Origin of the sequence: Acidaminococcus timonensis (assembly GCF_900106585.1) — a bacterium.
Classification (GTDB): domain Bacteria; phylum Bacillota; class Negativicutes; order Acidaminococcales; family Acidaminococcaceae; genus Acidaminococcus; species Acidaminococcus timonensis.
This window is the reverse complement of the sequence record NZ_FNWH01000006.1, coordinates 1,324,518-1,381,782: the sequence shown is the minus strand read 5'-3', so window position 1 is coordinate 1,381,782 and position 57,265 is coordinate 1,324,518. Positions and strand designations below refer to the sequence as shown.

Here is a 57,265-nt window from a genome sequence, read left to right as displayed (position 1 = left end):
TGTACAGCGCAACCATCAGGGCACAGATGGGACCGTTGGGGTCACCCAGCTCTTTGCCGAAGATCATCCACAGGAAGGGCAGGGCCGTCATGATGGAGCCGCCGGGAGCACCCGGAGAAGCCACCATGGCAACGCCCAGGGTCATAATGAAGGGTACGACCGTGCCCAGGTGGATGGGGATCTGGTACATCAGACAGACCGCCGTTGCACAGGCTGTAATGGTGATCATGGAACCGCACATATGGATGTTGGCGCACAGGGGAATGACGAAGTTGCGGATCTGTTCACAGACTCCATCCGCTTTGGAGCATTCCAGGTTGACAGGGATGGTGGCGGCGGAAGACTGGGTCCCCAGGGCTGTGGTATAGCCGGGGATCTGGTTCTTCATCAGCGTGAAGGGGTTTTTGCCGCTGAAGGAGCCGGCCACCATGAATTGTACGAACAACAGGAACAGATGCATGGCGATGACCACCAGGAAAACTTTCCATAATACACTCAGGATGACGAAGGTCTTGCCGGAACGGGTCATGTCCACAAAGGTACCGCAGATGTACAGCGGCAGCAGGGGGACGATGGCGTGGGTCAGGACCTGGTCGATGATGGCAGAGAAATCTTTGAAGCTGTTATACAGGGTATCCCCGATGGTCTTGCCCCGCAGGGAAGACAGGCACAGGCCGATGATGAAGGCCAGCACCACAGCGGAAATGGTGTCCAGGATGGGCGGGATGGCAATGGTGAAGAACGGCGGCAGGCTCTTGCCGGCGGTTTTGGCCAGTTCATCCAGTACCCCGGCGCTGATGAAGGACGGGAACAGGTTGTCAGCCACAAAGAAGGAGAAGGTACCGCCCACCAGGGTGGAACCGTACGCGATGCAGGCAGTGATCAGCAGCAGTTTGCCGGCGCCCTGGCTCAGGTCCGCGATGCCCATGGTCACATAGGCCAGGATCATCAAGGGAATGACGAATTTCAAAAAGTTACTGAAGATGCCGGATAAGGTCACGACGGTGCGGCATACATCTTCGGGCAGATACTGTCCGATCAGGATACCAATGATGATGGCAATGATAATTTTTGGTACAAGACCGAGTTTCATGAAAATAAACCTCCCCTGAAATTGCAAACCTCATTCCCGCCGGCAGGGAACGATGCGTTTGACTTTTCTGTGTATTCAGTGTACTATGAGCACAGGCATAAATCAAATTAATAAACTCGATTGATTCGATGAAAAAAATTGATAATTGAAAGGAATCCTTGACAAAATGGAACTAAGACAGTTAAAGAGCTTTCTGAAAATTGCGGAAGTGCAAAGTTTTTCAGAAGCAGCAAAAGAAATGGGATACTCACAGTCCGCTCTGAGTGTACAAATACATTCTCTGGAACAGGAACTGGGGGTGAAGCTGTTTGATCGGATGGGCAGACAGGTGACGTTGACACCTCCCGGGGAAGAACTGTCCCGAAGGGCCCAGCCCATCCTCCAGGAAGTGGACGAACTGGAGGGGGTCATGCACGATCGGCCTCCGGCAGCGGCCCTGCGGCTGGGCATGATCGAAAGCCTGTGCAAGGCCCGGATGCCACAGATGGTGGACTATGTGTCCCGGCACTATCCCCAGCTCCACATCACCATCACCATCGATTCCCCCAGTGTGCTGCTGGATGCCATGAACCACAACAAGGTGGACCTGGTCTATGTGCTGGACAAACCTCTCTATGATACAAAATGGGTGAAAGTGTTCCAGCGCCGGGAAAATATCGTATTCGTCGCTTCCATTGATTCCCCTTTGGCCGCCCGGAAGGACATCCCCCTGGAAGAGGTGATCCGCCAGCCCTTTTTCCTGACGGAAAAGGCCGACAACTATCGGCTGAGCCTGGACCAGCACCTGGCCGCCCGGCAGCTGGCCCTGGATCCTCTCCTGGAAGTGAGCGATACCGGGTTCATCCTGGACATGGTCCAGCGGAACCTGGGGCTTTCCTTCCTGCCCCAGTATGTGGTGGAGAACAGCATCTATCGGGACCAGCTCCAGGTGCTGGACGTGAAGGATTTCCGCATGCACATGTACCGGCAGCTGTTCTACCATAAGGACAAATGGCTGACCCAGGCCATGAAGCTGTTCCTTTCCATGGCCGGGGGGCCGGAAGGCGGGGGAACCGGGGGAAGATCCTCCGGGAATTTGCTGGAAAAACCGCTCTGACCCTTGCACCGGATGGGGGAGTATGATATAATTGTCAAGCGTTAATGTCGGGATATATTAATGCAAGTTTGAGAAAGAGGTGTTTGAAGAATGAAAAAAGGAATTCATCCTAACTACGGTGAATGCACCGTAATTTGTGGCTGCGGGAATACATTCAAAACTGGTAGTGTGAAAAAGGAACTGCGCGTGGACGTTTGCTCCAAGTGCCATCCTTTCTTCACTGGCAAACAGCGTGATATGAGCGCTCAGGGCCGGATCCAGAAATTCAACAAACGGTACGGCAAAGACGCAAAATAAAAAAAGCGCACGGAAAAGGAGTGACTTGCAGACGCTGCAGCACTCCTTTTGTTGTATCTGAAAGCGGATAAAGGAGCGTGTATGGGACATAAATTGAGCGTCGGTGGCCAGGCGGTCATCGAGGGCGTGATGATGCGGGGACCGGGGAAGATCGCCGTGGCAGTGCGCAAACCCAATGGGGAGATTACCGTGGACCTGAAACCTGCCGGCAGCATCAGCGACCGGTATCCCATCCTGAAGAAACCTTTCCTGCGGGGGGTGGTTTCCCTGGTGGAATCCCTGGTCTACGGCATGAAGGCCCTGTCTTTTTCGGCCCAGGCCTCCGGGGAGGAAGAGGAGGAAAAGATGAGCAGCCTGGAACTGGCCGGGACCATTGCCTTCTCTGTGGGGCTGGCCATCCTGCTGTTTGTGGTGCTGCCCACGGGAGCCATGAAGCTGCTCCAGAATGCGGGGATGCATCCGGTGGTGCTGAACCTGTGCGAAGGGTTGCTGCGGCTCTGCATTTTCCTGCTCTACATCTGGGGAATCTCCCGCCAGAAAGACATCCAGCGGGTGTTCCAGTACCACGGAGCGGAGCACAAGACCATCTATACCTATGAACACGGACTGCCCCTGCGGGTGGAGAATGTGCGGCCCTTTTCCACGCTGCACCCCCGCTGCGGCACCAATTTCCTGATGATCGTCATGCTCATCAGCATCTTCATCTTTACGTTCCTGGGCTGGCCCAGCCTGTGGGAGCGGATCCTTTCCCGGATCCTGCTCATGCCGGTGGTGGCAGGTCTCAGCTACGAAATCATCCGGTTTGCCGGTAAGCACATGGACAAGCCCTGGGTGCGGACGGCCATCCTGCCCGGGCTGGCCCTGCAGAAGCTGACTACCCGGCAGCCGGACGACGATCAGATCGAGGTGGCCATCGCTTCTCTGAAAGCGGTGCTGCCGCCGGAAGAAATCATTGAATAATGGGGAATATATATGTTTGAGAATATGGATAAACTGCAGGAGCTGGAAGACAAGTATCTGGATCTGGAAGCCAAGATCAGCGATCCGGAGATCATTGCCCGGCAGGACCAGTGGCAGAAATATACCCGGGCCCATTCCAAACTGACAGAGATTGTCACGGTGTATCGGGAATACAAGAAACTGGCCCAGTCCTGGAAGGAAGACCAGGAAATCGTCAAGGCAAAGGAAGATCCGGAACTGGCGGCCATGGCCGAAGAGGAGCTGAAGGAACTCCAGCCACAGATCGAAGCGTACGAAGACAGGCTCACCATCCTGCTGCTGCCCAAAGATCCCAACGATGAGAAGAACATCATCATGGAGATCCGGGCCGGGGCCGGTGGCGATGAAGCAGCTCTGTTCGCCGGGGACCTGTTCCGCATGTACACCCGCTATGCCGAGCAGAAGGGATGGAAGGTGGAACTGATGGACTCCAGTCCCACCGGACTGGGCGGCTTCAAGGAAGTGGTGTTCATGGTCAGTGGTACCGATGTGTACAGCCACATGAAGTTCGAAAGCGGTGTCCATCGGGTGCAGCGGGTACCGGAAACGGAAGCCCAGGGCCGGGTGCACACGTCCACGGTGACGGTGGCCGTCATGCCCGAGGCCCAGGAAGTGGATGTGGACCTGAACATGAATGACGTGCGGGTGGACTATTACCGGGCCAGCGGTGCCGGCGGCCAGCACGTGAACAAAACGTCTTCCGCTGTGCGGATGACCCATCTGCCCACGGGCATCGTGGTCCAGTGCCAGAACGAACGGAGCCAGCTCCAGAACCGGGAAAAATGCATGCAGATGCTGCGGGCACGGCTCTATGAGATGGAAACGGAAAAACAGCAGGAGGCCCTGGATGCGGACCGGAAGAGCCAGGTGGGGACCGGGGACCGGAGTGAACGGATCCGGACCTACAACTATCCCCAGGGCAGGGTCACCGATCACCGGATCGGTCTGACCCTGCACAAACTGACGGACATCATCAACGGGGATCTGGACGAGCTGCTGGGCGCTCTTATGAATGCCGAGCAGGTCAAAAAACTGCAGCAGGTGAAATAAATGCAGGAACAGAAGACGGTTTGGACCATTTTGAAGATCCTGGACTGGACCCGGCAGTACTTTGCCTCCAAAGGGGTGGAGAACCCGCGCCTGGATGCGGAAGTGCTGCTTTGTGCGGTGCTCCGCAAAAGCCGGATCCAGCTGTACACCAATTTCGACGAGCCCCTGCAGGAAAACGAACTGAAGCAGTATCGGACCTACGTGGCCCGGCGGGCCGCCCGGGAACCGGTGGCCTACATCCTGGGGAAAAAGGGCTTCATGGACTATGAGTTCAAGGTGACCAGGGATACCCTGATCCCCCGGCCGGAAACCGAGCTGCTGGTGGAGAACCTGATCCGGCTCAACAGAGAGAAGGGACCCCGGCGGATCCTGGATCTGGGCTGCGGCAGCGGGGCCATCATCGACTCCCTGCTGGGCGGTTTGCCGGAAGCCACCGGGATGGCCGTGGACATCAATCCCGGCGCCGTGGCGGTGACCCGGGAGAACGCAGAAACCATCGGGGTGGCGGACCGGCTGGAAGTGCTGGTTTCCGACCTGTATGCCAGGGTGCCCCGAGAGCCCAAATTCCAGGTGGTGGTCTCCAATCCGCCCTATATCCCGGAAGGAGATCTGCCAGGGCTGCAGCAGGAAGTGCAGAAGGAACCCCGGGCTGCCCTGGACGGGGGAAAAGATGGGCTGGATTTCTATCGGCGGATCCTGGAGGACATCTGGCAGGTACTGGACCCCAGAGGCATGGTGGCCTTTGAAATCGGCATCCATGAAGGGGAGCCGGTGGCGGAATTGTGCCGGAAAGCCGGTTTCGATTGTGTGAAAGTCTGCAGAGACTATGGTGATGTGGAACGGATGGTCTTTGCCGGGAAAGGGGATTCGGACTATGGTCACGAAATACTGGAAATTAAAGAACGATGAACCGCTGGAACCTCAGCTGGAGCAGGCTGCCCAGCTGCTGCGGGAAGGCGAAGTGGTGGCGTTCCCTACAGAGACCGTTTACGGTCTGGGAGCTGACGGCCTGAACGGGGATGCCTGCCGGAAAATCTATGCAGCCAAGGGGCGGCCGGCGGACAATCCGCTGATCCTGCACATCAGCGAAATGGAGGAAATCGAGCCCCTGACCTCCGGGCTGTCTCCCATGGCGAAGAAGCTGATGGCGGCTTTCTGGCCAGGGCCCATGACCCTGATCGTACCCAAGTCCTCCATCATCCCGGAAGTGGTGACGGCAGGCCAGGAAACGGTGGCAGTCCGGTTCCCCAGCAACCAGGTGGCCCGGAAACTGATCCATCTGGCCGGCCGGCCCATTGCAGCGCCTTCTGCCAACAAAAGCGGCAAGCCCAGTCCCACCAATGCCCGGGATGTTCTCCAGGATATGGACGGGGTCATCGGCGGCGTGCTGGACGGCGGCAGCTGTGACATCGGGGTGGAGAGCACCATCATCGATACCACCGGTCCTGTTCCGGTGATCCTCCGCCCGGGCGGCATCACCGAAGAAATGATCCAGGAGGTCATGGGGGACGTGAAGCTGGATCCGGGGCTGGTGCGTCCTGATCAGAAGCCCAAAGCCCCGGGGATGAAGTACCGTCATTATGCGCCCAAGGCGCCCATGTACCTGATCGAAGGACCGGAAGCCGGACTGGGAGTGATCCGGGCAGCCATACTGGCGGAAGCCGGCGGCCTGAAGGTGGGGGTGCTGGCCCTGGATGAGACCATCAAACACCTGCCCCGGGTCCATCCCAATCTGGTGATCTGTGACGGGGGCCATGACCTGGCTTCCCTGGCGGAGAACCTGTACACGGAGCTGCGGGAATTCGACCGGCAGCAGGTGGATGTGATCCTGGGTGAAGGGGTGGCTACCCATGACCTGGGACTGGCCATCATGAACCGGATGCGCAAGAGCGCCGGGCACAATATCCTGGTGTACGAAAACGGCCTGTACCGTCTCCAGAGCGGCCAGGCACCGGAATTCCTCCAGGCCATGCTGGAATGAATCAGGGGAACTGACGTACAAGGTGCGCCAGTTCCCTTTTTGTGATACAATATTCCTGATATGCAGGAATGCATTTGGATGAAAATAAGGGGGCCAATGGATATGAAAATTATGATCGGCTGTGATCACGGCGGTTTTGAATTGAAGCAGGTACTGATCAAATACCTGCAGGACAAAGGCTATGAAGTGGAAGATGCCGGGTCCTACACCCCGGAGCGGGTGGACTATCCGGACTATGCTGAAAAAGTGGGCAAAGCAGTGGCGGCCGGCAAGGCAGAACAGGGCATCCTGATCTGCGGCACCGGCCTGGGCATGAGCATCGCTGCCAATAAGATCCACGGCATCCGGGCCGCTGTCTGCGGGGACTGCTACAGCGCCGAAAAGGCCCGGGAACACAACAATGCCAACATCCTGTGCCTGGGCGCACGGGTCCTGGGCACCGGCCTGGCCGAACAGATCGTGGACGCCTATCTGGGCGCTTCCTTCCTGGGCAGTTACCATACCCAGCGGGTAGAAAAGATCATGGCCCTGGAGAAATAAAAAGCGGGTGATCGTATGAGCGAAACCATGAATCTGGAAAAAATCGCACAGGAAATCGAGGAAGATGCGGAAGAACTGATCAGCGTAGCCAAGGCCAGATCCGGTCAGGTCTTCGTGGTGGGCTGCAGCAGCAGTGAAGTGCTGGGCAACAGAATCGGCACCGGCGGCTCCATGAAGCTGGCCAGGGTGCTGTATACCACCTTGCACAAGGTCTGCCGCAAACACAAGTTGATCCTGGCAGCCCAGTGCTGTGAGCATCTGAACCGGGCCCTGGTGGTGGACCGGAAGGCCATGGAAAAATTCGGCTGGCAGCAGGTCACCGTACGGCCCATCGAACACGCCGGCGGCGCTTTTGCAGCCAATGCCTACAATGAACTGAAGAACCCGGTGGTGGTGGAAGAAATCCAGGCCGATCTGGGACTGGATATCGGCCAGACCCTGATCGGCATGCACCTGAAACGGGTGGCCGTCCCGGTACGGCTGTCCCGGAAGAAACTGGGCAGTGCCATCCTTACGGCAGCACGCACCCGTCCGCCTCTGATCGGCGGGGAACGGGCCGTCTACAAATAAAGTTTCCGGCTGGTCCAGCGGGACATTCCATTGGAGGAGGAACGACATGAATCAACAACCTTTGAATCAGGCTGATCCTCAGGTAGCGGCAGCTATCGGAGAAGAACTGGGAAGACAACGGCATAAGATCGAACTGATCGCATCGGAGAACTTCGTCTCTCCGGCTGTGATGCAGGCCATGGGGACTGTCCTCACCAACAAATATGCGGAAGGATATCCCGGCCACCGGTACTATGGCGGCTGCGAATTCGTGGATAAAGTGGAAGAACTGGCCCGGCAGAGAGCCTGCCAGCTGTTCGGTGCGGAACATGCCAACGTACAGCCCCACTGCGGCGCCAACGCCAACCTGGCTGCCTTCTTCGCCTTTGTGAAGCCCGGTGATACGGTCATGGGCATGAATCTGTCCGAAGGCGGGCACCTGTCCCACGGATCCCCTGTCAACATTTCCGGCAAATACTTCCATATCGTTCTCTACGGCGTGGATCCGGAAACGGAACGGATCGACTATGACAAACTGGAAAAGATTGCGAAAGAATGCCGGCCGAAGATGATCATCGGTGGTGCCAGCGCCTATCCCCGGATCATCGACTTTGAACGGATGGCGGCCATCGCCCATGAAGTGGACGCCGTCCTGATGATCGATATGGCCCACATTGCCGGCCTGGTGGCTGCCGGACTGCATCCCAGCCCGGTTCCCTATGCGGACGTGGTGACCACCACCACCCACAAGACCCTGCGCGGGCCCCGGGGCGGCATGATCCTGTGCCCGGAAAAATATGCCAAGCAGGTTGACAAGGCAGTATTCCCCGGCACCCAGGGCGGCCCGCTGATGCACATCATTGCAGCCAAGGCCGTTGCGCTGGGAGAAGCCCTGAAACCGGAATTCAAGGAATACCAGAAACAGATCATCAAAAACGCCGCTGCCATGGCGGATGAACTGACGAAACAGGGACTGCGGCTGGTTTCCGGCGGCACCGACAACCATCTGGTGCTGGTGGATACCCGGTCCAAGAACCTGACCGGCAAGGATGCGGAACATATGCTGGATGCCATTGGCATCACCTGCAACAAGAACACCATCCCCAACGATCCGGAAAGCCCCTTCGTCACCAGCGGTATCCGTCTGGGTGCCCCTGCTGCCACCACCCGCGGCTTCAAGGAAGACGATTTCCGGGAAGTGGCCAGGATCATCGGCCTGGTGCTGAGCAATCCCGGCAGGGAAGAAGCCCAGAAAGAAGCAGCCGGCCGGGTGGCTGCCCTGTGTGAAAAATATCCCCTGTATCCGAATCTGTAATTGGGAAAGGAGCCCGAAATCCATGCAAGTCCATGTTGTGAACCATCCCCTGATCAAAGAAAAGATGACCCATTTGCGGGATAAAAAGACCCAGCCCCGGAACTTCCGGCGCCTGCTGGACGAAATTGCCCAGCTGCTGCTGTTCGAAGTGACCCGGGATCTGCCCCTGCGGGAAACGAAAGTGACCACGCCTCTGGCGGAAACCACCGGATATGAACTGGCGGTCAGCGGCATCACGGTAGTACCCATCCTGCGGGCCGGTCTGGGATTCCTGGATGCGGTGCTGGATCTGATCCCCGAAGCACGGGTAGGACACATCGGCCTGACCCGGGACGAGGAGACACTGGAACCCATCAAATACTATTGCAAGATCCCCAAGGACAAGGATGCGGAGATCATCCTGATCGACCCCATGCTGGCAACCGGCGGCAGTGCCGCTGCGGCCCTGACCATGCTGAAAGCGGACGGGTATAAACACTTCCGCTTCATGTGTCTGGTGGCTGCACCGGAAGGGGTGGAACTGGTGAACAGGGAACATCCGGACGTGCCCATCTATACGGCTGCCCTGGATGACCATCTGAATGAACATGGTTACATTGTACCGGGCCTGGGCGATGCCGGGGACCGGGTATTCGGAACGGTGGAATAAAAATGGACAGACCCGATTGGGATAGTTACTTTATGGAAATCGCCGAGGTGGTTTCCAAACGATCCACCTGTCTGAGACGGAAGGTGGGCGCTGTGCTGGTGAAGGATCGGCAGATCCTGGCCACCGGGTATAACGGGACCCCCAAGGGCCTGCCCCACTGCGAAGAAGTGGGGTGCCTGCGGGAGAAACTCCATGTGCCCAGTGGACAGAACCATGAACTGTGCCGGGGCATCCATGCGGAACAGAACGCGGTGATCCAGGCGGCGGTCAACGGGGTATCCACCCAGGGGGCCACACTCTACTGTACCCATCAGCCCTGTGTGGTGTGCTCCAAAATCCTGATCAACGCCGGGATCAAACGGATCGTGTACGCCCATCCCTATCCGGACAAGCTGGCCCAGGAAATGCTCCACAGCGACACGGCATTGCAGCTGGAAGAATTCCATAAGAAATGAAAAAAATGAGACTGTCTGAGGACAGTCTCATTTTTTGTCGTCCATCTGCGGCTGGGACGGTTCGATCCCTTCCAGCAATTTCTCCACATTCTCCGTATCGTACTCGATCTGTTCCGACCAGCGGCGGGCGGCTTCCAGCGGGTCGCCGGTGAGGGCCGCCTTCAGGAAGATGTACTGGGTGCTCTGGCGGGCATACTGGATCAGGGTTTCCGGCCCGTACGCGTCCAGCTTGTCCAGCTGGCGGTAGAGGATGAAATGGTAGAACCGGTCAAACAGGTCGGGATCACAGGTTGCCGTGTAAGCCTGCTGCCGGGTCATCAGGAGGGGAAGCTGTTCCGGCAGCTGCTCCATTTCCCTGGTCCAGGCAGGGTCGATGGGCTCTGTTTCCGCCAGCTGCTGTAAGATTTTTTTTGTTTCTGCTTCCGTAAGGATGGGCCTGAAATGATCCAGTTCCGCCGGGATGGGACCCCAGCCCATGTCCTCCAGCAGTTCCGGAAGGGTGCAGCGCTCTCCCGTATCTTCATTCCGGAACTGGATGGGCCCCTTCAGTCTGCCCAGGATTTCACAGGTCTCCTCGCAGCACAACCCGGTTCCGCACAGGGTGTATTCCTCGATTTCGTCGTCCACGTGGGTGAAGAACCGGGGATGGACGGCGCAGATGTCACACAGGGCATCGTCCCCCAGTTCCTTCACCACCTGGCACAGTCCGTCCGGTTCCAGCAGGGGGCAGAAGCCCCTGTCATTCAGCCTGAAATGCCATCCTTCCCGGCTTTTCTCCATGGAAGCCCGCAACTTTTCGCCCAGAGGTCCCTCCAGGTGCTGGTAATAGGCAGCCGTATCCTCGTCGATGTCGATGATCCAAACCTGGCAGCAGGTGTGCCGGCAGGCACCTCCCTTGCAGTGGAAATCGTTGAATCCGTCCGGAATCAGAGAAATCATAAGCCCAGCCTCTTTTCCTATGTGATGGAATCCATTATATCATGAAAAATCCCGGCACTTGGGGAAAACATTGGAATTTTCTTGACGATGTATGGTAAAATATAAGCTAGTGAATTGTGAGTCATGACTTGTTTCATAAGAAACAGCCAGAGAAGTACGAGGGGATTTGTATGATCAAGAGAGAAAAAACTGCCTTGGAAGCGGAGTTCCATCCGTATAAGACGCGGACAGGGGGAGCCACCGTTACGGTATTCGTGCCGTACGACTGTCAGAACCACTGCCCCTTCTGTGTCAATAAAGAAGAATATGCCGATGCCACCGGCTTTTCCCTGGAGGCCATCTGCCACAGCATTGAGACCATGGACAAGATGACCCCCTACTGTGATTTCGTCTTTACCGGGGGTGAGCCTCTGGCCAATCTGAAAAGCCTGCAGGTGATGCTGGACAAGGTGTCGCCCACCCATCACATCTACATCAACACCACCCTGCCGGTAAATGTCCATCAGACCGAGGCGGAACTGCTGGCGTTCCTGGACCGTAACGCCGACAAGATCAGCTGCCTGAACATTTCCCGCCATATGCAGCATTACGTGGAAGAATCCAACGATGCCCTGCTGGCCAAACTGCCGGTACGGTTCCGGATCAACTGCGTGCTGTACAAGAAGTATCCCCGGGAACAGCTGATCCCCTTCATGGAACGGTTCCGCCGAGTCCATGCACCTTCCATCCAGTTCCGGTTCGATTACACGGAGACCACCCCGGAGAATCTGTATGACGAGCCCCATGACCAGATCCTGAAAGATCTGAAACAGGTGGCCTGCTATACGGGCCTGGACGGCTGCCGGATGCGGTGCGGGTTCCATTTCAGGTACAAGGACCTGGAACTGGTGTACCACAAGACATTGCCGTACAGCACCATTGTGGAAAAAGATCCGGAAGACGGCAAAGTATATGCCATCCTGTACGATATCCTGATCAAGCAGAACGGTCGGATCGATTCCGACTGGGATGGTACGGTCATGGATCTGGATGCCTATGCCCGCTGCAAATTCGAACCCTACGATTTGAAGTGGCTGGAGCGGGTATCTCCCAAACAGATCGAAGAGGAAAAGGAAGAGCTGCTGCAGGCTGAACCCTGTACCGCCATGTAACTGGAAACGCTGTGGAAATATTTTTTTCACAGCTTTTTTTTGCTATAATAAGGAAGATTTGTAGAAAAGCAGAAGGGAAGGATTCTTATGAAACTGGAAGACGTACGCAAAAAAATCGATGCCATCGATCCCCAGCTGCGGCAGCTGCTGATGGAACGGATGGACTGCTCCAAACTGGTGGCTGAGGCCAAACAGGCCGCCGGCGAAACCAATATCTACCGGGCCGACCGGGAACAGGCCATCCTGCAGCGCCTGAGCCAGGGTGTGCCGGAGGACCGCAAGCCCGAATACCTGGCCGTGGTGCGCAAGATCATGGAAACCAGCCGCATGTACCAGTACGGCATGCTGTTCGACTGGAATCCCCAGCTGTTCGCTGACCTGGCCAGGGATATCCAGATCAAAGCCGACGGGACCAAAGTGGTGGTGCGCATGACCCGTCCGGATCAGCCCAATGCCATGAGCAGCATCCTGAATATGGTGGGGGATTACGGCTACAACATGCAGTATATGCAGCTCCTGAGTTTCAACCGGCCCGAGAAGACGGTCACCTTCGACCTGACCATTCTGGGCAATCTCAGCGAAACCAACATGCAGAAGCTCATGTTCCAGCTGTCCAAAGAAAGCCAGGACTTTAAGATCCTGGCCTGTGAGTAAGGGGCGGCCATGAGCAAATCCACGAAAGATTGGCTCTGGCTGGTGATCTCTCTGGCGGCCGGATTCGCTGTGCGCCTCTTTCCGGCACCATCTCCCCTGACTCCGGAAGGGCTGGCGGTGCTGGGCATCTTCCTCAGCTCCCTGCTCATGTGGATCACCATTTCCATCGACTGGCCCAGCCTGATCACCATTTTCCTGCTGGGCTTTTTGCCCCATTTCGGTTTTGCGGGTACGCTGAAAGGGACCTTCGGGAATACCACTGTGGCTTTCCTGCTGTTTACTTTCATGCTGGTATACCCCCTGTCCAAGACCCACTTTGTCCGGCGCTGCACCGTGACCTTCATTACCAATGCCATTGCCCGGCGGGGTCCCTGGTCCTTTGTCAGCTTCCTGTTCTTCGCAGTCACCTTCATGGGCCTGTTCATCTCGCCCTCTGTACTGTTCGTGGCCTTCATGCCTTTTCTGGAGGATATCTTCCAGGTGCTGGAGCTGAAGAAAGGGAGTCCCTCTGCCAACATGATCATGCTGGGAACGGCCTTCTGCATCAGCCTGTCCTCCGGTATGACCGCCATCGGCCACGTGTGGCCCACCATGGCCATCGGGTACTATACGGCGGCTACCGGCCGGGATGTGAACCAGTTCCAGTACATGGCCATGGGCATCCCCACCGGGATCCTGCTGGTGGTGCTTCTGCTGCTGGTGTTCAAATTCCTGTATCGTCCCGATGACATCCATACCATCAATCCCCAGAAGGCCATGAGCCTCCGGGGCATGGTACCCAAGGCGGATGCCCGGGAATGGATCATCCTGGGGACCATGGCACTGGTGGTCCTGCTGTGGGTGGGGCCAAGCCTGGTGAAGGGCATCCACCCCGGCCTGTACAAGGCCATCAGCAAGTGTACGACGGCCATGCCGCCGCTGCTGGGCTGCATCATCCTGTTCATCACCCGTCATGAAGGCAAGCCCATCATGGACTTCAAAGAAGTCATGACCAAAGGGGTCCTGTGGGCGTCCATCGTCATGACCGGTGCCGCCACCATGCTGGGTTCCGCTCTGACCCATAACGAAATGGGGATCAAGGCCTGGCTCAGCGGCCTTTTGGCACCGGTGGCCAGCGGCCTGCCCATCCTGGGACTGATCCTGTTCTTCTTCGCATGGTGCGTGCTGGAGACCAATTTCTCTTCCAACATCGTTACCACCACCGTGGTCAGCGCTGTGGCCCTGTCCGTGTGCCAGGCCCTTCCGGCCGGGACCATCTCCGTGGGTGCCGTGGTGTGCCTGATCGGGTTCGGCGCAGGGATCTGCAACATGACTCCGGCTGGTCAGTCCACCATCAACACCGTAGCCATCGGGTCCGGCTGGACCAGCGCCCGGGATATGTTCGTGTGGGGTGGCGTATTCGCGGTGCTGGCTATTTTGGCCATGACCTTTGTAGGTTATCCCATTGGGGCGCTGATTTTGGGATAAAAGTCAAAAGCATGGAGTCGGGGGTTGTTGCACGTTGTATGCAACACCCCCGACTTTTTGCTATAATAAACAGGAATCGATGATGGGAGGTTGGAAAAGATGGTCAAATTTTGTCCTCATTGCGGGAAGGCCTTGGAGCCGGGGAATCGGTTCTGCCCTTCCTGTGGGAAAGAGGTTGAGAAAATAAAGAGCAAAACGGCAGCGGGGGGGCGGACCTCTGCACCGGCCGGAGGGAAATCTCCTTCTGGTGCAAGGAACAGGATCCTGGCAGGCGGACTCATCGTACTGATTCTCCTGGGAGGAGGCGCTTTTTATCTTCAGCAGCAGAAATCTCGGGAGGCTTCCCAAGCTGCAGCCATAGCGGCCCAGGAAGCGAATCAGGAAAAGAAGGAAAAGCCGGCGGATATCCAGGACACCAAAGATCCCATTGCTGCCGTCCAGAAGATCATGGATCAGGAAGGTCTTTCAGGGAAAGTGATGGCCACCTCCTATGGCCATGATTCCCAGGGCAGCCTGAGCCTGATCGGGGGTAAGGGACGCCGTCTTCTGGTCATCGATGAAAAAAATCACCAGAAGGCGTTTGTGGAAGCCACCTCCCAGCTGTACCGCTTCATCGATAACCGTACCGGTAGCCGGCCGCCTGTGACCTTCCAGATGCGGGTCCTCAACGAGAAGCCCGGAGAGGATGAAAAAGAAGGGTACTGGGATGGGACCAGCCATGTGATCCCCATCTATGCCCAGTATTCTTTCGACGGAGAGGGCCGGGTGGTCCCGGGGATGCTGAATACGGGACGGGGCGCACGACCTTCCCATTACCAGGATGTTCTCAAGGAACAGCGCCATGTGGACCTGGCCAATCTGGTCCTGACGGAAATGCAGGCCCTCCACGAAAATGCCAACGCCCACAATATCACGCTGTAAGTTTCCTGTCCAGAAAAGGAAAGGGTGATTCCATGTTTTGTATGAACTGCGGCACCAAACTGCCGGATAACGCCAAATTCTGTTATAACTGCGGAGCGAAGATCCCGGAAGGCTTGGGACCGGAGGGCGCGGCCGCCCCGGAAAGCCCGGAGCCATCGGCTCCTGCTGCTTCGCAAAGCGCTGTTCCCGTGGAACCTGCAGTTCCGGAGGAAGCGCCTGCAGCTGCAGAAAATGCCCTGCCGGCGGCAGACCAGGAAGTGCCCGGCAGCCATTTCACGGTGCTGGGGACGTACCAGGTGGAACTCCCCCGGGCCACGGCGCTGTACAACCAGCTGTGGGCGCCTTTTAACCGGGAAGGGCTGCGGGCGGCCGATCGGGCCCAGGAGGAACTGAGCAACCACCTGAAGGAACATGAAGTGGACAATCCGGTGGAGTTTTCTTCCCGGGTGCTGCAGTACTGTATGGCGGCCTGTGATCCGTTTTTTGAAAAAGCCGTGGATCTGCTCCTGGAATATGGCATTGATTATGTCACCAAAGACGATCTCCGTGACAAGCTGGTAGAGACCATGGGAAAAACGGATCTGGTCCATGCCATGCAGGAGGACCAGGAAGCCATCCAGGCATACCAGCAGGAGCTGGCGGTGGAAGCTCAGGCCAATAAAGCCAACTGGCAGGGCGGGGGCTTCGGGATCACCGGGGCTATCAAGGGAGCCATCAAAGCCCAGATGCTCAATACGGCCCAGGACGCACTCAGCTCTCTGGGACGGACCCTCACCGGCAATTCGTATTCTGCCCGACTCCAGCGGTTCATCAAGGAACGGATCAGCCAGTGGGATTATCCGGAGATGGCCTGGGATTTCATCAGCGGGATCTGCCGGTATGACCTGTTCGCCCTGGTCCACAGAATGCTGGTGGAAAAGGGCAGTGTCCCGGCCACCCACTTTGATACCCACAAGGCGGACAGCCGGCGGAAAAATCTGCTGGAACGGTTCGCAGGGGGAAAAATCACCCAGGAAGAGATGATGGAGGGCTTCTGCCGTTGTCTGGAAATCACAGGGAATTCGCTGCCTGTCTATGAACAGATGATCCTCCTGGATCCGGAAGCAGCCAGGGATGTGTTCCAGATGGCGGCGGCAGAGGGGTATGAACTGTCTCTGGCCCGCCGGATCCGGGACGAATATATCGACAACCGGGAAATCGTGAAAAAGTTCAAGGTCCCGGATTGGATGCCCCAAAATCTTCCTCTGCATGTGTATCCCGTCTATGGTCCCGGCATGCTGGAAGCTACGCTGATCCTCCTCCGTGAAGACCCGGGAGATTTCGATCAAAACCAGGACGGAAGGGTGGATATCGCACTGATGGGGACCCCGGATCATTACTGGATTCCTTCCTGGGCGGAACACATCAATTTCTGGGGCATGGAAAAGAGCTGTGCAGTCCTGGAGCTGGAACAGCCGGAAAAGACCGATTGGGCCGGCCAGGACGTCCATTTCCATCTGGTGGATTTTGCCGGGGAAGCCGGGGATTGGGCAGAAAAGGAACAGACAGAAAAACTGCAGGCAGCCCAAAAAGCCTTGGAGGCCGGGGAAAAAGAGAAAGCCCTGGCGGCTTTTACGGCTGCCCGGGAATGGGGAAGCGGGGAAGCCGCCTATCAGGCCGGCCTGCTCCATCAGGAACAGAAGCAGGAAGCAGCGGCGGAATGGGCTTTTGTGGAAGCTGCCGTGCTGGGAAAAAAGGAAGCCGCCTGGCAGGTGTACCAGATGCTGAAGGCAGTCAGGCCGGAACAGAGCCGGGTCTTCCTGAAACTGGCGGCGGAAGCGGTCAGGGATCTGGAAATCAGCGAGAACTATACCGAAGCCATCGCCTGGTACCGAAAGCTGGCAGAAGAAAAAGACGGAACAGCCTGTCTCCGTCTGGGATGGATGGTCAGCCAGGGAGAAGGCGCGGAAAAAGATGCTGGAAAAGCCCTGGAATGGTATGAGAAAGCCGTGGAATACGGTTGTGAAGATGCCAGGAAGAATCTGGGGGAACTGGCCTTTTCCCTGGGACAGCAGGCAGAAGAAAAAGCCGGGAATGGAACTGGGAATCAGGCCTTCCAAGACAGAATGCTGGCTCTGGAATATTACCGGAAGGCCCAGGCACAGGAACAGGATGGGGCCATGGAAAAAGTCAGGGACCTGGCGCTGGCCCTTGGCAAAGAAAGGGAGCAGCAGGGCCGGGATCAGGAAGCCCTGGCCTTTTACGAGGAATCCATGGCGCTGGACAGCCAGGACGCACGGCTCCAGGCGGCTCGGCTCCGGGTGGATCCGCAAAAGGAAACATACGATTTGGGGAAGGCTCTGGATTGTTATCGGAAGGCCATCCGGGCGTCCCGGCAGCCGGATGCTGTCCAGGAAGAATGGAATGATCGGAAAGCCCGGGTGCCTCTGGCAGATCGGGTGGCCTGCCTGACGGAAAAAGTCGAACAGGACCAGGAAGAATTTCCTTTTTATTATGTGGGAAATCGGCTTTCCGGTCCCCTGGACAATGCCATGCAGGCCTATGGGAGCAGCGGCGGCGTCCAGCGGGACCAGGTGGTGCTCCTCTGCGATTCCACCCATTCTGTCCTGTGGGGGAAGGGCGAACAGGGATTCCTGATCACCCGCAACGGACAGCTGGTCAGCTCCCGGGGAATCCGGATCTCTCTGGATCAGATGGGACCGGTGGAGTACGAGAACAACGCCTTGGTGGAAGCTGCTTCCGGTACGGTACTGGCTCACTTCAAGACCCAGGACCTGGGAGATGAGGATTTCTGCAGTCTGTTCAATGAAATCGTCCTGCTGCCCCATCCGGAAAAACAGGAAGCAGCGGAGCCTTCTGCCCCGCGGGAAGAACCACCTGCAGCCCGGCCGGTTCCAGGATCGGAGGAGAAACGGGTATGCTCCCGGTGCGGGGCTCCCGTCAAGCCAGGGGCACGATTCTGTGACCAATGCGGCAATCCGCTGGAGTCTCAGGGAGTTCCGGAAGCCAGCCCCGCAGAAGGGCAGGGGAAAAACCCTCCAGGGAAGGACCACAGGGAGGCGATCCTGGCTTTCTGCCGGGAATTCCAGGAAAAAATTTCCACCCCGTACTATTTCCGCTGCACGCCCCATATTCCGGAGAAAAAATTGCGGAACGCCATGGCAAGCTATGGGACCCGGGGCGGAATCCGGCCGGAAGATGTACTGGTGCTCTGTGACTGTACCTTGTTCGGCAGTGCCAAAGAAGGCTTCCTGCTGACGGCGGACCGGCTGGTTGCCCCGACGGGGAGCTTTGCCCTGGAGGAATGTGGGGAAATCATTCCTGCCAAAGGGATGACGGACAGCAAAGTGATCCTGATGCCCCAGGATGTGGAGATTGCAAATATGCCTCCCAGCGACGAACAGACGCTGTTTGTCCAGTTCTTTAATGAAATCGTTAAGAAATAGGAGGCAGCACCGGACAAAGAAGTCTGTGTTGCTGACTGGGAATGTAGTAGAAAGGGTATGGTGATATGGCATTTTTCATTTTTGTCCTGTTGCTTTCTGTTATTTCTTTCTGCGTGGTCATCCTGTGCTATGGCCTGACGCTGAAATTCTTCAACGGGTCCAAGGTGGCCCAGTGGATCATTACGCCCCTTGCGGTGGTGGGGTGGAACTTCCTGGTGATTACCCGTAACGGCATGGCCCGGCCGATCCTGGGGGCCCTGCCCATTGTGGCCGTGGCCGGGATGCTGCTCTATGCCAGATTCAAGTACGCTGAGCCGGCGCCCACGCCCATGGAACTGGCCCGGAAGCAGAATGGCCGGCAGGAGAGCGCCCATAAGGCAGCCCGGCACCACCAGAAACAGGAAACGGGACGCCATTCAAAAAAATCGAAAAAATAAAAAGGGATTTTCCCTCCGAAAGCGAATAAGTTCCATAAAGAAAGGAATATGGAGGAGGGATGATATCATGTTCCAGAAAATCTTAGTACCGGTGGATGGCTCCAATACAGCCTGGAAAGCCTTGAAAACGGCTGCTGTGCTGGCGGAAAAGTTTGATGGAGAACTGTTGGTCATGACAGTGATGGAACCTTATGATGCCATCGGTTCCATGTCCATGAACCTTGACCCTAAAATCATGGCCAGCAACCTGGGAGAAATGAAAAAAGCCAGTATGGGTGTGCTGGAAGCTGCCAAAGGGAAAGTCAAAGAGTATGGATTCACCGGCAAGGCCGAGTATGTGGAAATGGATGGCAATCCGGCCAAACTGATCCTGAAAAAGGCCAAAAAGGACAACTGTGATGCCATTGTCATGGGAAGCCGGGGCCTGAGCGGCATTGCGGAATTCTTCCTGGGCAGTGTCAGCAGCAAAGTGTCCCAGTACGCTGAAATCCCTGTGTTCATTGTGAAATAGTGTACATTCCAAAGGGGGAGTGATGATATGTTCCAAAAGATCTTGGTTCCGGTGGATGGGTCTGAAACGTCCTGGAAGGCCCTGGAAACCGCTGAGTCCCTGGCTGAAAAGTACGGGGGCAGTTTGCTGGTGACCAACGTGATGGTTCCCTATGGGGCAGGCAATCTGCTGCAGATGTCCCTGGACCAGACCCTGATCGACCAGAATAATGCCGCCATGAAGAAGGCAGGCTACGCCACCCTGGATATGGCCAAAGAGAAACTGGCTGGGTACAAGGGTGCAGTGGAATACAAAGAGGAAATCGGCAACCCGGCCGAGCAGATCCTGGATCTGTGCAAGGCAGAGAAGTGCGATACCATCGTCATTGGCAGCCGGGGCCTGAGCGGCGTGGAAGAATTCCTGCTGGGCAGTGTCAGCAGCAAGGTGTCCCAATACGCCAAGGTACCGGTGGTCGTGGTGAAATGACGAAAAGGGGAGGTGATGCAGTTCACTTCCCCTTTTCATTTTTTTTGAAATTCTAGCAGGATTTTACAGTCCATTGGCGAATAATAGAAATAAGAAGGAGAATACTGTAAAGCATCCCCTGGAGGTGATTGTATGTTTGAAAAAATCTTGGTACCGGTGGACGGGTCTGAAACGTCCTGGCGGGCGTTGGCAGAAGCCAGGGAACTGGCAGAAGCGTTCAATGGTGAATTGTTGGTCATCAACGTGATCCAGCCCTACAACAATTCGGCCATGCTGGTGGTTCCTCTGGATCAGGCAACCATCAACCAGGGCAACAACGAACTGACAAAAATCGGCAATGGAGTGCTGGATACCGCACGGGAAAAACTGAAGGACTTCAAGGGCAAGAAAGATTTTGACCTGGAAGTGGGCCATCCTTCTGAACGGGTGCTGGCCGTGTGCAAGGAAAAGAAATGCACTGCCATCGTCATCGGCAGCCGGGGCCTGAGCGGCATTGCGGAATTCTTCCTGGGCAGTGTCAGCAGCAAGGTGTCCCAATACGCCGATGTTCCTGTACTGATTGTAAAATAACAGGAAACGGATTTCTGGAAGTAAGGAGGAAAGCGTATGATCAACAAAATTCTGGTACCGGTGGATGGTTCGAAGATTGCCCTGCGGGCGTTGGAATTCGCCATGGAAATCGGACGCAAATTCGATTCTCAGATCCTGGTGGTCAACATCGATGTGCCCTATGATCTGAGCCGCATCAAACCTCCTCACAAGGACAAGAATGGCAATATTGTCCCGCCGGAAGTGGTGGTACCCACACCGGTGGAAGAAGCCAAGCGGGTGGCCGACAAAGCCTCTTACACTGCGATCAAATTCAAGAAAGTGGTGGATATCGATCCGGCTGAACGGATCTGCGCCGAGGCCGAAAAGGACGATGTGGACCTGATTGTCATGGGCAACCGGGGCATGGGTGTGCTGGCCGGGTTCTTCCTGGGCAGCGTAAGCACCAAAGTATCCCAAAGTGCCCATTGCCCGGTGACCATTGTGAAATGAAAACAGGGAGGACGCAACCTTGCGCCCTCCCTGTATTTCCTTGTTCCACTGGCCACTAACCACTAATCACTACCCACTAACCACCAAAAAAGTGGTGCCGCAGCTGCGACACCACTTTTTTAATGACTCAATCTTGCCCGCGCTCTCTTGTGCAATACCAGCAGGGCCCCCATCAGCAGGATGATGCCGCTGAGCACCGTCAACAGGGCGCTGCCGCCGCTGAACCCTGCCACCAGGTAGCTGACGAAACAGCAGGCTGCCACCAGGCAGGCGTAGGGAATCTGGGTACTGACGTGCTGCATGTGGTTGCATCCGGCCCCGGAGGAAGACAGGATGGTGGTATCCGAAATGGGGGAACAGTGATCCCCGAACACGGCCCCGGCCAGAGTGGCGGACAGGGTCACCGTCATGATTTCCGGCGTGGCATTCTGGCAGATGAACACCACGATGGGGATGAACAGTCCGAAGGTCCCCCAGGCCGTACCGATGGAGAAGGAAAGCCCGGCGGCCACCAGGAAGACAATGGCCGGCAGCAGTTCCATGGGCAGGTTGCTGGTCTGCACCAGCATGCCGATGTAGTGACCGGTGCCCAGGTACTTCTGGCACAGGGTGCCGATGGTCCAGGCCAGGGTCAGGATGATGTAGGCCGGCACCATGGTGTTGATGCCGGTACCGATGCTGTCCATGAATTCTCTGAAGGTCAGCAGTTTCCGGGGCAGGAACAGGACAAAGGCCACAATCAGGGCCCAGAAGCTGCCCAGCACCAGGGAAGCCGAGGAGTTGCTGGCGCCGATGGCTTCCTGGAAGGTCAGGCCCTTTTCCCAGTATCCACCGGTGTACAGCATGGCCAGGATGGTGAAAACGATCAGGGCACCGATGGGGATCAGCAGGTCCCAGACCGTCCCCCTGCTGGTGACGGCGGCTTCCTCTTTCTCGAATTTTTTATCGATGGAGCCCAGTTCACCGGTGGTCTCCGCTTTGTATTCCGCGTCCGCCATGGGGCCGAATTCCAGGTCGCTGAAGGAAAGCACCAGTACGATCAGGATGCTCAGGATGGCGTACATATTGTAGGGGATGGTGGCCAGGAAGGCGGCCATTTCGTTGGGAAAGGCTCCGGTTTCGTACAGGGTGGAGCCGACGGCGGCGGCCCAGCTGGAAACGGGAGCAATGATGCACACCGGGGCGGCAGTGGTATCGATGATATAGGCCAGTTTGGCCCGGGACACCCGGTACTTGTCTGTGACCGGTTTCATGACGGTCCCCACGGTGAGGCAATTGAAATAATCGTCGATGAAAATCAGCATCCCCAGCACGCTGGTAGCCAGCTCGGCGGCCCGCTTGTTCCGGATCTTCCGGGTGGCCCACTGGCCATAGGCCCGGGAACCGCCGGCCTTGTTCACCACGGCTACCAGGGAACCCAGGAGGGCCAGGAACAGGATGATGTTGAACTTATCCGGGGTGCCTACGGTCTTGGCCATGATTTCGAAAGCGGACAGGCTCATGGCCACCAGACCGCCACCGCTGGCTGCGGCGTAGATCAGGCCGCCGGACAGGATGCCCAGCATCAGGGAGGAAATGACTTCTTTGGTAATGAGTGCCAGGGATATGGCAATGATGGGGGGAAGGAGGGACAGGATCCCTACGTCTACAGGTTGCATGATGGTCTCCTTTATGTTTGTCTACAGTTGTGTTGGATAAATGGCTAAAAATCTGTATTATTTTATCATATTTTAGGGTGGAATTCACAACTTTTCTGCAATTTCTTCAAAAAACTCCGTACTATGTTATAATGGTTCCATAACAAATCGAATAGGGGAGATACATATGGAAAATTTGTTTGCCTGGATCAACTCCGTCCTGAAATTTGTAAGCCCGCTGTCTGACTTCTTCTGGGATGTTCCTACCATGTTTGGATGGTACAAAAACATCCCTCTGCTGGGAAGCTTTTCGTTCGCCATTGTCATTCTGGTGGGTTCAGGGATCTATTTTTCCCTGCGGCTCCATTTCATCCAATTGACCCACATGGGGCAGGCCCTTTACATCCTGGCCAACCGGCGCAGTGCGGAAACGGGGATTTCACCATTGGCAGCCTTCATGCTCAGTTCGGCTATGCGGGTGGGACCCGGGAACATCCTGGGGGTCACCGGTGCGATTTCTGTGGGAGGGCCCGGGGCCCTGTTCTGGATGTGGATCTCGGGTTTCTTCGGTATGGCCACAGCCTTCGTGGAAGCCACCCTGGCCCAGATCTTCAAGGAAAAACGGAACGGGGAATTCGTAGGCGGCCTGCCCTTCTATGGCCGGGCTCTGTTCCGGGGCAGCCGGGGTGTGGGGATCTTCCTTTCCCTGCTGTACATCTTTTACGCCCTGGGCTGTCTGCCCGCCCAGGGGTTCAACGTAGTCTCCTCCATCGGGGCCATCGGCTCCATGCTGGGCGGGGTGGAAATCCCCACGAAATCCTTCTTCTACTATGGTACGGCTGCAGTGGTCCTGATCGGCACCGCCATCCTGTCCTTCGGGGGCATCCGGAAGGTCACGAAGATCACCAATGCCATGGTGCCGGTGATGGCCGTGGTGTATGTAGCCACCACCATCCTGCTGATTGTGGCCAACGTGGATTCCATTCCCTTCTTCTTCAAAGCGGTGTTCGGAGGGGCCTTCCGGCCTGATGCCTTTTTTGGCGGTGTGTTCGGCACCGTCCTGGTCCAGGGTGTGAAACGGGGCCTGATGAGCAACGAGGCCGGGCAGGGAACCATCACCATGTCCGCCGCCTCTGCCGATGACCGGCATCCCTGTGAACAGGGACTGCTGTCCGCTGCCGGGGTGTTCCTGGATACCCACATCATCTGCACCATGACCGGATTCATCATCATCATGGCCCACAGCTGGCTGCAGCAGCCGGCTGCCTGGAAAGCGGCCGGCAAGCTGCCCAGGTACCTGATGGCCGTCACCGATCTGACCCATACACCGGGCCTGAACCTGGTGGTGACCCTGGCCCTGACCCTGTGCTTCTGCCTGTTTGCCTACACCTGCCTCATTGGCATGATCTCCTTCTCGGAAATCGCTTCTGCCCGGCTGAGCAGGGATCCCAAAGTCATCGTCATCGTCCGGTGCCTGTGCCTGGCAGTGGCCACCTTCGGGGTGCTGGTGAACATTGCCGGGTACGACCTGGGCAACCTGTGGGCTTTCTCCGACCTGGCCAATATCGTCATGGTCTACTGCAACATTCCGTTGCTGTACAAGGGATTCAAATATGTGCTGAAGGCAAAAGAACACTTTGTCAGCGAAAGCACCGAGCCTTTCGACGGCCAGAAAATCCTGGGCATCGAAACGCCCTGCTGGCCGAGAAAAAAATAGCATACAAAAAAGGAGTTGTGCTTTTGCACAGCTCCTTTTTCATGGCCAGCGTCAGCTGGCTTCCAGCGGTTAGTGACTGCCTTCATTTTCCTTCTTTAATCTCTTTCAGTGCTTCGGCCATCCGTCTGACCCCTTCTATGATCCGGTCATCCGGCATGTTGGAGTAGTTGATGCGCATGTGACGGTCGTTTTTGGCGTTGGGGTAGAAGAATTCTCCCAGCACCCCGGCCACGTTCTTTTCGATGCACTTGTCGAACACCTTCCGGGCGCTGACTCCCTCCGGGAAGGTCAGCCACAGAAACAGCCCCCCTTCCGGATGGGTCCAGGTGGTGCCGTCCGTGAAGGTTTCCTTCATGGTGTTCAGCAACAGGTCCCGACGATGCTTGTACAGTTTGTTGATTTCCCGTACATGTTCGTCCAGACTGTATTCGTCCATATACCGGTCGATGATGGCCTGATCGAAAGCGGAGGTATGAAGGTCAGCACTCTGTTTGACCTTCACGAATTCCTTCATGAGCTTCACCGGAGCGGCCAGCCAGCCAATCCGCAGGCCCGGGCAGAACGTCTTGGAGAACGTGCCCATGTCCATAACCAGTTCTTTGGTATCCAGGCTCTGCAGGCTGGGCAGGGTTACCCCTTCATATCGCAGTTCCCCGTAGGGATTGTCTTCCAGTACCGGGATTTCGTATTTGCTGACTACTTCCATAAATGCCTTCCGCCGTTCCAGACTCCAGCAGATGCCGGTGGGGTTCTGGAAATCCGGAATCACGTAAATCAGTTTGACGTTCGGCGTAGCGGCCAGGATTTTGTCCAGTTCCTCCGGGATCATGCCCTTGTCATCCGTAGGGACTTCCTTGAATTCAGGCTGGTAAGCTTTGAAAGCGTTGATGGCAGCCAGATAGGTGGGGCTTTCCATCAACACCACGTCGCCTTTGTCCAGAAAGATCTTGCCGGCCATATCCAGGTTCTGCTGGCTGCCAGTGGTGATCAGGATATTGTCCGCCGTCAGGCTCGTTTTATAGTTGCGGTTCATCCGGGCAGCAATCTTGGCCCGCAGGGTGGGACGGCCTTCTGTAGTGGCATATTGCAGTACCTTCCGGCCTTCAGTGGCGCATACTTCTGTGCACACCTTGCTGATCTCCTCCACTGGGAACAGTTCCGGTGCCGGCAGCCCACCTGCAAAAGAGATCACTTCCGGACGCTGGGTCACTTTCAGGATTTCCCGCACAGCGGAAGCCTGCATGCCGCTCATCCGTTCCGCAAATTTATATTCCATCAAAAAAACCTCCTCTTGTCCCTGTAAAAACCTTTTCTGCAGGGGCGAAATTCATCCCGTTAATGCTATCACCGGCTACGGAAAATCGTCAAGCTCAGAATTTGAAGAGCTGGTATACAGAATGCAATATGCTTTTAAGTGTTTCGTTTGATACAAAAAGCACAGCTTTTGTAAGTATGGTATAATAGATAGGATTTGAAATCGTAAAGTGCAAGCTTGAACCAAGGATGGTGTATCATGAGCGAGAAATTCCTTCTGATCGACGGCAGCAGCCTGCTCCACCGGGCCTTTTTTGCTCTGCCGCCGCTGACCAACAAAGCGGGCGTCAATACCGGCGCCGTGTATGGCCTGTGCAATATGCTGCTGAAGCTGCTCCAGGAGATCCAGCCCAGGTACATGCTGGTGGCCTTCGACAAATCCCGGAAAAGCTTCCGGACCGAAAAATTTGCCGAATATAAAGGACAGCGGAAAGCCACTCCGCCGGAGCTGAAAGAACAGTTTCCCCTGTCCATCGAACTGCTCCAGACCATGGGCATCCCCACCCTGGAACTGGATAACTATGAAGCCGATGATATCATCGGGACCCTGTCCGCAGCCGCCCCTGAAGCTGTGGAAGTAAAAATCGTCACCGGCGACCGGGACGAATTCCAGCTGATCAAAGGCAATGTGGAGGTGCTGTTCACCAAAAAAGGGATTTCCAACATTGCTGTTTATGATGAAAAAGCCTTCGGGGAAGAGTACCAGGGCCTGGTGCCGAAACAGATCATCGATCTGAAAGGGCTCATGGGGGATACCAGTGATAACATTCCCGGGGTGCCCGGGGTAGGCCCCAAAACCGCCATGAAGCTGCTCACAGCCTATCAAAGTGTGGAAAATGTGCTGGACCATGCGGACGAAGTGAAGGGCAAATCCCTCCAGGAAAAATTAAAGACCTATAAGGAACAGGCCCTGCTGTCCAAAGACCTGGCTACCATCTGCCTCTCTGTACCCATCGACAAAGCCCCGTCGGCCTATCCCCTCACCGGGCTCACCTCCGATAGCCACCATATGATGCAGGAACTCCAGTTCAAGAACCTGTGGGATCGTTTTGTTCCGGTGCTGGGCCTGGCCGCAGGCACGGAAGACCCCGGTTCCAACGATCCCATGGCCCTGTTCGGGGCCCCAACTGCGGCAGAAACCTGGGTAACGGTGGAAATCACGGACAATGCCCAGGCAGAAAAGCTGCTGGAGGACATCCGAAAGAAAAAATCCCAGGTGGCCCTGGCTTATAAAACCAGTGGCCTGCTGCCCCAATTGAATCTGGATGCCGTGGACTTGGCCTTTGAAAACAAACACTATCATTTCCAGCCGGAACTGGCCGGGAAGACCATGCTGCTGGAGCTGCTGGCCGATGCTTCCGTCTCCAAGGCCATCGCTGATCCCAAGGAACTGTACAAATATATGCTGGGGCAGGGGAGCATGCTCCGGGGCGTCACTGACGATCCTGCTCTGGCCGGCTATCTGTACGAACCTGGCGCCACCAGTTACAGCCTGACGAACCTGGGCGAGGAATTCCTGCCTGCCGCCAGCGGAGAAGGAGCCCAGGATACGGCGGCCCTTGTGCCGGTCCTTCGGGAAAAGCTGAAGGACCGGGAACTTACCAATTTATATGAGAATATCGAACTGCCCCTGACCGAGAACCTGGCTGAGATGGAATTCAACGGAATTACCATCGATCAGGCCATGCTGGACGAAGTCACCGACGAAATGAAGAAGAAGGTCAGTGCCCTGGAACAGCAGGCCTGGGACCAGGCCGGGGAGGAGTTCAACCTGAATTCTCCCAAACAGCTGGGCGTGCTGCTGTTCGAAAAACTGGGGCTGCCCATCATCAAAAAGACCAAGACCGGCTATTCCACCGATGTGTCCGTGCTGGAGGCCCTCCAGGGGGAGCATCCCATCATCGAGACCCTGATCGCCTACCGCCAGCTGTCCAAGCTGCTGTCCACGTACCTGCTGGGTCTCCACCCGCTGATCAATCCCAACACCGGCCGCATCCACACCCATTTCAATCAGATGGCCACGGTCACCGGCCGGCTGTCCAGTACGGAACCCAACCTGCAGAACATCCCCACCCGGACGGACGTGGGCAGGCGCATGCGGGAGATGTTCGTGCCCGGAGAGGGCTACGACCTTCTGATGAGCTGCGACTATTCCCAGGTGGAACTGCGGGTCATGGCCAGCATCGCCAACGATGAGCTGCTGCTGGATTCCTTCCGCCACGGCCAGGATGTCCACGCCCGGACCGCTTCTGAAATCTTTGGAGTGCCCCTGGACCAGGTGACCCACTATATGCGCAGCAAGGCCAAGACCGTAAACTTCGGCATCATCTACGGCATCAGTGATTTCGGTCTGGCCCGGCAGCTGGGCGTATCCCGCAGTGAAGCCGCCCAGTATATCGAAAGTTATTTTGCCCGGTATACCGGAGTGAAGGCCTATATGGAACGGGAAAAGCAGAAGGCCCGGGATCTTGGCTACGTGGAGACCCTGTTCGGACGGCGCCGGTACCTGCCGGATATCAAGGCCAGGAACTTCAACCGGCGCAGCTTTGCCGAGCGCACTGCCATCAACACGCCCATCCAGGGCACTGCCGCGGACATCATCAAGATCGCCATGCTGAAGGTGGCCCAGAAATTGAAGGAAGCCGGCGTGAAGAGCCGGGTCCTGCTCCAGGTCCACGACGAACTGGTGCTGGAAGTGCCCAAAGAGGAAAAAGACCAGGTGGCGGAAATCGTGAAGACCACCATGGAACAGGCCGTGCCCCTGGAAGTGCCTCTGGTGGCCGATGTGGCCACCGGTGAGAACTGGGCCAGGGCCAAATAGGAGGGGATTGGTATGCCGGAACTGCCGGAAGTGGAACAGGTGCGGATCAGCCTGGTGCCCCATGTGGTGGGGCGGACCATCACCGCTGTGCAGGTGGATGTGGCCAAGATGGTACGCCATCCCGGGGTGGAGGAATTCCGGAAAAACCTGGCGGGGCGGACCATCACCGGAGTGGGGCGGCGGGGCAAATACCTGCGGCTGGAACTGGATGACGGCAGCTGGCTGCTGGTCCATCTGCGGATGACCGGGGCGCTGCTGGCGGTGAAGAAGGAACTGCCGGAACCCCGGTTCACCCATCTGGTCTTCCAGCTGGACGGGCCGGAGAACCTGTACTTCACCGATATCCGGAAATTCGGGGTGGTGGCCCTGATGGGCAGGGACGGGTACCAGGACAAAGGGTATGCGTCCCTGGGGCCGGAGCCTCTGGACGGGGAGCTGACACCCCAGTACCTGAAAGAAAAAGCCCGGGGCAAAACTGCGGTGCTGAAGGCCTTCCTGCTGGACCAGAGCGTCATCGCCGGGCTGGGGAACATCTATGTGGATGAGGCCCTGTTCGCCGCCGGGATGCGGCCCACCCGCCGGGTGAACCGGGTTACCCGGAAGGAGTGGGAGGCCCTGACCCTGGCCATCAAGAGGGTCATTGCCCAGGGACTGGCCCACCATGGGACCACCTTCCGCAACTACCAGGACGCAGACGGGCATATGGGGGACAACAGCCGCTACCTGCAGGTGTACCACCGGAAGGGGCTGCCCTGCCTGCGCTGTGGCACCCTGCTGAAACAGATCAAAGTCAGCGGCCGGGGCAGTGTGTACTGCCCCCACTGCCAGAAATAGGAAAGAAGGGAACAGGATGACTGTCATTGGACTGACCGGGGGTATCGCCTCGGGAAAAAGTACCGTCAGTGCCTATTTAAAGGAAAAGGGCATCCCTGTGTTCGATGCGGATGCTTCGGCCTGGGAAGTGGAAAAGGCCGGGCAGCCCTGTCTGCAGCAGCTGGTGGAAGCCTTCGGAAAAGGGATCCTGACCCCCGAGGGAGAGCTGGACCGGAGCCACATGGCCCGGCTGGCCTTCCACGATCCCCGGGCCCTCCAGCAGCTGAATGCCATTGTCCACAGGGCGGTGGAGGACAGGCGGGACCGATTCCTGGCGGATCACGCCGGGGATGCCGTGGTGGTGCTGGATGCCCCGCTGCTGCTGGAGTGCGGCTGGGAGAAGAAGGCGGACACCGTGTGGCTGGTGGACATCGATCCGGAACAGCAGATCCAGCGGGCCATGAAGCGCTCCGGCATGACCAGACAGGAAGTGGTGGACCGGATCAACCGGCAGATGCCTTTGGAAGAAAAACGGAAAAAGGCCGACACCATCATCGACAACAGCGGGACCCTGGAGGAGCTGTACCAAAAGGTGGAGAAGGCACTGAGGGGCTTGTCCGCGTAACTCCATTGGACTTCCAACCCTCGATTTGATATGATATAAAGATAAAAAGAAATCTTCAGCCTGGAGCCCTTCGCTTCCGGCTCTTGTCTTCTATATTGTGAGGGATTGTGTTGGAACAGAAAAGAAAAACGAAACGGCCGGGCTGCCTGCCGGTGGTGCTGGTATTCATCCTGCTCCTGGTGGCCGGCTACTTTGGATGGAAATCCGATACGGCCCAGCGTCGTTTCGTGTACAACTGGCCCTACGCCCGGGAAATCCATCTGTACAGTGCCCAATATCGGGTGGATCCCTTCCTGGCCGTAGCTGTGATCAAAAATGAAAGCAATTTCAAACCGGAGGCCAAATCCAAGGCCGGGGCCCTGGGGCTTATGCAGATCACCCCTGAGACCGGTGCCTGGATCGCCAAATGCACCGATTTTCCCAACTTCCGGGACAATCTGCTGCTGAAACCGGAATTGAACATCAAATTCGGCTGCTGGTACCTGGCTGAACTGGAAAATGAATTCCAGAACAACGAGGTGCTGATGCTGGCTGCCTACAACGCAGGCCGGGGCACGGTGAAAGAGTGGATGAAGGACTATGGCTGGGGCTACGATTTCAGCGATGTTTCCCAGATTCCCTTCAGCGATACCCGGATCTACGTACAGAAGGTTTTGAACGATCGGAACAACTACCAAAATCTTTATAAAAAAACGTTAAAAGACTATTGACGAAAGTTCCAATAAGTGATATTATATCTTTGTTGCCGACAGAGGGAACAAGGAAAAATTGAAAAGCGGGCATGGCGGAATTGGCAGACGCGCTAGCTTCAGGAGCTAGTGGGGGCAACCCCGTGGAGGTTCAAGTCCTCTTGCCCGCACCAACTTTTCTAACCTCAGGAGTCACACACAACTTTGCGGTTGTGGCGGAAAGGCAGACGCGTCAGCTTGAGGGGCTGGTGAGGGAAACCTCATGCGGGTTCAAGTCCCGCCAACCGCACCAACTCATTTACGGACGTAGGTCGGACAACAAAATTTCATATGCGGGCATGGCGGAATTGGCAGACGCGCTAGCTTCAGGAGCTAGTGGGGGCAACCCCGTGGAGGTTCAAGTCCTCTTGCCCGCACCATTCAAACACCAAAAGCATGTTGCGAAAGCAACATGCTTTTTCTCGTTATGCCCACAAAAAGGCGCTGTGAAAATTCATCCACAGCGCCTTAAATTTGCCAGCGTCAGCTGGCTTCCATCGGCTAGTGACTAGAGACTGGTGACTAGTGACGGGATGTGAAAAAGCATTTTTCACATCCCCTTTGGCAGGCCATCGATGGCGGACTACCTGTACACTTCCATCAGGCGCTGCCCGGCATCCCGCATCCTTTTCCGTACCCAGTGGGGCGCCAGGATCTCCACACCCTCCCCCAGGGCCATGATCCACCCCAGGAACTGGTCGCTGACTTCCACCTGGATGGTGGTGGTCACCGCATGGGGCCCCTGGGGAATCAGCATGATATCCTTGCCGAACCGGTCGATGAAGATGCCCGCTTTTTCATTGGTGACCCTGATTTCCACCGGGGTCTGTTCTCCGTTGAACATCCCGAAATGGGTGTCGGCGTACCGGGCGATGTCCAGTTTCCGGAAGGCGGGGTAGCCCTGCTGGGGCTGGTCCGGCAGCAGCTGCAGATCCTTGATCTTGTCCACCCGGTAATGGCGGATCTCATGGGTCTCCACGTAGTAGGCCGCCAGATAGTAGTTTTCATCGGACAGGATCATCAGCCAGGGGCTGACCTGGAACCAGTTGCCTCCGTTTCGGGGGACCAGGTTCTTCCGGGTATCCCACTTCATATAATGGAAACGGACCTGGATTTTCTGGTTGATGGCCTGGTGCAGCTTATCCACGGTCAGGTATACGCTCCGGTTCATGGTCTTGACCCGTCCGGCCAGTACCACCTGGCGTTTCAGGCTGTCTGCCTGGTCATGGCTGATCAGCCGCCCCAGTTTCTCGATCAGCTCCCGGGACTTGGTGTCCGAAATGAAACGGGCTGCCTGTACAGAATCCACCAGCAGTTTCAGCTCGGGCAGCTCGAAATTCCGGTTGCCCAGATGGTACACGCAGCCCCGGCCGCTGTTGGAATTCAGGATGTCCAGACCGTAGTTCCGCAGTTCCTGGAAGTCGGCATACAGGGTCTTCCGGTCGGCATTGACTCCTCTGGCCTTCAGTTTTTCCATGATTTCCGAAAGGCTCAGGCAGTGGTTGTCGTCCGTTTCTTTTTCAAAGATGTCCTTCAGGTACAGCATTTTCAGTTTCTGGTTGATGCCTTTGGTCATGGAGCGCCTCCTGGGTAGCTACCCGCAGATTGTAACGTTTTTATCCCTTTTATGTATAGACTCTAGTAAATCCAAAAGACTTTTGCCTTTTTATTGCATGGACGAATAGAACATGATATGATGGATTCATTATAGAATAAAATGCGAACAAATTGCAAAAAAATGGGACAAAAGGAGCATCATCTGCCATGAAGCAAAAAATCACGTTGCCTTCCGGCTTTTCTTTTGATGGGACCAATATGTTGGGCGAGGGCCGGATCACGGAACAGGAACTGCACCAGCTGGCACCACGTATCGCCCGGGCCGCAGCGGCTGTGGATGATATCCGCCGAACCGGCAAGGCCAAAAACCATTTTTCCAAGGACGGCAATCCTGAACCCGTCTATTTTCCCCGGCTGCCCTATCCCGGGGAACAGTCTCCCAATACCCCGGAGCTGCTGGACCAGCTGAAAGCCTTCGGGGAATCGGTGCGTCAAAATGAAGATGCGGTGATCTTCTGCGGAGTGGGCGGTTCCTACCTGGGAGGGAAAGTCCTGTACGACTGCGCCAGCAGTGAATTCTGGCCCCATCGGTGTGATCCGCTGCCGTCCATTTTCTTCAGCGGCAACAACGTGGATTCGGAAGACATGACGGAAATCCGGGAATGGCTGGAAGTGCTGGCCCGGAACAAAAAGCCGCTGAAGGTGCTCCTGGTGCCCATTTCCAAATCCGGTACCACCATGGAAACCACCACGGCTTTCCTGTATTTCTATGAGTATCTGTCCAGTCATCCCGACCGGTTCGAAGTCCATGGAGCCGTGGTTACGGACAAATTGCTGGAAAGCGGGCCCCTGAACCGTCTGGCCCGGAAATTCGGCTGGCCCATGTTTGATGTGCCCGTGGGGATCGGTGGCCGGTTCAGCGTGCTGTCCACCCCCGGTATGGTGGTGGGAGCCGTGCTGGGGCTGGATCTGCCGGAACTGCTCCGGGGCGCCCGGGACATGGATGAAGCCTGCAGGAGCGGGGATATCGAGACCAACCCGGCCTTGTTCAATGCCACGCTGAAGTATGTGTCCGCCGCCAGCCATGGGGCCACCATCGAAGTGATCATGCCATATGCCATGCGGCTGAAGGCCCTGGGCGAATGGTATGTACAGCTGCTGGCAGAATCCCTGGGCAAACGGAAAAACCGGGAAGGGGAGACCGTATTCTATGGCCGTACTCCGGTGGTAGCCATCGGCACCACGGACATGCACGCCCAGACCCAGATGCACCAGGAAGGGCGCCGGGATAAAGTGGTCCAGTTCCTGTTCGTGGAAAGCTGGAAGGGGAAACTGACCGTACACAATCCCTTCCCGGAAATCGCCGAATACCAGGGATATGAGGGACTGGATGCAGCCGATGCCCTGCAGGCCGCCATGGAAGCCAATGAAGAAGCCCTGAGCAGCGACAATCGGCTGAATGCCCTGTACACCCTGCCGGAACTCAGCGAATATACCCTGGGACAGTTGTTCTACTTCCTGATGCTCAGCATCGCCTACGAAGGGGAATTGGCCGATGTGGATGCCTATGACCAGCCCGGAGTGGAAATCTATAAGAAAATCATGAAAGCCAAGCTGAAACGGTGAACGGAACGGTAAAAAGGCGCTGTGAAAAAATCATTCACAGCGCCTTTATTTCGCCAGCGTCAGCTGGCTTCCATCGGCTGGTGACTAGTGACTAGTGACGGGGTGTGAAAAAACATTTTTTCACACCCCCTTTTCAGTTTCCGATTTTCAGAGGTTCAGAAGTGGCCTCTTCCAATTGGGTGTCGGTGATCATCTGTTGTTCATACATGCGCTGGAGCACCAGGTTCCGGCGCTTTTTGGCCCCCCGCCAGTTGTTGTAGGGGTTCAGGGCCGTGGGCGCATAGGGCAGGCCCGCCAGCAGGGCTGCCTGGGGCAGGGACAGATCCCTGGGCTGTTTTCCGAAATACACCTGGCTGGCCTGCTTCACCCCGGTGGCACCGGCCCCCAGGAAGGTGGTATTCAGATACATCTCCAGGATCTCTTCCTTGCTGCATCGGGCTTCCACAATCAGGGCCAGGCCCATTTCCACCAGGGCCTTCCGTCCCATGGTCCGGTCTGAGGTTAGCAGCAGGTTCTTTACCAGCTGCTGGGTGAGGGTGCTGCCGCCTTCCACCACTTCGTCGTTCTGGATGTTGATCAGGGTGGCCCGGATGATGCCGTCCGGATCCACACCGTGATGGGAGTAGAACCTCTTGTCTTCCACGGCAACCTGGGCCTTGGGCAGCCAGGGAGATATATCACGCAGGGGTACCCAGTCTGCCCGGGGAATCCGCTGACGGGCTGCGCTGCGGATGTCCCAGGCCTCACCGACCAGCTGCAGGGGCCGGGACAGGGAGGCGCCGACGGAAAGACGGGTGGGGGCCTGGGATACCACAGGGGCCGCGTCTCCGCCCACCTTTTCATGGATGGTGGACGGCCGGGTCACATAAAAACAAAGGGCCCCGGCCAGGATCACCAGTACCACCAGAAGTTTCCGCACGCCCATCGCCTCCCAATCAAGTAACTACCTACCATTGTAAGCGAAAAGACAGAAAAAATCCACAGGGGCAGAACCCACCACCAGCCTTCGGCTGGTCCCCCGCCCTTGAAAAGGGCGGATATCCCTATGATCGAATGTGGGGCGGTACTTGTCGAATTTCAGGAAAGGATCCTTCAGGATTTTGCTGATTCAAATCGTCCTTGCTTAAGCAACGCATCACCCTGGTAACAGGGATATCCGCCCTTGAAAAGGGCGGATATCCCTGTGATCGAATGAGGGGCGGTACTTGTCGAATTTCAGGAATGGATCCTTCAGGATTTTGCTGATTCAAATCGTCCCTGCTCAAGCAACGCAGCACCCTGATAACACGAATATCCGCCCTTTACAAGGACGGTGGAGGGTTCCGTAAAGCACGCATTACCCTGGCAACACGAATATCCGCCCTTTATAAGGGCGGGGGACCGTTGCGCATCAGCGCAAGGGTGGAGGGTTCCACAAAGCAACGCAGCACCTGGCAACACGAATATCCGCCCTTTACAAGGACGGAGGAGGGTTCCGCAAAGCAACGCAGCACCCTGGCAACACGAATATCCGCCCATTACAAGGGCAGTGGAGGGTTCCACAAAGCAACGCAGTACCCTGGCAACACGAATATCCGCCCATTACAAGGGCAGTGGAGGGTTCCGCAAAGCAACGTAGCACCCTGGCAACCCGAATATCCGCCCTTTATAAGGGCGGGGGACCGTTGCGCGCCAGCGCAATGGTGGTGGGTTCCACCACTACCCCCTACCCCCTAACCACTACTTACTAATCACTTAATCACTTACTCACTCCCGCCCTGTCACAAAAATATCCCATTCCCGGACAAAAAATGGTGGCAGGGGGAACGGCTTTCGTACTATAATGGATTTATATCAGGACAGAAGACTTGCCAGAAATGGAAATCCAAAAAAGAGTTGCAATATTATACACATGAGCGTATAATAATGCAGCATAAAGGAGGGACGGCGGCTTGGAACAAATCCATGAGGGGAAAGCCGTTTTCCGAAGTCATGGACTGATAAAGCGTACTATGGTTGCTTCCGGTTTCCGGAAACGAAAATCCCTGCAAATGAAAATGGAGTAGGAGGAAATGCAATGCAGATCAAGAACAACGAGATGAATATATTAGTTGAAGCACTGCCATACTTAAGCGCTTTTAAAGGGAAAACGGTGGTCGTGAAATATGGCGGAAACGCCATGCTCAATGACGACTTGAAAAATAAAGTCCTGGAGGATATCGTTTTCCTCCGCTGCGCAGGTATGCACCCGGTGGTGGTCCACGGCGGCGGCCCGGAAATCACGGCCATGCTGAAGGCTGCCGGTAAAAAGTCCGAATTCGTCAGTGGCCTGCGGGTCACCGACAAGGAAACGGTGGGAATCGCCGAACTGGCCCTGGTGGGCAAGACCAACACCGATCTGGTGCGACGCCTGAACATCCTGGGCGGCAATGCGGTGGGCTTGAACGGCAAGGATGCCAAACTCATCGAAGCCCGCAAACATCTGGCCGATGTCTATGAGAACGGCCAGGTCAATCTGGTGGATATCGGGTATGTGGGCACGGTGGAAAAGGTCAACACCGACCTGATCAACCTGCTGATCACCAACGATTACATCCCGGTGATCGCTCCCACAGGCATCGGACCGGACGGCGAAACCTACAACATCAATGCGGACAGCGTGGCCGGTGAAGTAGCCGGTGCCCTGAAAGCCGAGAAACTGCTGATGCTCACTGATGTGAAAGGGATCTTCGAAGACCACAACGATCCCAGCACTTTCATTTCCACCCTGACCTTTGAAAAGGCCCAGGAGCTGATCGTAAAGGGCAGCATCGACGGGGGCATGATCCCCAAGGTGAAAGCCTGCATCTCCGCCCTGAGCGGCGGTGCCGTCAAGACCCACATCATCGACGGCCGGCAGGAACACTCCATCCTCCAGGAAATCTTCTCCGACGAGGGTGTGGGTACGGAAGTTGTCAGAGACTGAAAGGAAGAGATGGAAGAAATGGATACAAAAGAAATCATGGAGACCACCGACAAGTACTATCTGCCGGTGTTCGGCCGTCTTCCCATTGCACTGGATCATGGGGAAGGGGTCTATTTATACGATACGGACGGAAAGAAATACATCGATTTCCTGGACGGGATTGCGGTGAACGCCCTGGGGTATGATTATCCGCCCCTGGTCAAGGCCGTCAGCGAACAGGCTGCCAAGATCATGCACGGATCCAACCTGTTCTACTACGAAGTCCAGGCCAAAGCGGCCAAGCAGCTGTGCGAAGTCACCACGTTCGACCGGGTGTTCTTTGCCAACAGTGGTGCAGAAGCCAATGAAGGGGCCATCAAACTGGCCCGGAAATACGGGGATGCCATCAGCCCCAAAAAATTCAAGATCATCACCGCCCTGGATTCCTTCCATGGACGGACCATGGAAACCCTGACTGCCACCGGCCAGGAACACTACCATGAAGGACTGTCTCCCCTGCCTGCCGGGTTCGAATACGTGCCCTTCGGCGATGGGGACGCCCTGGAAAAAGCCATGGACGACGATGTATGCGGCCTGCTGCTGGAACCCATCCAGGGCGAAGGCGGTGTCCACGTACCGCCTGCCGGGTATCTGGAAAAAGCCCGGGAACTGTGCGACAAGCACAACGCCCTGCTGATCTTCGATGAAATCCAGACCGGCGTGTGCCGTACCGGCTACTGGTTCGCCTGGATGCACAGTGGCGTGAAACCCGATGTGATGACCCTGGCCAAGGCCATCGGCGGCGGGTTCCCCATGGGCGCCTTTGTGGTGACGGAACGCCTGGCCCATGTGTTCAAGCCCGGCGACCACGGTTCCACCTTCGGCGGCAATGCCCTTTCCTGCGCCTCCTGCTATGCAGCCATCAAGGCCATGAAAGAACTGGAACTGGACAAGAAAGCCCGCAAGACCGGGGAATACTTCAAGAAAGGCCTGGAAGCCCTGAAAGCCAAACATCCGGACAAAGTCACGGACGTTCGGGGCATGGGCCTGATCCTGGGCATGGAACTGGCGAAACCCGGTGCCAGCCTGGTCACCAAAGCACTGGATAAGGGACTGATTATCAACTGCACCTCCGGCAACGTGCTCCGGTTCGTGCCGCCGCTGGTGATCGGAGAAGCTGAAATCGACACACTGCTGAAAGGACTGGACGAGCTTTTGGCAGAATTCTGAGAAGAAGAGGGAATAACATGGCTTTAAGAAATAAGGATTTGATTTCCATCCATGACCTGTCGGTGGGGGAAGTTGCCACCATCTTGGATGTAAGCAGAAAACTGAAGAAAAAGCAGAAGCTGGGCGAGCCGCACGAGTACCTGAAAGGGAAAACGCTGGCCATGATCTTTTCCAAAGCTTCTACCCGTACACGGGTCTCATTCGAAACGGGGTTCCACCAACTGGGCGGACATCCCATCTATATGAGTGAAGCCACATCCCAAATCGGCCGGGGGGAACCGGTCAAAGATACTGCCCGGGTACTGTCCCGTTTCGTGGACGGCATCATGATCCGGACCTACTCCCATGAAGCAGTGAAAGAACTGGCCGATTACGCCACGGTTCCTGTGATCAACGGCCTGACCGACCTGCTCCATCCCTGCCAGGCCCTGACGGATATGTTCACCATCCTGGAATACAAGGACGTGCTCAAGGGCCGGAAACTGGTCTATGTGGGCGACGGCAACAACATGGCCCACAGCCTGATGTTCGCCTGCGCCAAGGTGGGCATGAACATGGTGTGTGCCAGCCCGAAGGGCTACCAGCCCAATCCCAGGATCGTAGCGGAAGCCAAGGTGGATGCCTCCATCACCGGCGCCACCATTACGGTGACGGAAGATATGGAAGAAGCCGCCAAGGGCGCCGATGTGCTGTACACCGATGTGTGGGCCAGCATGGGCGAAGAAAATGAGCGGGAGGTGCGGATGAAGGCCCTCCACGATTACCAGATCAACCAGCACCTGCTGGATCTGGCCCGGCCCGATGCCATGGTGCTGCACTGCCTGCCGGCCCACCGGGGCGAGGAAATCACCGACGATGTGATCGAAGGACCTCATTCGGCGGTATTCGACGAGGCGGAAAACCGTCTGCACGTCCAGAAAGCCATCATGGCCCTGCTGATGAGCGACGCCGTGCTGTAAAGCGCTGCCCTTCCCAGAAGGGGAAGGGGACACAAGTCATCCATTTCATAGTCAACAACCCAAAGGAGAGATACTCATGGATAAAAAAGACATTAAAAAAGTAGTACTGGCTTATTCCGGCGGCCTGGATACCTCCTGCATCATTCCCTGGCTGAAGGAAAACTACAACAACTGTGAAGTCATCACCGTCACCGCCGATATCGGCCAGGGCGAAGAAGTGGCTCCGGTTCATGACAAAGCCATCAAATCCGGTGCCAGCAAAGCCTACATCCTGGATCTGCGGGACGAATTCCTGCGGGAATATGCATGGCCCATGGTGAAATCCGGCGCCGTGTATGAAAAGAAATACCTGCTGGGTACCTCCATTGCCCGGCCCATCATTGCCAAATACCTGGTGGATATCGCCCTGAAGGAAGGGGCTGACGCCATTGCCCATGGGGCTACCGGCAAGGGCAACGACCAGGTCCGGTTCGAACTGGGCATCAAGGCCCTGGCTCCCCAGCTGAAGGTCATCGCTCCCTGGAGAGAATGGCAGATCAAATCCCGGGATGACGCCATCGACTATGCGGCCGCCCACAACATCCCCGTGCCTGTCACCAAGAAAAAGGACTATAGCATGGACCGGAACATCTGGCACCTGTCCCATGAAGGCAGTGAACTGGAAGATCCCTCCAACGAACCCAAATCCGAAATCTACATCATGAGCCAGACCCCGGAAGCCGCTCCGGACAAAGATGAATATCTGACCCTGGACTTCGAACAGGGCGTTCCTGTGGCCGTCAACGGCAAGAAGATGGATCCCGTTCCCATGATGGAACTGCTGAACGAAATCGGCAAACGGAACGGCATCGGCATTGCCGATATGGTGGAAAACCGTCTGGTGGGCATGAAGGACCGGGGTGTGTATGAGACCCCTGGTGGCACCCTCATCTATTACGCCCATAACGAACTGGAAAACCTGTGCCTGGACCGGGCTACCTACAACTATAAGGAACAGATCGGCATCCGGTACGCAGAACTGGTTTACGATGGTATGTGGTTCTCCCCGCTGCGGGAAGCCCTGCAGGCCTTCGTGGATGAAACCCAGAAGACCGTTACCGGTACCGTGAAGATGAAACTGTACAAGGGCAACATCATCTCCGCCGGTTCCACCAGCCCGTACTCCCTGTACAGCAAGGAATATGTGACCTTCGGGGAAGACGAAGTGTACAACCAGGCCGATGCCCAGGGATTCATCAACCTGTTTGGCCTGCCGCTGACGGTGAGAGCGTTGATGAAACAAGGGAAGCTGAAATAATGAACAAGACGAAATTGTGGGGAGGCCGGTTCAGCAAGGACACCAATGCCCTGGTGGACGCCTTCAACGCCTCCATCGATTACGACAAGCGGCTGTACCATGAGGACATCCGGGGCAGCATCGCCCACGCCCATATGCTGGCAACCTGCGGCATCATCAGCGAGGAGGATGCCCGGGCCATTGAAAAGGGCCTGAAGGAGATCCTGAAGGAAATCCAGGAAGGGACCTTCCAGTTCTCCACGGAACTGGAAGACATCCACATGAACGTGGAAGCCGCCCTGACGGAAAAAATCGGGGATGCGGGAGCCCGGCTCCACACCGCCCGCAGCCGGAACGACCAGGTGGCCCTGGACATGCACATGTACATGAAAAAAGAGGTCACCGAAATCATGGATCTGCTGATCCAGTTCGAACAGGCCCTGCTGACCATGGCTGAAAAGCATCTGAAGACCCTGATGCCCGGCTACACCCATCTCCAGCGGGCCCAGCCCATTACCTTTGCCCATCATATGCTGGCCTACTTCAATATGCTCCGCCGGGATTTCCGCCGGCTCCAGGGCGTATGGGAAGGGGCGGATATCATGCCCCTGGGCGCCGGTGCCGTGGCCGGGACCACCCTGCCCATCGACCGGTTCCAGGTGGCGAAGGAACTGCACTTCTCCCAGGTGTACGGCAACAGCATGGATGCTGTCAGCGACCGGGACTACGTGCTGGAATTTTTGGGCTTTGCTTCCGTGTTGATGATGCACCTGTCCCGGCTCAGTGAAGAAATGTGCCTGTGGTCTTCCACGGAATTTGGCTTCATCGAGCTGGATGACGCCTTTGCCACCGGTTCTTCCATGATGCCCCAGAAAAAGAATCCGGACATCTCTGAACTGGTGCGGGGAAAGACCGGCCGGGTGTATGGCCATCTCACGGCTCTGCTGACCACCCTGAAGGGCCTGCCCCTGGCGTACAACAAAGATCTGCAGGAGGATAAGGAAGGCTTCTTCGATGCCATCGATACGGTGAAGTTCTCCCTGCAGGTATACCGGGACATGGTCCTGACCACAAAAGTGAACGAGGAGCGGATGGCGGAAGCCGTCCACAAGGACTTCTCCAATGCCACCGATCTGGCCGATTACCTGGTGCGCAAGGGCCTGCCCTTCCGGAAAGCCCATGGAGTGGTGGGGAAGGCCGTGGCCAAGGCCATTGCAGAACACAAGCTGCTGGGCCAGCTGACCCTGGCTGAATACAAGGAGCTGAGCCCCCTGTTCGAAGCCGATCTCCTGGAATGCCTGAAACCGGAAAACTGTGTGGCCGCCCGGACCAGCTACGGCGGGCCGGCCCCTGAGAACAATGCCCAACAGGTGCAATTGGGGAAAGAAGCCCTGGCAAAGCAGCAGGCTGTGCTGGAAGACTTGAAACAAAAATTATAACACGTTGTTGAATGGTGAGAAGACCGTTGTCAGGAACGGTCTTCTTTTTTGCCTGAAAAGATAGGAAGCCTGGAAATCAGTTGCCAAGAGAAAGGGAAATTGCTATACTTAAACTGTAAATCCATAAATTTGTCACTCATCCCATCTTCATGAAAATATTCCTTATCCTGCCAGGTCACCCTCTGGGGAAATGGCCCGGCGAATTTGGTTCAATGGTTACTGGACTCGGATAAAGTGAAAATTTGTTCGGGGGGGTGAGCTGACCCCCAATTGTTAGACCAAAAATCTAACAATTGGGGGTTAGTTTTTTTATGGCAAGACACAGCTATGAATTTAAGAAAAAAATAGTACTGGAATACTTGAACAGTGACAAAGGGTGTATTTCTATTTCACGTAAATATGGGATGGCAAGTAGCAGCCAGCTGCTAAAGTGGGCTGCTGCTTACAAGGCATTTGGAGATAATGGTCTGAAGAGATCTCGCTCTCAAAAAATATACTCTTTCAAAGAAAAACTTTCTGTGGTAGAGTCTTACTTAACAAATGAAATCTCATATCAGGAATTGGCAATTCGTGTAGGAATCAACAATCCGTCATTGATTTCCAGATGGGTCAATGAATTTAAAATTGCGGGGCCGGATGCGTTACGGTCACATAAAAAAGGTAGGAAAAAGACTTTGAGCCAATCAAAACCCAAAAAAACAGATACCCAGGTTCAACAACCGATGGTCAACATCAGTGTGGAACATGTCCAGGAGTTAGAGAATGAAAACCTTAAACTCCGAATAGAGAATGCTTTTTTAAAAGAACTGAGGAGACTGCGTTTAGAGGACGAAGCAAAAATGAGAGAGTTGCGAAAATCATCTCCAGTCTCCGAGGATCATTCAAGTTGAAAGACATTCTCTCCTATACGCAAATGCCCAAAGCAACCTATATGTACTGGCAGAAACGGTTTGACCGCGAGAATCCAGACCAGGAAGTAGAGGAGAAAATACAGGAAATCCGCAGCCAGCATAAAGATTATGGATACCGTCGCATGACCGGTGAGCTAAAGAACCAAGGGATTTGCGTGAACAAGAAGAAAGTTCAACGTATCATGCAGAAACTGAGCCTTCAGGTAACATCTTTTACCCGGAAGAGCCGTAAATACAGCTCCTATAAGGGTAAGGTAGGAACCATTGCTCCAAATAGGATACATCGTCGTTTTGAGACGAATATCCCTCACCAGAAGATTACGACCGACACTTCAGAATTCAAATACTATGAAGCAGATTCACAGGGACATTTGACTCTGCGCAAGCTTTATCTGGATCCTTTCCTGGACATGTTCAATAATGAAATCATCAGCTATGGAATAGCCAAATATCCTTCGGCTAACAGCATACTGGAAGCTCAAGCCAAAGCAATCAAAATTACTGCTGATTGTCCGTATCGAAGAACATTTCACTCCGATCAGGGCTGGGCATACCAAATGAAATTCTATACCAAAAGACTAAAAAACGAACGAATTTTTCAGAGCATGTCTCGAAAAGGCAACTGTCATGATAACGCTGTAATGGAAAACTTCTTCGGCTTACTGAAGCAGGAAATATATTACGGAGTGACCTACTACAGCTACAAAGAATTAAAAGGCGCTATCGAACGATACATCAAATACTATAACGAGCAAAGAATCAAGGAAAAACTGGGCTGGAAAAGTCCTGTTCAATACAGGCTTTCCTTGCAGGCAGCATAAAAAAGTAACGAGACGGTAAAAACCATCTCGTTACTAAGGTCTAACTTTTTGGGGTCACATCAGGGTACAGGCATTTGCCTGGCCCTTTTTGTTTTTTCTGGATGAACAGATCGTTCCAGTATCCCGTTGACAGAAAGAGAATCCCATGATCGATCTTCATTCCCATGTATTATATGACATCGAGGGAGATGACGGGTCCCGCAGCCGCAGCAGAAGGTTTGGCCAATACCCTCACTTTGTCGACTTTATTAGGGATGCCTTGATTTTCAGAAAGTCTCTGATCGGCATATTGAAATAGTTCGTAATGATCTTTTCATTATCAGTCGCGTCTCAGATTAAATAATTTTTTAAGGAGCTGATTTTCTATGTACGGAAAAAAAGCAACACTGGAAGGACTCATTTTGGGAAGTATCTTGTCCATGACTGTTTTTGGTGTAGCTGGAGCAGCTACAACTAACATCGGGCCAGTAACGTTGGATGGGACTGCAGCGGAAGTCACCAAAGAAGGTGCTGTGGCGACTTTGGGTAAAGAGGAAAGTGTAGTTTCCATTGGAAAGATGGCAGGGGAGGACCCGTACAGCTTTTTCCTGGTCGGTGACCAGAAAGTCGATGTATTAGGGAAAAAAGTTGACAGTTCTGCCATGATGGCAGCCCTCGGTTCTAACCTGCAGGCTGGCAATGGCAATACGGATACAGTGACAATCACAGGGAATCCGGTTGCCTCTGAATCAGCATGGGGCCAATACGGGATTATGGCCTATGGCCAGGGAGCCAAGGTCACGGTTCAGGCAAAAAATATCGCTATCAGCACAAAGTCTGAAAATTCGTATTCTGGAGCCGTCTGGGCACAGAACAATACTTCCGATAAAGTAGCTCCTAAAGATGCGGCTTCCGTTTCTTTGAATGGGGATACAATTTCCATTACGGCTCCCAACCTGGGCATCGTGAATTATTCCAATGGGCAGATTAATATTAATGGCGACTTGACGTTGTCGGCACCTACGGCTATTTCTGCCCGCGGTTATTCCACGACGAACATCAATACGGATGGGAAACATAGTGCGGTAATCAATGGGAATATCGAATTTGAGACGCCGGCTACAAAATCCAATCCACATAATAGTGGAAATGATATCGATGCCAATGTCAATCTGAATTTGAATGGAACGGAATCTGTCTGGAATGGACGTGCTTACGAAAAGTATAAGGACGAGGGTTCCGAAGAAGAAAGTGAACACTTATCAGGGAATGAATATGTAGGTGAAGATACTCACCTTAATTTGACTATGAATGACGGTGCAACCTGGAACGTAACAGGTGATACCATCATGGGCAATTTACAGGCAGACAGCAGTACGATTAATGTAAAACCTGCAATGACGAGAATGAACAGCAACACGATGAATCTTAATCGCTCCACGCTGAACTTTGAAGGTACCAACCAGCTTATCAATGTGGAATCTTTAAGTGGAAATGATGCTACCATCAATACGGCCAGTCTGGACAACCAATTGCGGGTCAGCAAACAAAGTGATGCAAAGAATCTGACCATCCACGGCACAGGTGCTATCGCCGATTCCATTGCCAGAGATAACAGCAATGCACAGAAACTGGCCAATGTGGCAGTCATGGCGGATACAGATCAATCGGTGGCCAACCAGATTACCACGGATGAAGGGGTACTGGCAGGGACCTATAACCTTAAAGTGACCGATGGCAAGGTAGATATGCCACACAGCACCTATACTCCGAATGTGACCAATGTTGGCATTGCTTCCATGGCAACAATGAATCTCATGACCTGGCGCCAGGAAAACAATGATATGAATAAACGTTTGGGCGAACTCCGGGACAGTGAAGGACAGGAAGGCGTTTGGGCTCGGATGGCACGTGGTGAAGCTAAATATGGCGCTCGCAATATGAAGAACCAGTACAATTATTACCAGGTAGGGTATGATATCAAAGCCGGTAAAAACTGGACCGTTGGGGCTGCCTACAGCAAGACGGACGGGAATACCACTTTCAGCCGGGGCAAGAGTGACAATGATCACAATGGTGTAGCTCTCTATGGTTCTTATCTCAGCGATGACGGAAGTTTTGTGGATCTGATTGGTAAATATGCCCGTCTGGATACGGATTATCATGTCGTCGGCGGTGTCGGAGATGGGGATTATGATACCAATGCCTATAGTTTCAGCGCCGAATATGGGAAACGGTTCCATGGACAGCAGGGATTCTGGATCGAACCTCAGGCTGAACTGACGTATGGGCGGGTCGATTCGGCTGATTATACATCTACCCGGGGAGCCCATATCCATCACGACAGCATGGACAGTCTAGTTGGCCGTCTGGGCTTTTCCGCAGGAAAAGATATCAAAGCAGGCCATCTCTATGTGAGAGCTTCCTATCTGTATGATTTCGATGGAGATACCAATGTGGCTATGAGCTATAATGGCCTGAAGGAAAATTACAAAGATGATATTGGCGGTGGCTGGTGGGAAGTCGGCCTGGGTGCCAACTTGAACCTGAGCAAGGCAACACATCTGTACATGGATGTAGAAAAGAACTATGGCGGCGACGTGGCAACACCATGGCAATGGAGTCTTGGTGTTAGATACTCCTTCTAAGCGATAGATAGTACTCTAAATTACAATTTGATAGTACTTGAGGAAAAGGTATTGTATGTGTGAAATGGCACACATACAATACCTTTTTTGGTTCTATACTATCTGACGGTGCCGTCAGCCCTACAAGTACTCCAAACAGGCGAGAAATCCTGACGGTGTGAATATTGGGTTCCCAAATTGAAATACAATGTACAAAGAGACAAGGAAATCAATAACGAACCGTCTGAAATGAGCTGGCTAGTCCTGCGTTTTTGGGAAAGCAATGTTAAGAAAAGGCTGAAATGGTGCGTTGAAACAGTGCTGGCTTCGCTGCCACCGAAATCATGATACAGTTTGCGTATACGCCATCACCCCTGGAGACGGGAGGGAGGCACGAGAGAAACTGGCAAAACAACATCGACAGGAGTCTTATTGCAATCGGGACTCGCGGTTGCTTCCCTTCGTCTTCCTCGACCGTAGCCACTGCTACTGCCCCTTCCATTCAAGGCGCAGCTCTAGGCTGTGAGCCTTTTGCCGGTGACGACCGGGCTTTCCTCCCGGCTGAAGGGTCGATTCATTGCGGGGTGCAAGAAAAGGCAAGAGCGCATATGCGATCGGCAAAGAGCAGAATATTTCCAAGAACACTGCCAGGAAGTATATGCAAGTGGGTACTCTTCCGGAACCGGTTCATAAGAGAGGTTCTATCTTAGATCCCTTTAAGCCTTCTACCTGCAGGGTACGTCGGCCCCAGACAAAAGGGAAGGTAGAACGTTCTGTCCGCTATCTCAAAGAAAACTTCCTGCCCGGAAGACGTTTCACCGATCTGTACGACCTGAACCGATAGGCTCTTCAATGGTGCCAGCATGTGAACGGCAAAAAGCATGGGACTACAGGGAAAATCCCTCTGCAGGAATTGACTGCAGAGCATCTGAACCCTCTCCCGCCCCAGGAGCTGCGCAATAGTCCCCAGCTACGGCATAAGCGACCGCCAACGCCGCTAAAGGGTCGGGCGCCTGCTTACGCCCTTGAAAAGGGCGGATACCCCTTTTTCATAAGTGGCTCCTTTCAAGAAAAGGTTCTGTTTCGGGTAGGGGTGGTTTTCGTGTCTTCTGTACGGGAACAGTGACAACCAGTTGACAACCAGGATTTTTCTCTTTAATCACTTTCTCTTCTAGACTATCCTAACCTATACTATCCTAACCTGTGCACGCAGATGGTTGCCAGATGGTTGCCATCCGGTTGCAGGACAGGCTGGATGCGGGTCTGCGGCATTTTTTCCGGAATCGGGAAATAGGACAGGGCAACCGATTGACAACCAGTCGTCAACCATTTGGCAGACGGTTGTCATCCAGGCTGGCGTCGGACCGGTTGTCAGGGTGGCAACCATCTGTCTGACAGGTGGTTGCGGGTTGGTTGCAATGATATTTACATTCCAAAGAACTTTATAGAACTTGTTACTGAACTTTGTAATACGATGTCTCCCTGTAAGGATACGGGCACGATACCGATCTTTGCGGATCCGGTTGTGCCGGCACCCGTTTATGATCAGGATCACAAGGGAAGAAAAGGCCAGGATGGACTCCACATGCAAAAGAGTTTTCAGCTCTTGCAACAACGTACGACGGTAAGCCATGGACAAAGACTCCTTTCAAGAGTGAAGATGGTTTGGGTGCATCCGAAAATGGGTGCAAAAAAACAGGGGTCGGGGTTTTTGTTTTTGGCTGAAACAATAACCGATCATAAAAAACAGAATTCCTATCGATTTGTAAACCCAAAGGGCATAAAAAATACCTGTGCAACAGTACAGAAACGGCTTTGCGAAGGGGGACACAAAACAGCCCATGTACCGGGAAGGCATCAGCTTCCTTACACAGGTTCAAAATGGTCGATAGGAATCCTGGAAATGATTGTATTTGAAACGGCAAAACGTGGTATGGACAATGGAATTAGCGATACGGAATAGGTGCTGCCGGAAGTGGTGATTCTGGGAGTTTGCGAGAGCCAATGGGATCACTCCAATGCTGGTGAATAGAAGAGGACTGGTTGGTAGAAAATATCAGATAATATGATTATATCAAAAATATCCGAAAAAGCAAGAAAAATGTAAAAAATCATACAATGATACAGTACCCCACCCATTTGTGGTAAAATATTAAACATAACGACGAACGACGAACGACAATCCTGTTTCGGAGGCCTTCCATCCATGCGCAAACAATCTTCTTTTACCTGGCTTTTCGGCCTCCTGCTGCTTCTGCTCCTTGCCTTTATCTGGGGGCAATCCCTGCAGCCCGGGACCGTTTCCCATGGGGAAAGCCGGCGGGTACTGGGGCTGATCCGGGAAGTGCTGGGGCACAATGGTGTGACGGACTGGCTGACGGACAACCGGGTCCGGCGGCTGGCCCATTTGACGGAATACGGGGCCTTTGGGCTGACAGCCAGCCTGGGCGCCTGGCACCGGTGGGGCAGGGGGTATAAAAAAGCCGTCCTGGCCCTGGGTGTGGTCATCGCCTCCCTGGATGAAACCATCCAGTATTTTGCCGGCGGCCGCACTGCCACCTGGCAGGATGTGTGCGTAGATGCCATAGGGGTGAGCCTGGGAATCGCCGTGGCGGCACTCCTCGGGAGAGTATGGCGAGGGAGGTGAAGGGTGCTGCTGGTATCCACATAGTGGCTGGTGGATAGTGATTGGTGGTTGGTGAAGTGAAATCGGATGCGATTGTTGCTTGTTCGATTGGAATTGGTATCATAGAACGTAGGAATCTACCAGGAAATCAATGGCAAAGGAGTTGACGGAATGGCAAAAATCGTGACTTATAACCAAAGGAGGAATTCTATGCCCCGATTTGAATCTTTGACCAACGCACTGATCTCCGCTGTCACCGACCTTGGGTACCCTGCCGAGATGGGCGCTCTTATGGCCCGGAACCTGGGAACGGTAAGCACGGTGGAGCGGATGCTCCAGTATGTGCTGCGGGTGCAGCCCCCTACGGCAGAAGAAATGGTGGATGAAATGCTGGCCATCTGCGACGAACGGGACAAATGGGTCCAGAAGAAAAAGAACGAATATTATAACCGCAAGGTGAATGAATGGATCAATCGGGAACCAAAGGAGCCGTGAAAAAAATCACGGTTCCTTTTTCAGTGGCTGGTGGGTAGTGAGCAGGGGGCATGTATGACAAAAGAGGCTGTGAAGAAATGGAAATCCATTTTTTCACAGCCTCTGCTTCTTTTGGTTGGTGCCGAAGGCCGGACTCGAACCGGCACGTCTTTTGGGACGCTTGATTTTGAGTCAAGTGCGTCTGCCAATTCCGCCACTTCGGCACTTGTGATATATATCACAATACGGTTATTTTACCATTGCCCTTATATCCTGTCAAGGAGAATCATACCTCCAGGGTCCTGACCTCTCCCAGTTTCACCAGTCCTCCGATGGCCATGCCGGTGATCTTGTCGTCTTTCCAGTAGGCTTCGACGTCGATGCGGCCTCCCGGTTCCAATAAGGACGCTCCCACGGACCGTTTCTGGCGCTGGGCCAGGGCGGCAGCCACGGCGGCGGATCCGCTGCCACAGCTGTTTTCGTGGTACAGGGTGCCGGTGGCAGTCACATAGACAATGGGGATCACCTTCAGGGTGCTGATTTCCACCAGCATAAGGCCGTAGGCTTCCGGTTCAGGGCCCTGGGAAATTTCCCGCTGGAGGGAATAGAAGAACTCATCCTGATTGATTTCATCCACGTTCAGGGTGAAATATACATAATGGGTGATGCCCGGCAGGACCACTGCCTGACATTCCACGCTTTCCCGCTCATAGGAAAGGCGCTGTTTGGAAATGGAAAGGGGCGGGGGCAATTCCACGCTGGCCTGGTAGCAGTTTTCCCGCACTTTTTTGGCGTGGACGGGCAGGGGAGTGGAACAGCCGCTGCAGGTCACCTGGAAATCTCCTTCTTTTTTCCCCAGGGTATGGAGGGCGTAGGCACCGGCGCTGCGGGTGGCGTTGCCGCAGAATTCGCCGCCCATCATTTCCACTTTGGGCTGGCCGTCAACCAGGGAAAGGCAGCCCACCTGTTCAAGGGCGGTGTCGCCGGACAGGAGTTTTTCGTTGATGTCCCTGCGTTGTTCCAGCGGTACCGGGTCAAGGACGAACAGGGTGATGTTACCGCTGGGATCGGCTTGTACGGTGCGGATTTTCATAAGCAACTTCCTTTCTGGGATTTTGTATACCGAATACTCTAACTATTTCTATAATTCAAAATTACACTCTAATTATAGCGAGTTACGAGGAATTCTACAAGGGTTCTATAACTGATTTTTATGCAATTTCTGAAAATGATTTTATCACAGTTGGGATGTGGTAAAATAAGGAAGTGTCTGTCCCATTGTCCTGCCTTTTCAGGGGGATACGGGGATACTATGAACGAAAGCGGAGGTATTTTTTTTGAACGTGCAGAAGCGATTGATGGGCTTATTTTGTGCCGGGCTGGCTCTGTTCCTTCCCTGGGGGAACAGGGCTTCAGCATCGGACATACAGGATCTGGCCTGGAAGGAGGATGTTCCCTATTACCGGCAGATCCAGGGAACCATCACCCACGGGGGACCGAAACTGATCTTTTCGGACAGCCCGGAGATGGTGGGGAAGATCGGTATCATGTACCGGGATACGGTCAGCGGGCCGGTGCGCCTGTTCTTCCACCATGTAAATGACACCCGGACGGACAAGCGGCTGGCGGTACTGCTTCGGCGGACCACCATCCGCCCTACGGCGGTGTCCATGGGCCGGAACGGAATCTCCCGGCCCAATGAGGACTGGCTGGCCGCAGGCAAGGAAGCCCAGAGCAAATATTACCGGTCGGCTCCCAACGGCCGGAAGCTGGTGTTGGACGGTCCCCGGGACATCCTGAACAACGGCAGGGGGTACATCCTCCATCCCCAGGAACTGGTGACGGGGATCGTGGACTTGAACTTCGACAAGCCGGTGGAAGTTTCTTTCATCATGATGCCCGTGGATGCGGATCCCCGGATCTCGGCGGAAGTATATTCCATCCTGCCGCCGGACGAAGGGGGCCATGTGCTCCGGGGCACCTTTGAAGGGGCCGATGTAAGGGTGGACCTGCCCGGCGCCTTCCCGGCGGACAGCGGGGAAATCTGGGGTGTGAAGCTGGCGGATGATGTGGAAGACCCCTATGTACGGGGCATCGACGTGACCCGGAATGAGCCGGTGGTCAACTACGGCAATTACGGGGTCATGTACGCCGTCAATTTCCAGACCCGGGGAAGCCGTGCTACCCAGATGCGGTTCAACCCCTACGGGGGCGCCTATGCAGGGGAAGGGGTCCTGAGCCTGGAAGGGGCAACGGCCCAATACATCCGGATCCCTGATGACCGCCAGTCCTTTGGCTGGAACGGGGACGGAGAGACCATGAAACTGGGTGTGGTGCCGGCTGGCAAGAGCGGTACCTTCTTCTTTTCGCCGCCCGGTTCCTCTAACCTGCCCGTACGGATTTTCTGGGAAGGTATCCGGGAAGACCGGAAGGAGCAGACTGCTGCCGGAACCGGCAATGCGGACAGCCTGAGCCGCTGGCGAGCCCGCCGGAAGTTGAAACAGGCAGCGTCCGGAAAGAAGGCGACGGATTCAGGATCCACGGCCAGGAAGGCGGGGAAACCGGCCAATCCGCAAAACACCTCCAGGGAAAGCCTGCTGGATCGCATTGATCGGACCATGACAATCAATGAAGCTAATTAAATGAAAATAATTATTAAAAAGGCTTGACTATTTACTGAGTTTGGGGTACACTATGCATGTAACGAGGGGAGCAGAAAAAAATCCCCGTTGTCCTTCCCTGAAAGGGAAGGGGGACCATCCGAAAGGATGGTGGATAGGTCACACACCGGTTGTGAGACCTACACCGGGTGCGCAACCCCATACCCGCCAGACGGGTCCCGTCCCCTTTTCAGAAGGACACTAGTAATGAGGAGGAATTAGACAATGGCTGAATTAAAAGGTTCTCAAACTGAAAAAAATCTGTGGACGGCTTTTGCTGGTGAATCCCAGGCTTACAACAAATATGGTTATTATGCGAGTGTTGCCAAGAAGGAAGGCTATGAACGGGTAGCCCAGAATTTCCTGGAAACTTCCGGAAATGAACGGGAACATGCAAAGATCTGGTTCAAAGCCCTGCATGGCGGCTCCATCCCTGATACGGTAGCCAACCTGAAAGACGCTGCTGCCGGCGAAAACTATGAATGGACTGAAATGTACAAGGAATTCGCTGAAACCGCTGAAAAAGAAGGGTTCAAGGACCTGGCCTATAAATTCAAGGCTGTAGGGGCCATTGAAAAACATCACGAAGAACGGTACAGAGCCCTGCTGAAGAAAGTGGAAGATGGTACCATGTTCCAGCGCAGCGAAAAGACCGTTTGGATCTGCTCCAACTGCGGCCATATTGTAGAAGCTGAAAAAGCTCCGGAAGTATGCCCGGTCTGCGCTCATCCCAAATCCTTCTTCATGGTCAACTGCGAATGCTTCTAATGGCATAAAAAAGGGGGTGTGAAAAAATGCTTTTTCACACCCCCTTACTAGTCACTAGCCACTAGTCACTAGCCGATGGAAGCCAGATGACGCTGGCGAAAAAAAGACGCTGTGGATGATTTTTTCACAGCGCCTTTTTTTTTATCAGTGGTTGGTCAATCCCAGTTCCCGGATCATTTCCATATCTTCCTTGATGGTGGTCCCGCTGGTGGTGAGCATATTGCCGGTAATGGAGGCGGAGGCACCGCTCTTCAGGGCCGTGGCCCCGTTCTGGGGCAGCAGCTTGCGGCCGGCGGCCAGGCGGATGTTGGCGGTGGGGTTGATGAAACGGAAGATGGCGATGGTCCGCAGGATGTCATCGGCCGGCAGGGGCTTGCGGCCTTCCATACCGGTTCCGGGAATGGCCATCAGGGCATTGATGGGAATGGATTCGATGCCCAGGCTCTGCAGGGTGAAAGCCATGTCCAGACGGTCCTGCCAGGTTTCGCCCATGCCGATGATGCCGCCGGAGCACACGCACATGCCTTCGGCCTGGGCGGCCTTGATGGTGCGGATCCGGTCGTCAAAGGTGTGGCTGGTGCAGATGTGGGGGAAGAAGCGGCGGCTGGTTTCAATGTTGTGGTGGTAGCTGGTGACGCCGGCCTGGCGGAGCCGGTGCAGCTGCTCCCGGCTGATGATGCCGTGGGAGGCACATAAGTCGATGGTCAGCTTGTCCCGCATATGCCCGTAGATGGTCAGGGCCTTTTCGAAATCTTTGCCTGTCAGGGCACGGCCGCTGGTCACCATGGCGAACCGGTTGGCACCGGCGTCCTGGTCCGCCTTGGCGGTTTTCATGATTTCCTCTTCGTCCAGGAACCCGTATTCTTCACAGCCGGTGTGATGGCAGGCGGCCTGGGCGCAGTATTTGCAGTTTTCGCCGCAGCGTCCGCTGCGGGCGTTGATGATGGTACAGAAATCCACGTGGTTGCCGCAGAAATGGGTCTGCAGCCGGCCGGCTTCTTTCTGGAGTTCGGCCAGGGGCTGGGTCAAAAGATCCTGGACTTCCGGGTCGGTCTGTTTCAGACGGTACCCCTCGATGATCCGGTCGGTCAACGCGTGCAATTCTTCACTCTTCAATATGCTCATCCCTTCTGGTATAATATAGTTAGTATTATAAAAAAAACGAAAAATGATGGTCAACACCATTTTTCGCAAGGTTAACGCAAATTCCATTGTCCTTCCCTGAAAGGGAAGGGGGACCAGCCCAATGGCTGGTGGATGGGTCATACATCGGATGTGAGACTCCCTGCCTGCAAGCGGGCCCTTTCTTCCATTCGGGGGGACACAACTGCAAAGGAGGCAATACGTATGGAAAAACTGCTTTTCATTTATATGGACGGGTGCCCGTACTGCCACATGGCGGCGGATGTGCTGGCCGGTCTGACCCATGAACATCCGGAATACAGCAGGATCCCGGTGGAAAAGGTGAATGAAACCACGGAACCGGAAAAACTGAAGGGCCGCCAGTATTATTACGTGCCCACGTTTTTCTACGGGGACGAAAAAATCTACGAAGCCCAGCCCGGGGATGATAAACCCAAGATGGAAAAGATCCTGGGTGCGTTCTTCGCAAAACATGCATAAACAGTCATGCATAAAAAAGGCGCTGTGAAAAAATCATCCACAGCGCCTTTTTTCCGCCAGCGTCAGCTGGCTTCCATCGGCTAGTGACTAGTGACTAGTGACTAGTGACTAGTGACTAGTGACTAGTGACGGGGTGTGAAAAAGCATTTTTTTCACACCCCTTTTTTTAGTGGCTGGTGGGTAGTGAGCAGTGGCTGAAAAGGAAATTCTCTATGGGTAGACCCTGCGCAACAAGTTGCAAATTGTGTTTCAATCCGTAGGGATGGCCCATAAGGGACATCCGGACCCAGGTCGCCCAGCGGGCCCCTGCCGCTTACAGATCTGGGAACGGTCTCCCCTTATGGGTAGACCCTACGCAACATATTGCAAATTGTGCTTCAATCCGTAGGGATGGCCCATAAGGGACATCCGAACCCAGGTCGCCCAGCGGGCCCCTGCCGCTATATGATCCCCCGCTTCCGCAATACCTTCATCACCCCTGGTCCCAGCACGGCCACACTGATGAGTTCGCCCAGGCCGATGTAGGCCATGGCGGCTCCCGCGGACAGATCGGGGGGCAGGGCGGCCAGGTAGTACAGTTCGCCGCCGATGAGCAGCCCGTTGCTGACTACCGGAAGCAGAGCGGCCACCCATACATTGGGACACATGTGCATGGGGAACACGCCCAGAAATGTGGCCAGGGTCCCGATCACCATGTCGGTGATCCCGAAGGGGCTGCCGAGATTGGCCAGAAAGCAGCCCACGGTGAGGCCGGGTACCCACCTTTTGTCGTAGAACGCCAGGAGGGTGAGACTTTCCGAGAGCCGCACCTGGATGGGGCCGTAGCTGAGCGGCTCCAGGCACAGAGTCAGGACGGCGTAGATGGCGGCCAGGAGGGCATTCTGGAACAGCCCTGCTTCTCCGGGGTGCAGTCCCTTCATGCCTCTGCCCCCAGGACGGCTGCCTTCAGGGCCAGGTACTTCCGGGAAAAGTACGCCGGCAGCTGGCTTTCCCGCTGGTCATACCCATAGGCCCGGCGGGACACGGCCAGGATGGGAGGAGCCTGGATCCTTTTGGCCACGGACAGGCCGCAGAACAGTTTCCACCACCGTTCCAGGTCGGCGATGAAATCTCCGGCGGTGGGGAACAGCCGGGCCACCAGGCCATGTTCGCAGCCCAGGTGTTCTTCCAGGGTCCCGTCCAGATACCACTGGAGCAATTCTTCGGGGCTGGTCTTGTTCCAGCTTTCCACAAAGGCCTGCAGCAGATAATCATGGTAGGGATAGACCAGGGGATCGCCCCCCTTGCCCACAGTCTGGGCAGCGGACAGTTCTGCACTGGGTTTGATCTTGAAGATGGGATCGGGGATCACTTCTTTATGGAAGACTTCCTCATTGAGATACCGTCCCAGCTGGTATACCTGGTGCTTCCACAGGTCTCCGATGAGTGCCAGGACCCCGGCAATGTCTCCGTAGAAGGTGGCGTAGCCCACGGTCATCTCCGCCTTGTTGGAGTTGCAGCTGAAGCCGCCGCCAAAGAGGGAGGCCAGGCCGGCCAGCACCCGGGCACCCCGGTCCCGGGCCTGGATGTTCTCCGTGGCGAAGGGGGAAACGGTCAGGCATTGGTCCCCTCCGGTTCCATAGTTGTGGACGGGGGTCTCGCCGAACTGACGGATGGTATGATCCACCGCTTCCTGGATGGGGATGATGGTGTAGTGGGTGCCCAGGGCCTGGGCCATCTGCTGGGCCAGCCCTTTGGTCAGGGCGGAGTTGTACTGGCTGGGCATATTCACCAGCAGCACATTCTCAGGGCCCAGGATGTCCACATAGAAGGCGGCGGTGACAGCGGAGTCGATACCTCCGGATACGCCGATGGTCATCTTTTGGATGCCCAGCTGCTGCAGAAAGGTGGCCGCTCCATAGCACAGCGCGGTGTACAGGGCAGCGGTGTCACTGGGGACGGGCTGCAGGCCCCGCTTACCCCGGATGGCTCCGGTGTCCGGATCCCAGTCTGCCACCAGCAGATCCTCTGCAAAGGCCGGAGAATCGGTGATGCTTTTCCCGGTGGCATCGTACATACAGCTGCACCCGTCGTAGGTGAACACGTCCTTGCCGTTGTTCTGGACGCCCACATTGTTGCAGTACACCAGGGGGATGCCGTTCTGGCTGGCCTGGCGCACGAACAGCTGATGGCGCTTCCGGTTCTTCTGATAGGTATAGGGGGAGCAGGACAGGTTGCACAGGATCTGGGCTCCGTTCTGCCGCAGCAGCTGCGGTACATTATAATGGTAGTTATCCGTCCAGCCATCTTCGCACAGCAGGACCCCCAGCTTTACGGTGCGGCCCTTCAGGGTGACGGTCACCGGCTGGATCAGGTCCTCCATGGTGGTGCCGGCGGGCAGTTCCGGCAGCAGTTTGGCGGCGCTGAAAAAGTACCGGGCGTCGTCGAATTCCCGATATTCGGGCAGGGAGGTCTTGCTGATGAAGGGATAGGGCAGGCCGCCCTTTTTCAGCTGTCCGTCCTGGGCCACAAAGGCCGCATTGTATTTTCGCACCCGGCCGTCCTCGTTGACTTTGGCAGGATCTGTGGCGATGTTGCCGAAGACCACACAGATGCCCCGGGTGGCAGCGATGATTTCTTTGCCGTATTCTTCACAGTCGGCGATGAAGGCCCGCTGTTCCCATAAATCGCCCAGCAGGTAGCCGGGGACCATGAGTTCCGGCAGAAGGAGCAGGTCCACTCCGGCATTCCTGGCTTCCTGGATGGCCTCCAGGGCCTTTCGGGTATTGGCGGCCGGCTGCCCTGGCTTTACCTGGATCTGTGCACACGCAATTTTGATATCCATTTGTTTCTCGCTCCATTACTTGATATAATAACAGGATAAAATGACTTGGTTCCATTATAACAAATGGGGGAAGGTTAGGAAAGTACGGCCCGGGGAACCCTGTGTCTTTTGGACCATACAAAAAACAAGGTCAAATGTTGCGTATATACAAGGGTTATGCTATGATACCATTGCGATATGCAGAAAGTAGGGGGGACTATGTTATACATTAGTACAAGAGGGAAAACGGAT

General features: G+C 55.2%; 52 protein-coding genes and 4 tRNA genes (2 of these 56 only partly in view). 45 read left to right on the top strand and 11 right to left on the bottom strand.

Features of this window, described 5'->3' with window-relative positions; all coding sequences use genetic code 11:
* A protein-coding gene (locus BQ5462_RS10390; protein WP_071143224.1) for a dicarboxylate/amino acid:cation symporter crosses the window boundary here: on the bottom strand, positions 1–1,093 show its 5' portion. It extends 98 nt beyond the left edge of the window; only the first 1,093 of its 1,191 coding nucleotides appear in the window; its start codon is at positions 1,091–1,093; its stop codon lies off the left edge, out of view.
* Positions 1,094–1,259: 166 nt separating this feature from the next.
* On the opposite strand from BQ5462_RS10390, the gene BQ5462_RS10385 reads away from it, so the two are divergent.
* The 11 genes from BQ5462_RS10385 to BQ5462_RS10335 all read left to right on the top strand — a co-directional run bounded on the left by BQ5462_RS10385 (position 1,260) and on the right by BQ5462_RS10335 (position 10,024).
* On the top strand, positions 1,260–2,189 hold the full coding sequence (locus BQ5462_RS10385) for a LysR family transcriptional regulator (RefSeq protein WP_083378135.1): 930 nt from the start codon (positions 1,260–1,262) through the stop codon (positions 2,187–2,189).
* A gap of 90 nt (positions 2,190–2,279) precedes the next feature.
* Positions 2,280–2,486, top strand: a complete 207-nt coding sequence (rpmE, locus tag BQ5462_RS10380) for a 50S ribosomal protein L31 (RefSeq protein ID WP_071143223.1) — start codon at positions 2,280–2,282, stop codon at positions 2,484–2,486.
* A gap of 81 nt (positions 2,487–2,567) precedes the next feature.
* Positions 2,568–3,446 carry a DUF1385 domain-containing protein gene (locus BQ5462_RS10375; RefSeq protein ID WP_071143222.1) on the top strand — a complete coding sequence of 293 codons (879 nt, stop codon included), beginning with the start codon at positions 2,568–2,570 and terminating at the stop codon, positions 3,444–3,446.
* 12 nt (positions 3,447–3,458) lie between these two features.
* Positions 3,459–4,535 (top strand): peptide chain release factor 1, encoded by a 1,077-nt coding sequence (prfA, locus tag BQ5462_RS10370; RefSeq protein WP_071143221.1) that lies wholly within the window; start codon positions 3,459–3,461, stop codon positions 4,533–4,535.
* Entirely contained in the window at positions 4,536–5,444 is a 909-nt protein-coding gene (gene prmC / locus BQ5462_RS10365; protein WP_071143220.1) for a peptide chain release factor N(5)-glutamine methyltransferase, read from the top strand. It begins immediately after the preceding gene.
* Positions 5,410–6,516: an L-threonylcarbamoyladenylate synthase gene (locus tag BQ5462_RS10360; protein WP_071143219.1), complete on the top strand. Its 1,107-nt coding sequence runs from the start codon at positions 5,410–5,412 to the stop codon at positions 6,514–6,516. The genes prmC and BQ5462_RS10360 overlap by 35 nt, the downstream gene beginning before the upstream one ends.
* Before the next feature lie 102 nt (positions 6,517–6,618).
* Positions 6,619–7,056, top strand: coding sequence for a ribose 5-phosphate isomerase B (gene rpiB, locus BQ5462_RS10355; protein ID WP_071143218.1), 438 nt, complete (start codon positions 6,619–6,621; stop codon positions 7,054–7,056).
* Between the two features lie 27 nt (positions 7,057–7,083).
* A complete protein-coding gene (locus tag BQ5462_RS10350; RefSeq protein ID WP_071143384.1) occupies positions 7,084–7,626 on the top strand; it encodes a TIGR01440 family protein in 543 nt (180 codons plus the stop codon).
* A 46-nt stretch (positions 7,627–7,672) separates the two neighbouring features.
* Positions 7,673–8,920 carry a serine hydroxymethyltransferase gene (gene glyA, locus BQ5462_RS10345; RefSeq protein WP_071143217.1) on the top strand — a complete coding sequence of 416 codons (1,248 nt, stop codon included), beginning with the start codon at positions 7,673–7,675 and terminating at the stop codon, positions 8,918–8,920.
* A gap of 22 nt (positions 8,921–8,942) precedes the next feature.
* The gene (gene upp / locus BQ5462_RS10340) at positions 8,943–9,569 is read left to right on the top strand and encodes a uracil phosphoribosyltransferase (RefSeq protein ID WP_071143216.1); all 627 of its coding nucleotides are present in this window, start codon (positions 8,943–8,945) and stop codon (positions 9,567–9,569) included.
* 2 nt (positions 9,570–9,571) lie between these two features.
* Entirely contained in the window at positions 9,572–10,024 is a 453-nt protein-coding gene (locus BQ5462_RS10335; protein ID WP_071143215.1) for a deoxycytidylate deaminase, read from the top strand.
* Positions 10,025–10,051: 27 nt separating this feature from the next.
* Here BQ5462_RS10335 and fliB read toward each other — a convergent pair whose 3' ends face one another.
* On the bottom strand, positions 10,052–10,963 hold the full coding sequence (fliB, locus tag BQ5462_RS10330; protein WP_071143214.1) for a flagellin lysine-N-methylase: 912 nt from the start codon (positions 10,961–10,963) through the stop codon (positions 10,052–10,054).
* Between the two features lie 170 nt (positions 10,964–11,133).
* Here fliB and BQ5462_RS10325 point away from each other — a divergent pair, with 170 nt between their 5' ends.
* The 10 genes from BQ5462_RS10325 to BQ5462_RS10280 all read left to right on the top strand — a co-directional run bounded on the left by BQ5462_RS10325 (position 11,134) and on the right by BQ5462_RS10280 (position 21,056).
* Positions 11,134–12,114, top strand: a complete 981-nt coding sequence (locus tag BQ5462_RS10325; protein WP_071143213.1) for a 4Fe-4S cluster-binding domain-containing protein — start codon at positions 11,134–11,136, stop codon at positions 12,112–12,114.
* Positions 12,115–12,201: 87 nt separating this feature from the next.
* Positions 12,202–12,768 carry a chorismate mutase gene (locus BQ5462_RS10320; RefSeq protein WP_071143212.1) on the top strand — a complete coding sequence of 189 codons (567 nt, stop codon included), beginning with the start codon at positions 12,202–12,204 and terminating at the stop codon, positions 12,766–12,768.
* Between the two features lie 9 nt (positions 12,769–12,777).
* Positions 12,778–14,235: an SLC13 family permease gene (locus tag BQ5462_RS10315; protein WP_071143211.1), complete on the top strand. Its 1,458-nt coding sequence runs from the start codon at positions 12,778–12,780 to the stop codon at positions 14,233–14,235.
* Positions 14,236–14,334: 99 nt separating this feature from the next.
* On the top strand, positions 14,335–15,156 hold the full coding sequence (locus BQ5462_RS10310; protein WP_071143210.1) for a zinc-ribbon domain-containing protein: 822 nt from the start codon (positions 14,335–14,337) through the stop codon (positions 15,154–15,156).
* 32 nt (positions 15,157–15,188) lie between these two features.
* Positions 15,189–18,602: a zinc-ribbon domain-containing protein gene (locus BQ5462_RS10305; protein WP_071143209.1), complete on the top strand. Its 3,414-nt coding sequence runs from the start codon at positions 15,189–15,191 to the stop codon at positions 18,600–18,602.
* 65 nt (positions 18,603–18,667) lie between these two features.
* A complete protein-coding gene (locus BQ5462_RS10300) occupies positions 18,668–19,039 on the top strand; it encodes a hypothetical protein (RefSeq protein WP_071143208.1) in 372 nt (123 codons plus the stop codon).
* A 67-nt stretch (positions 19,040–19,106) separates the two neighbouring features.
* Complete coding sequence (locus BQ5462_RS10295; RefSeq protein WP_071143207.1) at positions 19,107–19,550, top strand: universal stress protein; 444 nt, start codon at positions 19,107–19,109, stop codon at positions 19,548–19,550.
* A gap of 27 nt (positions 19,551–19,577) precedes the next feature.
* A complete protein-coding gene (locus tag BQ5462_RS10290) occupies positions 19,578–20,015 on the top strand; it encodes a universal stress protein (RefSeq protein WP_071143206.1) in 438 nt (145 codons plus the stop codon).
* 132 nt (positions 20,016–20,147) lie between these two features.
* Positions 20,148–20,585, top strand: coding sequence for a universal stress protein (locus BQ5462_RS10285; RefSeq protein WP_071143205.1), 438 nt, complete (start codon positions 20,148–20,150; stop codon positions 20,583–20,585).
* A 36-nt stretch (positions 20,586–20,621) separates the two neighbouring features.
* A complete protein-coding gene (locus BQ5462_RS10280) occupies positions 20,622–21,056 on the top strand; it encodes a universal stress protein (RefSeq protein WP_071143204.1) in 435 nt (144 codons plus the stop codon).
* Between the two features lie 119 nt (positions 21,057–21,175).
* On the opposite strand, the gene BQ5462_RS10275 is transcribed toward BQ5462_RS10280, so the two are convergent.
* A complete protein-coding gene (locus BQ5462_RS10275; protein WP_071143203.1) occupies positions 21,176–22,714 on the bottom strand; it encodes a Na+/H+ antiporter NhaC family protein in 1,539 nt (512 codons plus the stop codon).
* A 166-nt stretch (positions 22,715–22,880) separates the two neighbouring features.
* On the opposite strand from BQ5462_RS10275, the gene BQ5462_RS10270 reads away from it, so the two are divergent.
* Positions 22,881–24,410: an alanine/glycine:cation symporter family protein gene (locus BQ5462_RS10270; protein WP_071143202.1), complete on the top strand. Its 1,530-nt coding sequence runs from the start codon at positions 22,881–22,883 to the stop codon at positions 24,408–24,410.
* 82 nt (positions 24,411–24,492) lie between these two features.
* Here BQ5462_RS10270 and BQ5462_RS10265 read toward each other — a convergent pair whose 3' ends face one another.
* The gene (locus BQ5462_RS10265) at positions 24,493–25,686 is read right to left on the bottom strand and encodes an aminotransferase-like domain-containing protein (RefSeq protein ID WP_071143201.1); all 1,194 of its coding nucleotides are present in this window, start codon (positions 25,684–25,686) and stop codon (positions 24,493–24,495) included.
* Between the two features lie 237 nt (positions 25,687–25,923).
* Between BQ5462_RS10265 and polA the strand changes: the two genes are divergently transcribed.
* From polA to BQ5462_RS10230, 7 genes are all read left to right on the top strand, one after another.
* Positions 25,924–28,545 (top strand): DNA polymerase I, encoded by a 2,622-nt coding sequence (gene polA / locus BQ5462_RS10260; protein ID WP_071143200.1) that lies wholly within the window; start codon positions 25,924–25,926, stop codon positions 28,543–28,545.
* A 12-nt stretch (positions 28,546–28,557) separates the two neighbouring features.
* Positions 28,558–29,379, top strand: a complete 822-nt coding sequence (mutM, locus tag BQ5462_RS10255; RefSeq protein ID WP_071143199.1) for a bifunctional DNA-formamidopyrimidine glycosylase/DNA-(apurinic or apyrimidinic site) lyase — start codon at positions 28,558–28,560, stop codon at positions 29,377–29,379.
* 16 nt (positions 29,380–29,395) lie between these two features.
* Complete coding sequence (coaE, locus tag BQ5462_RS10250) at positions 29,396–29,983, top strand: dephospho-CoA kinase (RefSeq protein WP_071143198.1); 588 nt, start codon at positions 29,396–29,398, stop codon at positions 29,981–29,983.
* 110 nt (positions 29,984–30,093) lie between these two features.
* The gene (locus BQ5462_RS10245) at positions 30,094–30,693 is read left to right on the top strand and encodes a lytic transglycosylase domain-containing protein (RefSeq protein WP_143038053.1); all 600 of its coding nucleotides are present in this window, start codon (positions 30,094–30,096) and stop codon (positions 30,691–30,693) included.
* A gap of 65 nt (positions 30,694–30,758) precedes the next feature.
* Positions 30,759–30,845 (top strand) — tRNA-Leu (locus tag BQ5462_RS10240).
* Between the two features lie 33 nt (positions 30,846–30,878).
* Positions 30,879–30,964, top strand: a tRNA-Leu gene (locus BQ5462_RS10235).
* Between the two features lie 40 nt (positions 30,965–31,004).
* Positions 31,005–31,091, top strand: a tRNA-Leu gene (locus BQ5462_RS10230).
* A gap of 203 nt (positions 31,092–31,294) precedes the next feature.
* Here the strand turns inward: BQ5462_RS10230 and BQ5462_RS10225 are convergent.
* Positions 31,295–32,287 carry a helix-turn-helix transcriptional regulator gene (locus tag BQ5462_RS10225; RefSeq protein ID WP_071143196.1) on the bottom strand — a complete coding sequence of 331 codons (993 nt, stop codon included), beginning with the start codon at positions 32,285–32,287 and terminating at the stop codon, positions 31,295–31,297.
* Between the two features lie 188 nt (positions 32,288–32,475).
* Between BQ5462_RS10225 and BQ5462_RS10220 the strand changes: the two genes are divergently transcribed.
* Positions 32,476–33,894 carry a glucose-6-phosphate isomerase gene (locus BQ5462_RS10220; protein WP_071143195.1) on the top strand — a complete coding sequence of 473 codons (1,419 nt, stop codon included), beginning with the start codon at positions 32,476–32,478 and terminating at the stop codon, positions 33,892–33,894.
* A gap of 133 nt (positions 33,895–34,027) precedes the next feature.
* Here BQ5462_RS10220 and BQ5462_RS10215 read toward each other — a convergent pair whose 3' ends face one another.
* Positions 34,028–34,813, bottom strand: coding sequence for a transglycosylase domain-containing protein (locus BQ5462_RS10215; RefSeq protein WP_071143383.1), 786 nt, complete (start codon positions 34,811–34,813; stop codon positions 34,028–34,030).
* Between the two features lie 1,137 nt (positions 34,814–35,950).
* Here BQ5462_RS10215 and argB point away from each other — a divergent pair.
* The 11 genes from argB (at position 35,951) to BQ5462_RS10150 (ending at position 49,180) form a co-directional block, all read left to right on the top strand.
* Positions 35,951–36,838, top strand: coding sequence for an acetylglutamate kinase (gene argB / locus BQ5462_RS10210; RefSeq protein ID WP_071143194.1), 888 nt, complete (start codon positions 35,951–35,953; stop codon positions 36,836–36,838).
* Positions 36,839–36,856: 18 nt separating this feature from the next.
* Positions 36,857–38,047: an aspartate aminotransferase family protein gene (locus tag BQ5462_RS10205; RefSeq protein ID WP_071143382.1), complete on the top strand. Its 1,191-nt coding sequence runs from the start codon at positions 36,857–36,859 to the stop codon at positions 38,045–38,047.
* A 17-nt stretch (positions 38,048–38,064) separates the two neighbouring features.
* Complete coding sequence (gene argF / locus BQ5462_RS10200) at positions 38,065–39,006, top strand: ornithine carbamoyltransferase (protein WP_071143193.1); 942 nt, start codon at positions 38,065–38,067, stop codon at positions 39,004–39,006.
* A 76-nt stretch (positions 39,007–39,082) separates the two neighbouring features.
* Positions 39,083–40,303: an argininosuccinate synthase gene (locus BQ5462_RS10195; RefSeq protein ID WP_071143192.1), complete on the top strand. Its 1,221-nt coding sequence runs from the start codon at positions 39,083–39,085 to the stop codon at positions 40,301–40,303.
* Positions 40,303–41,721, top strand: a complete 1,419-nt coding sequence (gene argH, locus BQ5462_RS10190) for an argininosuccinate lyase (protein ID WP_071143191.1) — start codon at positions 40,303–40,305, stop codon at positions 41,719–41,721. Before BQ5462_RS10195 ends, argH begins: the two co-directional genes overlap by 1 nt.
* A gap of 311 nt (positions 41,722–42,032) precedes the next feature.
* A complete protein-coding gene (locus BQ5462_RS11765) occupies positions 42,033–42,611 on the top strand; it encodes a helix-turn-helix domain-containing protein (RefSeq protein ID WP_071141584.1) in 579 nt (192 codons plus the stop codon).
* Positions 42,578–43,453: an IS3 family transposase gene (locus BQ5462_RS11760; protein ID WP_143037990.1), complete on the top strand. Its 876-nt coding sequence runs from the start codon at positions 42,578–42,580 to the stop codon at positions 43,451–43,453. The genes BQ5462_RS11765 and BQ5462_RS11760 overlap by 34 nt, the downstream gene beginning before the upstream one ends.
* 365 nt (positions 43,454–43,818) lie before the next feature.
* Positions 43,819–46,080: an autotransporter outer membrane beta-barrel domain-containing protein gene (locus BQ5462_RS10175; protein WP_083378134.1), complete on the top strand. Its 2,262-nt coding sequence runs from the start codon at positions 43,819–43,821 to the stop codon at positions 46,078–46,080.
* 1,564 nt (positions 46,081–47,644) lie between these two features.
* Positions 47,645–48,022 carry a hypothetical protein gene (locus BQ5462_RS10165; RefSeq protein ID WP_071143188.1) on the top strand — a complete coding sequence of 126 codons (378 nt, stop codon included), beginning with the start codon at positions 47,645–47,647 and terminating at the stop codon, positions 48,020–48,022.
* Positions 48,023–48,265: 243 nt separating this feature from the next.
* Positions 48,266–48,706 (top strand): VanZ family protein, encoded by a 441-nt coding sequence (locus tag BQ5462_RS10155; RefSeq protein WP_071143186.1) that lies wholly within the window; start codon positions 48,266–48,268, stop codon positions 48,704–48,706.
* Between the two features lie 189 nt (positions 48,707–48,895).
* On the top strand, positions 48,896–49,180 hold the full coding sequence (locus BQ5462_RS10150; RefSeq protein WP_071143185.1) for a hypothetical protein: 285 nt from the start codon (positions 48,896–48,898) through the stop codon (positions 49,178–49,180).
* Between the two features lie 116 nt (positions 49,181–49,296).
* Here the strand turns inward: BQ5462_RS10150 and BQ5462_RS10145 are convergent.
* Together BQ5462_RS10145 and BQ5462_RS10140 are read right to left on the bottom strand one after the other, a co-directional pair.
* Positions 49,297–49,383, bottom strand: a tRNA-Leu gene (locus tag BQ5462_RS10145).
* 62 nt (positions 49,384–49,445) lie between these two features.
* Complete coding sequence (locus tag BQ5462_RS10140) at positions 49,446–50,252, bottom strand: histidine racemase CntK family protein (RefSeq protein WP_071143184.1); 807 nt, start codon at positions 50,250–50,252, stop codon at positions 49,446–49,448.
* A 250-nt stretch (positions 50,253–50,502) separates the two neighbouring features.
* Here BQ5462_RS10140 and BQ5462_RS10135 point away from each other — a divergent pair, with 250 nt between their 5' ends.
* Both BQ5462_RS10135 and rbr read left to right on the top strand, forming a co-directional pair.
* Positions 50,503–51,801 (top strand): copper amine oxidase, encoded by a 1,299-nt coding sequence (locus tag BQ5462_RS10135; RefSeq protein ID WP_235819646.1) that lies wholly within the window; start codon positions 50,503–50,505, stop codon positions 51,799–51,801.
* Between the two features lie 243 nt (positions 51,802–52,044).
* A complete protein-coding gene (rbr, locus tag BQ5462_RS10130) occupies positions 52,045–52,587 on the top strand; it encodes a rubrerythrin (protein ID WP_071143183.1) in 543 nt (180 codons plus the stop codon).
* A gap of 144 nt (positions 52,588–52,731) precedes the next feature.
* Here rbr and bioB read toward each other — a convergent pair whose 3' ends face one another.
* Positions 52,732–53,712: a biotin synthase BioB gene (bioB, locus tag BQ5462_RS10125; protein WP_071143182.1), complete on the bottom strand. Its 981-nt coding sequence runs from the start codon at positions 53,710–53,712 to the stop codon at positions 52,732–52,734.
* Positions 53,713–53,934: 222 nt separating this feature from the next.
* Here bioB and BQ5462_RS10120 point away from each other — a divergent pair, with 222 nt between their 5' ends.
* A complete protein-coding gene (locus tag BQ5462_RS10120) occupies positions 53,935–54,210 on the top strand; it encodes a glutaredoxin family protein (RefSeq protein WP_071143181.1) in 276 nt (91 codons plus the stop codon).
* Positions 54,211–54,650: 440 nt separating this feature from the next.
* Here BQ5462_RS10120 and BQ5462_RS10115 read toward each other — a convergent pair whose 3' ends face one another.
* Positions 54,651–55,130 (bottom strand): QueT transporter family protein, encoded by a 480-nt coding sequence (locus tag BQ5462_RS10115; RefSeq protein ID WP_071143180.1) that lies wholly within the window; start codon positions 55,128–55,130, stop codon positions 54,651–54,653.
* Positions 55,127–57,034, bottom strand: a complete 1,908-nt coding sequence (gene nadE, locus BQ5462_RS10110; protein WP_071143179.1) for an NAD(+) synthase — start codon at positions 57,032–57,034, stop codon at positions 55,127–55,129. Before nadE ends, BQ5462_RS10115 begins: the two co-directional genes overlap by 4 nt.
* A gap of 198 nt (positions 57,035–57,232) precedes the next feature.
* On the opposite strand from nadE, the gene thrC reads away from it, so the two are divergent.
* Positions 57,233–57,265: the 5' portion of a threonine synthase gene (gene thrC, locus BQ5462_RS10105; protein WP_071143178.1), read on the top strand. Its footprint extends 1,470 nt past the window's final position; only the first 33 of its 1,503 coding nucleotides appear in the window; it begins with the start codon at positions 57,233–57,235; its stop codon lies off the right edge, out of view.

What these genes read in the sequence shown, in the direction of transcription:
- BQ5462_RS10385 (WP_083378135.1), top strand. Translation starts at nt 1,260, where the DNA reads ATGGAACTAAGACAGTTAAAGAGCTTTCTGAAAATTGCGGAAGTGCAA.
- rpmE (WP_071143223.1), top strand. Translation starts at nt 2,280, where the DNA reads ATGAAAAAAGGAATTCATCCTAACTACGGTGAATGCACCGTAATTTGT.
- BQ5462_RS10375 (WP_071143222.1), top strand. Translation starts at nt 2,568, where the DNA reads ATGGGACATAAATTGAGCGTCGGTGGCCAGGCGGTCATCGAGGGCGTG.
- prfA (WP_071143221.1), top strand. Translation starts at nt 3,459, where the DNA reads ATGTTTGAGAATATGGATAAACTGCAGGAGCTGGAAGACAAGTATCTG.
- prmC (WP_071143220.1), top strand. Translation starts at nt 4,536, where the DNA reads ATGCAGGAACAGAAGACGGTTTGGACCATTTTGAAGATCCTGGACTGG.
- BQ5462_RS10360 (WP_071143219.1), top strand. Translation starts at nt 5,410, where the DNA reads ATGGTCACGAAATACTGGAAATTAAAGAACGATGAACCGCTGGAACCT.
- rpiB (WP_071143218.1), top strand. Translation starts at nt 6,619, where the DNA reads ATGAAAATTATGATCGGCTGTGATCACGGCGGTTTTGAATTGAAGCAG.
- BQ5462_RS10350 (WP_071143384.1), top strand. Translation starts at nt 7,084, where the DNA reads ATGAATCTGGAAAAAATCGCACAGGAAATCGAGGAAGATGCGGAAGAA.
- glyA (WP_071143217.1), top strand. Translation starts at nt 7,673, where the DNA reads ATGAATCAACAACCTTTGAATCAGGCTGATCCTCAGGTAGCGGCAGCT.
- upp (WP_071143216.1), top strand. Translation starts at nt 8,943, where the DNA reads ATGCAAGTCCATGTTGTGAACCATCCCCTGATCAAAGAAAAGATGACC.
- BQ5462_RS10335 (WP_071143215.1), top strand. Translation starts at nt 9,572, where the DNA reads ATGGACAGACCCGATTGGGATAGTTACTTTATGGAAATCGCCGAGGTG.
- fliB (WP_071143214.1), bottom strand. Translation starts at nt 10,963, where the DNA reads ATGATTTCTCTGATTCCGGACGGATTCAACGATTTCCACTGCAAGGGA.
- BQ5462_RS10325 (WP_071143213.1), top strand. Translation starts at nt 11,134, where the DNA reads ATGATCAAGAGAGAAAAAACTGCCTTGGAAGCGGAGTTCCATCCGTAT.
- BQ5462_RS10320 (WP_071143212.1), top strand. Translation starts at nt 12,202, where the DNA reads ATGAAACTGGAAGACGTACGCAAAAAAATCGATGCCATCGATCCCCAG.
- BQ5462_RS10315 (WP_071143211.1), top strand. Translation starts at nt 12,778, where the DNA reads ATGAGCAAATCCACGAAAGATTGGCTCTGGCTGGTGATCTCTCTGGCG.
- BQ5462_RS10310 (WP_071143210.1), top strand. Translation starts at nt 14,335, where the DNA reads ATGGTCAAATTTTGTCCTCATTGCGGGAAGGCCTTGGAGCCGGGGAAT.
- BQ5462_RS10305 (WP_071143209.1), top strand. Translation starts at nt 15,189, where the DNA reads ATGTTTTGTATGAACTGCGGCACCAAACTGCCGGATAACGCCAAATTC.
- BQ5462_RS10300 (WP_071143208.1), top strand. Translation starts at nt 18,668, where the DNA reads ATGGCATTTTTCATTTTTGTCCTGTTGCTTTCTGTTATTTCTTTCTGC.
- BQ5462_RS10295 (WP_071143207.1), top strand. Translation starts at nt 19,107, where the DNA reads ATGTTCCAGAAAATCTTAGTACCGGTGGATGGCTCCAATACAGCCTGG.
- BQ5462_RS10290 (WP_071143206.1), top strand. Translation starts at nt 19,578, where the DNA reads ATGTTCCAAAAGATCTTGGTTCCGGTGGATGGGTCTGAAACGTCCTGG.
- BQ5462_RS10285 (WP_071143205.1), top strand. Translation starts at nt 20,148, where the DNA reads ATGTTTGAAAAAATCTTGGTACCGGTGGACGGGTCTGAAACGTCCTGG.
- BQ5462_RS10280 (WP_071143204.1), top strand. Translation starts at nt 20,622, where the DNA reads ATGATCAACAAAATTCTGGTACCGGTGGATGGTTCGAAGATTGCCCTG.
- BQ5462_RS10275 (WP_071143203.1), bottom strand. Translation starts at nt 22,714, where the DNA reads ATGCAACCTGTAGACGTAGGGATCCTGTCCCTCCTTCCCCCCATCATT.
- BQ5462_RS10270 (WP_071143202.1), top strand. Translation starts at nt 22,881, where the DNA reads ATGGAAAATTTGTTTGCCTGGATCAACTCCGTCCTGAAATTTGTAAGC.
- BQ5462_RS10265 (WP_071143201.1), bottom strand. Translation starts at nt 25,686, where the DNA reads ATGGAATATAAATTTGCGGAACGGATGAGCGGCATGCAGGCTTCCGCT.
- polA (WP_071143200.1), top strand. Translation starts at nt 25,924, where the DNA reads ATGAGCGAGAAATTCCTTCTGATCGACGGCAGCAGCCTGCTCCACCGG.
- mutM (WP_071143199.1), top strand. Translation starts at nt 28,558, where the DNA reads ATGCCGGAACTGCCGGAAGTGGAACAGGTGCGGATCAGCCTGGTGCCC.
- coaE (WP_071143198.1), top strand. Translation starts at nt 29,396, where the DNA reads ATGACTGTCATTGGACTGACCGGGGGTATCGCCTCGGGAAAAAGTACC.
- BQ5462_RS10225 (WP_071143196.1), bottom strand. Translation starts at nt 32,287, where the DNA reads ATGACCAAAGGCATCAACCAGAAACTGAAAATGCTGTACCTGAAGGAC.
- BQ5462_RS10220 (WP_071143195.1), top strand. Translation starts at nt 32,476, where the DNA reads ATGAAGCAAAAAATCACGTTGCCTTCCGGCTTTTCTTTTGATGGGACC.
- argB (WP_071143194.1), top strand. Translation starts at nt 35,951, where the DNA reads ATGCAGATCAAGAACAACGAGATGAATATATTAGTTGAAGCACTGCCA.
- BQ5462_RS10205 (WP_071143382.1), top strand. Translation starts at nt 36,857, where the DNA reads ATGGATACAAAAGAAATCATGGAGACCACCGACAAGTACTATCTGCCG.
- argF (WP_071143193.1), top strand. Translation starts at nt 38,065, where the DNA reads ATGGCTTTAAGAAATAAGGATTTGATTTCCATCCATGACCTGTCGGTG.
- BQ5462_RS10195 (WP_071143192.1), top strand. Translation starts at nt 39,083, where the DNA reads ATGGATAAAAAAGACATTAAAAAAGTAGTACTGGCTTATTCCGGCGGC.
- argH (WP_071143191.1), top strand. Translation starts at nt 40,303, where the DNA reads ATGAACAAGACGAAATTGTGGGGAGGCCGGTTCAGCAAGGACACCAAT.
- BQ5462_RS11765 (WP_071141584.1), top strand. Translation starts at nt 42,033, where the DNA reads ATGGCAAGACACAGCTATGAATTTAAGAAAAAAATAGTACTGGAATAC.
- BQ5462_RS10175 (WP_083378134.1), top strand. Translation starts at nt 43,819, where the DNA reads ATGTACGGAAAAAAAGCAACACTGGAAGGACTCATTTTGGGAAGTATC.
- BQ5462_RS10165 (WP_071143188.1), top strand. Translation starts at nt 47,645, where the DNA reads ATGCAAAAGAGTTTTCAGCTCTTGCAACAACGTACGACGGTAAGCCAT.
- BQ5462_RS10155 (WP_071143186.1), top strand. Translation starts at nt 48,266, where the DNA reads ATGCGCAAACAATCTTCTTTTACCTGGCTTTTCGGCCTCCTGCTGCTT.
- BQ5462_RS10150 (WP_071143185.1), top strand. Translation starts at nt 48,896, where the DNA reads ATGCCCCGATTTGAATCTTTGACCAACGCACTGATCTCCGCTGTCACC.
- BQ5462_RS10140 (WP_071143184.1), bottom strand. Translation starts at nt 50,252, where the DNA reads ATGAAAATCCGCACCGTACAAGCCGATCCCAGCGGTAACATCACCCTG.
- rbr (WP_071143183.1), top strand. Translation starts at nt 52,045, where the DNA reads ATGGCTGAATTAAAAGGTTCTCAAACTGAAAAAAATCTGTGGACGGCT.
- bioB (WP_071143182.1), bottom strand. Translation starts at nt 53,712, where the DNA reads ATGAGCATATTGAAGAGTGAAGAATTGCACGCGTTGACCGACCGGATC.
- BQ5462_RS10120 (WP_071143181.1), top strand. Translation starts at nt 53,935, where the DNA reads ATGGAAAAACTGCTTTTCATTTATATGGACGGGTGCCCGTACTGCCAC.
- BQ5462_RS10115 (WP_071143180.1), bottom strand. Translation starts at nt 55,130, where the DNA reads ATGAAGGGACTGCACCCCGGAGAAGCAGGGCTGTTCCAGAATGCCCTC.
- nadE (WP_071143179.1), bottom strand. Translation starts at nt 57,034, where the DNA reads ATGGATATCAAAATTGCGTGTGCACAGATCCAGGTAAAGCCAGGGCAG.